Origin of the sequence: Runella sp. CRIBMP, assembly GCF_009905605.1 — a bacterium.
In the GTDB taxonomy this organism is placed as follows: domain Bacteria; phylum Bacteroidota; class Bacteroidia; order Cytophagales; family Spirosomataceae; genus Runella.
The window spans coordinates 865069-922739 of sequence record NZ_JAAAKZ010000001.1 but is presented as its reverse complement, the minus strand read 5'-3'; the positions used below and the strand labels follow the sequence as shown (position 1 = coordinate 922739).

Genomic DNA, 57671 nt, shown 5'->3' with positions numbered 1-57671 from the left:
TATTTTCCAATACGTCAAGCTACGCCAGAGCCATTCGAGCGGTCCAAACAAAAAATACTTTAGCCATATCGGACTGATAATCAACTGAAAAATCCAAATTGCGAAGGCTACGAAGTAAATTTGATAGAATTCCAGTTCGGCAAAGTAGTTGAGACCGTAGCCAAAGAAAAACAGCGTACATATCACCGAGTGTGAGATATAATTGGTGAAAGCCATACGGCCCACCGCTACTAAGCGGTTCATTAAGCCCTGCACCATGCCCGATTTGTAAAGCAAAATCAGCGAAGCGGCATGACCCATCACCAACAAAATACGCTGAAAAGGATAAATCAAATTGACCCAGTTGATAGGCACTTGTTCCATGCGGGCGAGGTTGGCTTCGAGCGTGGAAAAATGATGAAAAGCGTAATAATTAGCATAAATCACCAAGGGCAAGCCCAAGCCATATCCGATTTTGATAACCGTCCAATAATCTTTGTTTGACCAAGCGCCCGTCAAAAAACCCCATTTGAAAAGTGCCAACCCCAACAGCATCAGCGCCAACGAATCCCAGACTTCAAAGGGCAGATATTTGGTCTGAATGTCAAAAGCAATGGGGCGCAAATAACTAGCCACGGTGCTATAATTCGACTTCATTTTCAGGGTATTGGCCTTGGCATCTTCACGGTTGGGAATCATGGTTTTTTCTATTTCTCGCCATTCGGTCAATGCCTTGTTTTGGGTTGCAGTCAACGTTTGATTTTGACTTTTGGCTTTGGTGGCTTCCACATAAGCAATTCGTTTTTCGCGGATGTCTTGGTACTGAATCGTGCCTGCCACAAAACTAACCACGGCTACGATGGGTACCGCCCACACCAAGTATTTGGGCGGAACGTTACGAAAAAGGTACAAAATCATACCGCAAACGGCATAGAGATAAAGAATCTCCCCAATCCAAAGAATCAAGTGGGAGTGTATCAATCCAAACAACAGCAACCAAAACATACGACGGTAATAGAGGGCATGAACCGAAACCCCTTTGGTGCCTTTGTTGGCAATAAACAGCAACACGCCCGCCCCAAATACCATCCCAAACATGGCCCTCATTTTGCCCTCAAAAAAAATACCGATGAATTGATAGAGCCAAAAGTTTGGGTTATCGGGGTCATTTTTGAAGATTTCAAACGAATAATCTGCCATTGAAAAGCCAGGAATGTTCATTAATAAAATGCCGAGTAGCGCAAACCCTCGCAGCATATCAATGGTTTTGATACGATTTGACTCCGATACAGGCGCGATGGTTGAAGACTGAGAAGAAATGAGTTGTTCCATTGGTTTTGAGAGGGTTTAAGTAGGGTAATGGTAATGTATGGGCTTCTTTCTTATAGGTTACCAAACACAACAAAGATAAAAAGCGGGTTTCTGAAAGGCTGCTCTTATTGTTCCAAAGACTTTGTTTATTGTTCCAAAACTTTGTCTATTGTTCCAAAGTGTGAGTTTCTATCTATTAACTAGCTCTTAGCGCTGGGTATAATAAAGAATTCAAGGCAAGTGAAATCTTCATTCTGTCCCTAAAATCGGGCTTCTATCCCTAAAATTTTGACGCCTTTGTATGCCAATTTAGCTTTGGTACATTATCAAAAAGCAGGAAGCCGAAAATGCTGATTCAGAGTAGGCAACAAATAGTAAACCTTTACCTAAATGAAAACTTTAAAAACCATTGGAATGATTCTGCTCATTGGCCTTACATTAACATCTTATGCCCAAGAGCGGGGGCGTTCTTTTAGCCCTAATTATCAAGGCTATTATTATTTAAGGACGGCATTCACGGGCGACGCCCTATCTCTTGAAAGCAATGGCTCAGCGAGTAATGTTATGACTGGTGCATCGTTCATGTCTTCCCAAAAAGGTGCGACTGGAACAATGTGGAAATTGGTTCCAGATGCTAAAAATAAAGGTTGGTATCGCTTAAAATCGAATGATCAGGGCGATGGTAGATGTTTGGAGGCTAATACTGCCGGGGGAGAGAAAGATGGACGGTCTTTTATGGATAATTGTCAAGATGTAACAGGGCAACTATGGCGATTAGATTTAGTGAGTGCCAATAACGGGGACCACCTTTATAGATTACGTACAATGCTCCATGGCAACAACTTTTCTTTGGAAGGAAATAAGCCTGAAAATAAATCTGTATATTCGGGCAATGCATTTATGGATAAAACTCAGAATGTTTCGGGCCAAATGTGGAGATTAGTACCAGTGCAATAAATAAACAATCAATGTCTCTACGTAACCCAACATGTTTAATTTATAGTATTGATACATGCGCCTGTGAATGTAAAGGATTCTAACTGTAGCAGTTATTCATGTCTTATACTATTTTCTCAATACCAGCTGCTGTTATTAATTGAAAATCTCAACATTTTCTTTACAAAGAAACAATGCTGTGAAGGAGTTTTATGGTCTGAAAGATTAATAAATAGACTTCTGTAAACCACAAAAATGAATATGATTTTGTGTTAAGTTTACAGAAAGATTTATTAAAGCAAATAAAATCAACTTCCCGAAAGTTTTAGTCCTTTCGGGAAGTTCTTTAGCAATTATGCCGAGCAAACTCATTAAAATATCACTTTTGCTAATCACGGCTTTGGCTACCTCTGGCTTTGGTCAACCACTTAGTTTGCCGGCGAAAGAGGTCGATAGATTGAAACAAAATCTGACGGTTTTTAAAGAAGACACCAATAGAGTCATTAGCTTATGGCGTTTGGCAAGGTATCATACCATGACAGAGCCTCGTCAGGCGGTGTTGTATGCAACTGAGGCAATTACGCTCGCCCGAAAACTCAAATACACCTACGGCGAATTGGTTTCTTTACAGTCTTTAAGTTTTGTATCAACCATTACAGGCGACTGGCAAAATGGTATGCAAACTGCTTATGAAGGTTTGAAAATAAGTCAAACCAAATACCCCAAATTAGAAATCGTATTTTATAATTTGATAGCACTTGTTTATGAAAAGCAACAAGATAGTAAACAGCGGCTGGAATGGCTATTGAAAGCCTATCATCACCCCGAAATCAACTCCTTACCCAACAATGGGAAATGGCTGATTTACCATAACATTGGTGAGGTTTACGAAAACCTAAATGAATATGATTCTGCAATGAAATATTCGGAAATAATAGATATTAATTGCCGAAAACTGAATATTCCCATAGAGGTATCGTATGCAAATGCAATAATGGGCAGAGTAGAAAAAAAACGAAAAAACTATGCAGAAGCATTGCAATACTTAAAAATAGCAATGAGTTTTTCGAACAAATTTGGTAATCCTTTTTTAGAATCAGAACAATCGGTTGATTTAGCAGGCATTTTTCATGCAATCCATCAACCAGACTCCGCTATTTTTTATGCCGAAAAAGCCTTAAATGGGGGTAGAAAATTTAAAAATTCAGTGCTGACAGCAAGTGCCGCAAAACTTTTAGCTGAGATATATGAACATAAAAATCCCTCAAAGGCCATCAATTATTTAAAAATTTTGAATGCTACAAATGATAGCCTTTATACCGCTACAAGAATTATTCAGACACAAAATATCGTAAACACTATACAACAACGTGAGCGAGATTTAAAAGAAGCAAAAAAAGATTACGATAACTCAATAAGGCAGAATGCACTCATCGGATTTCTCATTTCTTTAGGCTTGCTAACATTGATTTTGATACGAAACAACCGTCAGAAACAAAAAGGTGTGGCTATTTTGAAGGATAAAAACAGAGAAATAAGCCTTCAAAAAGATGAAATTGAAAAAACAATGGAGCAGAAGCAAATGCTACTTTCTGAGTTGCAACACCGAGTAAAAAATAACTTACAGTACGTTATCAGTATCTTAGAAATCCAGAAAGAATCAGTTAATTATAGCAATATTGACGACTTGATTAAAAGCAACCAAAATCGAATTCATTCGATTGCTCTGCTTCATAAAAAATTAAATTTAACCGATAGTGTCAATGACGTTGATTTGAAAAGATACATAACAGACCTCTCCGAACTCGTCAAAGATTCGTATGATAATAAATTTAAAAATGTGAATTTGTTTATCACTTGCGAAGTTGAAATTTTATCTATCACAAAGGCTTTGCCTTTAGGTCTGATAATCGTCGAATTGGTCAGCAATAGCATGAAACACGCCTTCAAAAACCAGCAAAATGGCATCATCGATATCGAAATTAGGTATGACACACATTCAAAAAAGAATTGCCTACAATACATTGACAATGGCGAAGGTTTTGATTTTGTAAATGTAGAAACCAAAGGGCTTGGCGTAGAAATAATGAAAGGTTTGATTGACCAACTCAATGGTAAAATAGAAACATACCTCAAAAAAGGCTTCGAACTGAAAATCTATTTTTAAAGATGAATCCAAAGGTAATTTTAGTCGTAGAAGACGATTATCTGAATAGAAGACTCACCAAGAAGATTCTTCAAGAAAATGGTTATCAGGTTTTAGAAGCAAAAAATGCCGACGAAGCCTTGAAGATTCTCAATAAAGAATTGGTTGACCTCACCATTCTCGACATCAACCTTGGCGATGGCGAAATGGACGGTATCAGCTTGGGAAATCTCATTCAAAACAAACAAAAAGTACCATTTATTTATCTGACTGCCTACGAAAACGCAAAAGTTATCAGCGAAGCCGTAGCAACTTCGCCATATTCATATTTAACCAAACCGTTTAAAAACAGCGACTTAGTTGCCTCTGTCGAATTGGCAATTATCAAATCTGCCAAAGAAGACAAACCCAAACCTACAATTTTGGTAAAAGATGGTGAATACAAGGTTGCATTGCCAATAGAAGACATCAACTATATCACATCAGAAGGCAACTATTTGCTATTTTACACCGATAAAAAGACCTATAAATGTCGCTCAACCATTGAGCAGATTCTTAAAGTTCTCCCGTCATTATCATTTATACAAATCCATCGAGCTTTTATTGTCAATAAAAACAAAGTTGAAAAGTTCAATTCTAAAAGCGTGATAGTAGGAAATTCTGAAATTCCTTTGTCGAAAAAAGATTTTCCAAATAATTTGTCGAGCACGGGGTAATATTTCCAAAATCTAAAACGATAGCCCAGAAGGAGAAAATCTTTTGCTCAATGTTGAATCTTAGAAGTAATAGTGTCGTTCAATTTTTGTTCCAATTCTTTCAAAATATCGGGATGCTCAGCGGCAAGATTTTTCGTTTCTTTGATGTCAGTTTTGAGATTGAAGAGCCGTTTTTCTATTCTATGACCGCTATCAATTTGTTTGTTTTTCATCCAGTCTGCCCCGTTTGATTTGGTGGGTTTGACGTATTTCCAATCTCCTTTTCGGAGGGCATACGTAAAGCCTTCTTCCAACAAATACTCCCTTCCTTTATCGGATTTTTCCAACCAAGAATCCATAAAATTCTGACTGTCGGGGCTCCCATGCTACTTTTACCCTGAAATTTCTGATGTGGTAAATCTTTCACCGTAACTTACCTTCATAGGGTCGTTGGTGTCTAAGCCCACTACTTTTTGATTTTCAACAAATAGGCAAGGCACTCTATCGCCCGTGGCGGGAATCAAAAAGCTATAATCAATGCCGATTTCTCGTGGCCCTGGACTGATTTCTTGGTTCCAATCCAAGGTGCCATTGCCTAAGCCCAAATGCCATTTTCCAACCACGCCCGTGGCGTAGCCCGCTTTTTTGAGCATACTGGCCAAGCTTCCTTGTTACGGATTTATCAGAAGTGGCGCTTCACCTTGCAAAATGGCCGCTTGACTCCTGAAAGCATGGCTGCCTGTAAGTAAAGAATAGTGAGAAGGGGTAAAAGTAAAAGCCGAGCAATGGGCATCACTGAAATTGACGCCATTCTTTGCCAAAAAATCAATATTGGGCGTTTTACGCCCATAGCGCCGTTTACGCCAATGTCACTATAACCCAATCATCCACGTAAATCAAAATGATATTGAGCTTTTGGAGCGTTGCTTGGGCTTTATAATCTGTATAGCAAAGGCAACGAATGCAATAAGTAGCGAAAGCTTTTTCAAAGGGTTCATTATCACGAAAATAAGCAGTTAGAAAATCGAATGTGAATAGACGCGAAATCAAGTCTTATTAATCCTTGGTCGTTTTACTTTTCCACCAGTTTTGGTTGGGTTGGTAATCTACCCTCAGAAAATTAAGCCTTTCTTTTTCGAGTTTTGGCATCAATACTTCTACATTGTTTTGGTGTTTTTTATGGGCCAATTCAAGGTTAAACTCAGGGTCTGGAACGGGATAATTGGCGTTTACGCTTTTCAGCCAATTGAGCAGTTTCGCCTTCAGCCTTTGCGTTTCCTTTTGATTTTTTGCGGCTAAATCGGTTTGTTCGTAGGGGTCTTTGGCTAACTCATACAGCTCATCATGCCCATCTTCCCAGTAGTGAATCAGCTTCCAATTTTTATACCTCATGGTAGAGTTTGGTTGACCGCCTTGATTTCCATAATGTGGATAATGCCAATACAATTCTCTATCTTTTAACACTTTACCCTCAAACAATGGCTTCAAACTAACGCCGTCTATGTGTTGTTTTGGCAAAAGCGGAATATTGGCAAAATCTAAAAGTGTCGGGAAAAAATCGGCCCCCGTGGCTGGAAAATCAATTTGTTTGACCTGCTTTTTCAACCAGGGGATTTTAATGAAGTAAGGCTCCCTGATGCCCCCCTCCCATTGATAGCCCTTTCCTCCTCGCAGCGGCAAATTGGAGGTTGAAAAAGCATCCCCCGACGCAACACCTCCGTTGTCGGAAGTGAAAATAACGATGGTATTTTCTTCCAAATTCAACCGTTTCAAAGTATTCAACACTTCACCGACGGCATCATCCATACTTTCTACCAAACCGCCATACACGGGATTGTCTTGCACTTGCCGAATCGGCAAATCTTTTTCCATCACGTAGCCGTTTTTGGCAAGTCCATTTTTCTCGGCTTTCTCACGGTATTTTTTCCATTTTGCTTCGGTGGTTTGAATGGGCCCATGCACCGCGTAAAATGATAAAAAGGCAAAAAAAGGCTTATCTTTTTGTTGCTCGATAAATGCCGAAGTCTCCTTGGCCAGTCGCATTTCGAGGTTTTCACCATCTTTTACATTAGGCAAGGAAGGGTTTTCCCAGGGAGAAAAATACCCACCTTTGGGGCTGCCTACTTCCCAGCCGCCTTTGTTGATGTCAAAACCGTGGTCTTCTGGGTAGCTTCCTTTCTCGCCTAAGTGCCATTTGCCCGCAAAAAAAGTTTTGTACCCGTTGGCTTTCATTACCTCGGGCAAGATTACGTCGGCTTTGGATAACTCATGTACGTATTCGGCAGGCAATAACTTCGAGAATCGTTTTTCGGTCCGCCATTCCGTACCTGATTTTGCCCCAATCCAGTCGGTTATGCCATGCCTCGCCGTAAATTTGCCAGTCATGATGCTTGCTCTCGAAGGGCTACACACCGCACTACACGCATATCCTTGCGTGAAAACAGTGCCTTCATTGGCAATTCTGTCCACATTAGGGGTTTCGTAAAACTTGCTTCCTGTACAGCTTAAATCTTTCAGGCCAAGGTCATCCACAAGGATAAAAACTACATTTGGTTTTTGGGGTGCTTGGCCTTTACTATTTTGCGCTTTTAGACTAGTAAAAGCCAAAAACAACACGATTGTGTATTTTATGAGCATACGCAACGGACTTCTAAAGGCTTTATTCATTTTATCGACCCAAAAATAATTCTCTGAAATGGATACATTGAGGCTTAAATTCATCTTTTTAAAGCAAGTTTTTTTTACATTAAACAGCATTGAATCGTCTTTTTATTTTTTAAGGTCTGATCTTCCAACAATTGCGTATCTAAATCAGGTAGCAAGGCAAGGAAGTCGTTATCACCACTTTGTGTTTTATACCAAGCCTCCACTTTGCGTGTTTGATCGATAGTACATTGACCACCAAGGTATTTATATAATAATTCGTGAAAGATGGATTCAGCGGATAAGATTTTACCAATCTATAAAATCATTTTTGCTACGAGAAACTACTGTTTTACAAATTGACAATTCTACTATGATTTTATTTTTTTAAAGTCATCCCTTTCTGCTTTTCGTACTCTTCTCTTTGGGTTAATCCCAAGAAAACAGGGGCAATCATTCCTTTTTCCCACCTTGCTCTTGCCTTGCCCATTTCGTCTGCCAATGTTTTTTCTTTATCTATGCTATTGGTGGCTTCGTTTATTTCTTTCTTCAAATCATATAAGTAAACGCTGTCTTTCAATACCACCATTTTCTTTTCATCCTTGTGGATGATGGCATAATTGCCTCTGTCGTACATCCGCCAAAACAAAAAATCATGCGGTGCTTTGTTGGTTTTATTGGTTAGATAGGGCAACAAATCAGTGCCATCCAATGGGTTTTTAGGTTTGGCCGCTCCTTTGATATTTGCCAAAACCGTACTTAAAATATCCAAGGCAATTATGGGTTTATCGTACGTCAAATTAGCGGGGATTTTACCCGTCCATTGCATCGCAAAAGGCACGCGGATACCGCCCTCAAAGACGCTACCTTTTTGTCCGCGCAGGGGGGCATTGCTGCTACCGTTATCAGCAATAGGCCCACCATTATCGGACAAAAAAACAATAATCGTATTGTCAATTTGCCCAATTTCTTTCAATTTATCAAGCAATCCGCCTACGCCATCATCCACGGCACTCACCATAGCGGCATAGGTGCGGCGTTTGGGATTTTTGATGTTTTCAAAACGATTGAGGTATTTTTCGGTGGCTTGGAGCGGGGTGTGGGGGGCGTTGTAAGCAAGATACAGGAAGAACGGCTTTTGTTTATTTCTTTCCACAAACGACACCGCTTCTCTGGAAAGAGCATCGGTTAAATATTCAGTTTCTTCAACGACAGTATAATTTCTGTTCAGTTTTGTTCTATAACTTTCCCCTTCGCCATTGGCATCTTCGGGGTTTTGGAGAGTTAAATTTTCGGGAAAATATTGGTGTCCGCCGCCTAAGAAGCCAAAAAACTCATTGAATCCACGTTTCAAAGGGTGCAGTGACTTATGGGCTCCAAGGTGCCATTTGCCCACAAGCATACTATTGTACCCCGACCGCCCCAGGACATCGGCCATTGTCTCTTCGGTGAGGGGCAAGCCCATTGTACTATCGCCTGTTACGTATAGTGGATTGAGTTCATAACCAAAACGGTATTGATAACGACCCGTCAGCAAACCAGCACGGCTGGGACTACATACACCAAACGAAACATGCCCCGACGAAAACACCACGCCAGCCTTAGCAATACGGTCAATATGGGGCGTTGGAATATCTTGGCAGCCATTAAAACCCACGTCGTTGTAGCCCAAATCATCGGCTACGATAACGATTACATTGGGGTTTTGGGCTTGGGATTCGACTGATTGTGCCCCTTTTTTGGAAACAAAGGCCGCCATTGTGAGAACGAAGGCAGTTGAGAATAGGAATACTATTTTTTGCATGGTTCAATCTTGGACGTTATTCTTATGGAGATGAGTACTTCTTCTATGTTTTTTTAAGAAACATAATCAATTTGAGGTTTTGCAACGCTTAGTGATGATGGAATTTCTCTAATTTTTAAGCGTAGGTCAATAGAAAGCCCTCCAACCCTTAGTTGTTGGCAAAAAAAGGTAAAGTTTTTTAATTGATGTCAAAACAAATAGAAGAAGGATTGTCAGTCATCTACCCCATCACTATCCATGATTTTTGTAGAGGAGTTAGTAAGCCCGATTTGATTAACAATATACCTAGGGCAATAGGGCAGGTTGAGTATGTCCTGCAGTGTGGGTTGCATTTTGCTTGGACAATAGGTTTTACTGAGAAAGCAAAATACCTTCTCAGTAAAACCCTAGATGATTACTTCGCTTTCACGTCATCGTTGTAAATATCTCGTACGCACAGGTATTTTCCATCACGTTTTTCCCAGATTGCCATGTATTTACCCGTAGAAATCACTTTTCCGGAGGCATCTTTGAGCGTTGACTTACCAACTTCCGTAACGGTATTTTCGTCGCCAAAAACATCCATAACTTCATAGACACTCGTGGCACCTTTGGCTTTTTTGGCAAAGTTTGCCTCAATGTCCTTTTGAAGAGCCGCTTTGCCTACTACCATTGGTGCATTATTGGACAAACTCGCGGCATCATCGGCATAAAAAGCCAGTAATGCCTGCACATCGCGGGCATTGTCGGCGGCAGCCCAAGCCGTTTCTAAGGCTTGTATTTCAGTTTTTATGGCCGCCATGTCTGGCTTGGTCACTGCTTGTTCGGTAGTCTCCGCAACAGATTTGGTTGTAGTGTCAGTAGCAGGCGAATTACACCCGATGGTTAAAAAAGAAATAGCAACTGCTACAGTGGCAGGTAAGAAAAAGTTACTGTTTTTCATTGTTTTGAGTGATTTATTTTTTTGCCTGTGCTGACCGGTCGCTTCGGCAATACGATTTCGACAGCTCCGTTTTTGGTATTAATTTTCGGCTATCCTTTCCAATACACTACCGTTCCTTTTTGATTATTTTCGTACATAAAATTCAATGTACATTTAACGCTCCCCGACCCCAATAGCTCAAAAGTGTAGGTTTCAAACATCCCTTTGGGCATTCCTGCGTAGTCAAACGTATTATTGCCAATGTAGCGGTATTCTTCACCAAATACTTCATTTTTTAGCCAAAGCGCGTTATTCTTTTTGAAAAACTCTCTGCTTTTGGTTTTATCTTCTTTGCTCACATAAGTACCTAATAATCTATCAATTGCCATTGGTTCAGCCATCATAATTTTTGCCATCGACACATCGTAAAACACCTTCTTTGCATTGCCCGAATCAGACACTTTCAAGATTCTTTTTTTGGCAAAATCGGAGTTGGCGTAAGCGTCTTTCTCGATGTGCTTGTCGCCATTGAAGTAGAGCTGCGTCACCAAAGATTGGTAACCTTCGGCGGTAATCATCATGTAGTAATGAGCAGGTCTGATTTGGCCCCCACCCGCATCATAGGCAACGGGCAAAATCGTTTGGAAAGAATAATTGCCGTTTTCGTCAGAAAAAGTGGTGCCACGGTATTTGAACTCCGAGGTAGCGTTGTCGTAAACCCCATTTCCATCGCAATGCCACAGTTCAATTTTGGCGTTTTTGTAGGGAGTTGTGCAGTCTTGGTGCTTAATTTTACCCATCAATTCCACCAATTCTCCTTTTTCTCCTTTGATGACCAAATTGCTACGAACGGGGCTGTCGGGCCGATAAAAAGGCCCTAAAATGTCGGAGGTAGTTTCGCAATCGCCCACGTATCGGTCGCCTTCTGGACGTACAAAACCAGTGGCTGATACCGCAATAGCTGATAAAGCTGTGCTCTTCAAAAATGTTCTTCTTTTCATGGTAGAGGTATTAAATTAGGGTAGAAGAATGTTTGTAGGTCATGGGTACACACTTACTCCACGCGCGCTTTCTCTTCTGCTTCTGCTCTTTTGGCGGCAGCTTTCATTTTTTGATTACCAAAATTTTGCGACCAAGATATTTTAAATTTGGGCTGGGTAAATTGCAGTCTTGTTTCAAAATACTGCTGCTGTTCGGGCAAATTCAAATTAATTCGGTAGACCGAAGAGTTGAAAATGTTATCGTAGCCGAGGCTGAGTTTACCTCCATTTTTACCCATTTTCTTTTGTAAACCGACATTCAATTCACCAAACGCTTTCATTTTAGAGATGCCCCACAACCCACCTGAATTGTAATAACCTGATACTTCCAAAGTGACTTTTTTGGTCAAACTAAACGTCTGTACGTTGTATAAAGTCACATTGGGAAATTTGACCGTTACCAAATATCCGTTGTTATAAGCATTTACAACGCTGAATACTCCCGCAAGATTGGTGTACGTTGTCCACCATTTAACGGGGCTATAAGGCTGTCCGATGGTCAACGAATACGTTTGCAAGTTTTTTTGGTTTTCCGCAACATAATAGAGTTTGTTGCTACCAGGTTTTATGCGCGCCTGAAAACCCGCAATGGGACTCGACGTGTAGCTATACTGCACACTAAACAAGGTGCTTTTGAAACGATAATCGGCCTTTAAATTGTCGGAGAGGGCAGGTTGCAAGGCCGCATTGCCCGACAAAAAAGTATTTGGGTCAATAAAAAAGGTAAACGGTGCCAAATCTTTAAACGTAGGGCGCGTAATGCGGCGGCTATACGAAAAGCTCAACGTTTTATTTTTATTGTAATCATGCGTCAAAAACAGGCTTGGAAATAATCGCCCGTATTTGCGGTCAACAATATTGGGGACTTCTTCCGAACCCAAATTCGATTGCGTGTATTCAAAACGCAAGCCACCTTTCACCGTGGTTTTTGGGCCCCATTTCATTTCATACGAAGTATATGCGGCGCCGATACTCTCTTTCAAACTGTATTTTGCCGTGAAATCAGGGTCAGCTTTCCACGCATTAAACATGAGCGTTTCAACGCCTACATTGTTCTTAAATTGAGACATTACGGCCTTCACTCCCATCTCCAACTTCCCTTTTTTGCCGAAATCTCGGCTATAATCCATTTTCACAATCCCAAAATTGATGGGTGTGATTTTAGTACTTCTTACCGTTTGATTGAAAAGTAAATTGTTTTTACCATCAAACCACGTATTGTTATAATTTACGGGTTGATCGTTGTCATAATGCAAGTAATCGACCCCAAATGACAGCACTTCATTCTCACGCAAAGTGCGCTGAACCCCAAAACTTGCCCCTACGTGTTTCCAAAGATTCACTTCGTTGATTTTGAGACGAATCAGGGTATCCACCACGTTGTTTCGTGAAAGGGTTGATTCATTCAGTGTGTTGTTCATGGCGTATTTTTTTGAAAAAGCCGACACCGCAAAGCTCACCGTTGTCTTGGTATCCAGCTGATAATCAAGCCCAATGCGCACATTATGGTTGTCATCGCTGGGATGGCGCAAGGCAGAAGTCTCCGTTTCCAGCAAATTATTTCCCAACACAATGCGCCGATACGTCCGGCTGTTTTGCTCCTGACCCAAATGCACGTAGTCGTAGGAGCCATAAACCGTTATTTTATTGTGTCTATAATTCAGGTTAAAACTACTATTTCCAACAGCGCCTCTGCCATAACCCGCCGTAAGTGCATACGAGCCACTAAAGCCTTCGTTTTGATTTTTTTTCAGAAGAATATTGATGTACCCGGCATTGCCTTCAGCGTCTAAATTGGAAGGTGGCGTAGACAATAATTCGATTTTCTCAATGCTCCCGGCACTCATGCCGCTCAACATTTGTACGGCGGCATCGGAGCTCATATAATTTAGCTTACCATTAATCATGACCACTACGCCACTCTTGCCCGAAAGAGAAATTGTGTTGTCTTGGCGATTTACCATCACCCCAGGAGAGCGCTCAAGAACATCCAGCGCGGTGCTGCCTGCCGATGTAATCGAACTTTCGACGTTTATCACCAGGCGGTCAATTTTTTGCTCAAATAGCGGCTTTTTGGCAACGACTTCAACGGTATTCAATTCCATATTTTCTGATAAAGTAATCACTCCCAAATCCATCGTTGAAGACTGCGGAATCAGCTGAAAGAAAGTTGTATTTTTTTTAGAAAAACCCAACATGCTCACTTCACAGAAATAAGCACCTTCTTTGATATTTTGAATCGTGAATGAACCGTCTTCTTTGGCAACATCTCCTTTTACAAAAGAAGAATCTTTGGCACTTAAGACTAAAATATTGGCAAAGGGCAGCGGTTTACCCACATTATCGGCAACTTTGCCTAAAATTTGCATTTGTCCAGAAACCGTTTGGCTTATAAAAACCATAACCGATACAATGTAAATAACTGAACGAATAGAGGTTTTCATTTTTGTAAGGGTTTCAAGAAGTGAATGATAAAATTCTGTACTCTCCTCAGGGGAGAAATTCAAACTGAACCCTTCGAAACCAACGATGGCTTTTATCTTTTTCGTTGGCCCGATTATATATTGTAGTAAGCTGGGGCATCATTTGTGCATCAAAATTTAACGACAAATGATGCCCTTTCAATAAATCTGATAATCAGTCGATTAGCGTGCCGAATCTAGCAATTCCCACAACTCTTGACTTACCATGCTCCGCGCGTCAAAAATCTTTTTTTCGTAGGCTTTGGAGGTCATACCGGGATGCACTTTTGCTAAGATTTTTTGAAAGTCGGAAGCAACAGCCATGTCTTCCCACTTGTTATAAAAATCAGAAGTGACGTAATTAAACGGTTGCCCTTCTCCACCCAACACGCGGCTGTAAAGCCCCCATGCCGAGCGCCCACCTGTTTTCATCATTTCAACGTGCATCGGTTTCACCAACTTGGTTTCCATGTTGTAATACTCCTCCGCCTTCTCGTCTTTTACTTTCATGAAATTGATCATTTGATACTTGGCGAATGTGGTGGCCTTGGGGTCGGCGGCCACAAAATCAACACCGTAAAACACATTGCTTTGGGTCAGATTACGCAGTTTTCCAGTTTCGTTCGCAATGGCAAGTTGTTCTTTGGTCAACAATTTCTCAACATCACTAGCGAGCAAATTCCCGTACGGATTTTCCAACTTTTTCCACCCCTGAACCACCGTTACGGTGACATAATCATAGGGTCGGTCGGTGCCGCTTGGCATCCGGACGGCATACAAGCTCCACGAAGTAATCAGACCAAGTTTGATGCGCTCCTGATGAATACGCTTCCAAACCTCGCGTTCAGCTTTGAGGTATTCGGCTTCCTTACCAGGAGTTGCCTTCATCGTTTCGACGATAAAAAAGGAAGGCTCGGGGTTCTGAGCCAAAAGTGAAAGGTTGCTCAATAAAAGGGCAACGAAGAGCACGTAATGTTTAGCATTTTTCATTAGTAGAGGAAGATTTAGAGTAAAGTGATAGACTTAAAAGCTGAATCAAAGATAGTTAGCTTAAAATAGACAACATTAGTCTATTGTTGCAGAAACTTAGTCTATTGTTGCAAAAAGTTAGTCTATTGTTCCATCGGCTCAAAAACACCCTACAATTCCTTCCACTTCACTCATCATTCTACCTGATTATCAATATTTTGTAAGATGCTAAAAAGCCTATTTTTTGCTTATTTTTAAATCCCAAAGAACATTCAAAAGAAATATTTCAGCGCGACTCTATGCCCATGATAAGCGTGATAAACTGCTCCCACCAAACCATGTCGGGCACAACATAATACAGCCCTTGGCTGATGAAATAAATGACGAGACAAATCTCCAGCGTTTTGGTGTTGCGTCCCGCCTTGTAGTCGAGCCACAGAAGATACGCTATAACAATGATAATCAACGCATACGCAAAGGTTTCGACGGGTATTCCAAAAGGAAAGATGGAGATACCTACCACCATAAACCAAATCCGATCTACGGTAGGCCCCAGCACGGTCAAAGATGCCGCCAACATGTAACGGGCATGCACATACGTGCTTTTGCGATTAAGAATAGCCAATGTGTAAAATAAGCCCAGCCAAAACATATAAAACATAGGCAGAGCTTGGTACTTGGCCGACAGATGCAGTAATTCTTCCTGCGTATATTTCGGAATTCCCTTGACGGCTTCTTTCGAAATCAAGTCCATGTACACGAAATAGCCGTGTTTGGCCATCAAAAAAGCCGAAATCAAGAGAAGTGGGATTAGCACATAGCTGGCTTTTCCCACCCTCCGATGCAACACTTTTTTTTTGTATTTAATCAAAAACGGCTGAACGATAAGCATAATGACCCACGCCGCCATCAGTCCAAAATGAACGTGGATAATTGTGGCCTTAGGTTCAAAAAGCACCGAAAAATACGTGTGATAAAAGCCCCCAAAAACCAACATAATCATGGGCAAAAACCAGTAACCGAGGTTGGGGTACAGGGAATAGGCTTTAGGGGTTGTTTTCATCAAAAGGATTTGATTAATTGTTCAATTCCCAATTTTTTACCTCACACATATTCCTCGTTTGCGAAATAGTAACCACCAGCGCGTGTTACTTGCTATCATCGTTGTACATCTCTCTGATGCACAAATACTCTCGGCCACGTTTTTCAAAAAGCGCCATGTATTTGCCACTGCCAACCACTTTCCCCGTCGAGTCTTTCATGGTGGTTTTGCCTACTTCCAACACTTGCTTTCCTTCCGAAAATACCTCGATGGTTTCAAAAGAATGGGTCAATTTTTGGGTGAGGTTTTGCTTTTCCTGAAACCGTTGGATGGCCTCTTTCCCAACCAGCATGGGCGAATCGTCGGGCATTGACACGGCATCGTTGGCGTAGAAAGCCATGAGCTCGGGAATATTTTTGGTATTCACCGCAATGGCCCAATTGTTTTCTAGGGTTTCAATATCGGTACGGATTTGGGCCAAGTCTAGTTGAACGTTTTCATCCGTATTTTCACCCTGCGATGCCGTACAGGCACTCAACATAACAAATATACATCCGATTTGAAAAAGAGATTTCATTTTGTCAAATTTTAAAAAATAACTCACTCATAGACAGATAATTAAATATTGAAGTATTCTCCGAAAACAAAAGTGCTTTCGGAGAATACAATGCATTGTTTTACAACTTATTGACCTTCACAACCGCTTCGTGGTTTTGGCTGTCGCGGCAGCGAATCAAGTACAGTCCGTCGGGCAGCTGATTCAAATCAAAGGAGAGTTGGTTGGCTCCTTCGTTCATCTGCTCGGCCTTTTGCACCAATGGGCGGCCAATCAAATCTACCACTTCAATCCGCGCCAATCCCTTGCTGACGTTGCGCAAATCAACCGTTACCAAACCAGCGGTCGGATTAGGATACACCTGCATCATCAGGGCCATTGGGCGCGTTGCTTCGTCGGACTCCACACCGAGGCGGGCGTTGCTTTGGGTGCCGCAAGGCGTGATACCGCAGGCGCCCAACGTGGCACCGTTGGCCAAAAGGGCGGGTACGGCCGTCGGCGCTACGCAGAGCGACTTGCCTCCAAAACAAACCAGCACTTTTTCGACGGCATTGGAATTGCCACAACGCACGTCAATGACCTCTACCGTTACCTCGTCGGTGGAGGTACAGCCGTTGGCATCGGTCACCGTAACGGTGTAAGTGGTGGTAACCGTGGGGCATACCTGCACCGTGGCACCCGATAGATTGCCCGGCGACCAACTGTACGTAAACCCACCCGCGGCACCCGTGGCCGAGGCAGTCAGATTGGTACAGTTGCTGCCGTAGCCATTGTATACGAATTTGCAGCTACCCGCATCCACCGAAGGAGGGGTTTTCAGGGTAATTACCACGGGGTTGCTGGCGTAGGTCGTTGTGCACGTAGGAAAAGCCTGCGAACGTACTTTGATGTTGTAATTTCCAGCGGCAAGGCCGCCGAAAGTGGCACTGCTTTGCCAATTGCTACCGTTGTCGATGCTGTACTCCAACGTACCGCTACCCGTGGCGTTGACCACAATGGTCCCCGTAGGAGTGGTGCAGGTGGATTGCGTAACAGTAGGTGCATTGATGACAATGGCAGGGCAAACAGCATTGCCGGTTACGGCAAAATCATACACCGCTTCGTCGCAATCATTGTTGTTGACGGTGATGGTGGCATTCTGGACGCCCGTTGCGGTGGGCGAAAAGGTAACTGTGAAAGTAGCCGAACCGCCTGCCGCAATTGGACTGGCAGGAGATAAAGCACCTACCGTAAACAGCGCGTTGTTGGAAACAATGCTGCTGATATTGAGGGGAGTACTGCCCGTATTTTGTACAGTAAATGTTTTTATTACATTACCAATCACCTCAAAACTTCCAAAATCGGTTCCTTTGGCCGCCGTAGGCGTGTTGTCACCATCGGGGATATTGGTGAGGGGAGAACCTCCTTGAAGGTTGATTTCTTGCCCGTTAACGGTAATCAAAACCGGCATGGAATTGACTTCGTCACACACCCCGTTTTTGACCACGGCGCGGAAATAAGTGTTTGTTGTCAGGTTACCGATAGTGGCACTGGTAAGTGTTGTACTCGTACTTGCGATGTCAGTCGGTGAAGTGAAGGCCAAATCGGTTGATTTCTGCCATTTGACCACGTTGCCCGCATTGCCCGTGAGAGTTAAATCAGCGGGCGATGTACCTGCACAAATCGTTTGGGCGGCACCCACCGTTCCGCCGACGCTGGCGGGATTGACCGTCACATTAATCCCTACCGTTCGCGGACACGCATTGGCAGGATTGGTCACGGTGAAATAAAGCGTATGAGCACCCACCGTCAGGTCGGTGACCGTAAATGTATTGCCGCTGTAAGTACCTGCCGCAACCGTCATATTGGCATCTTTGTACCACGTACCGCTCACGGTAAAGTCATTGGAACCCCCAATTTGTAGGGCAGGCGTAAGTACGCCACAGGTGCTGATGGGCGCTATAATCACATCATTGTTGGTCACGTTGGGGATGGGATTGCCCTGCGGGTACTCGATGACTCCGTTGTTGGTGAGGGCTGTATTGGTATGCGCTTGAGTAGTATTGACCGTAAAGAGGCCCAGGTTGGTAAAAGTACCGGCGTTGTTGAGGTTATCAAAAATCGTGAGCTTGGCGCAGGCGTTGTTGTTGAAGGTGGAAAGTGCGTCATTTTGCACACCATCCACTGCCGTTTGTTTGATGCTAATGTCTCCGCCCGCATTGTTGTTAAACACCGCATTAACTCCTTGTACGTTAGCGATACCGCTTCCCGTTAAGGGGCCGTTTTCTCCCATCCGAATCAGCCCTGCATTGGTAAACGCACGGGTAGAGATTATTCCATTGGCCACTTGGTCAAGGTGGATTTCTGCGCCTGAACTATTGGTGAAAGGAACCGTACTGAGGATTCCCGTGCTGTAAGTCCCTTCAAAATAATTGAAGACGTTACGAATCGTGATTTTTCCGGCATTTTGGAAAGTACCAGAGGAATTCCAGATGCCATTGCCCCAGGTTTTTTCAATAGAAATGACGCCTGCGGCATTGTTGGTAAAATTACTTAGATTCAGAATACCGTCTTGTGCACTAACAAGCCCAATATTTCCTACGGTAATCGTCGCATCGTTAGTGAAGGTTCCAATATTCAAAATAGCACCTATGACGCCAGTATTTAAAATCCCTATTCGATTGATTCGTATCTCTCCCCCAACCTTATTATTAAAGGTACTACCACCTCCATTTCGGATGCCATATCCTTTCACATCCGCTTGACTACCGATTTCGATGAGAGCCTCATTGTTAAATGTATTCCCGTCTATTCTAATACCTTCCCCGCTGAGATCTGCATTACTACCAATTTTGATAGCGCCTTGGTTATTGAATAACCCAGAAGAATAGAGGGCTTGCCCACCCGCCGTTGTACGATCCATATAGATAGCACCGCCTGTTTTGTTAATAAATGTGCCGCCATTGCGATGTACGATGCATATAGCACCAACAGAGGCGATATTGCCTACCCGTATCGTGCCGCTATTATCCAAAGTACCTTTGTTCTCCATTCCCCACTTCGTAGAACGATTAATGGTCAGGAGACTGCCTGCTTTGTTATTAAATATGCCGGTTCCTGAATCAATATAGAGCCCCAGTCCTGTCACCGCCGCATTGCTTCCAATCTCGATGGTGGCTTCGTTGTTCACTACCCCAGAGGTAAAAAAAGCTTCAACCGCCGAGGTGCGGTCAATTTGGATCAAGCCGCCCGTTTTGTTGTTCAACGTACCGCCGTTGCGATGCACAATGCCTCGGTTGGCAACCGATGTGATATTGCCTATTCGTATCGTACCGCTGTTGTCTAAGGTGCCGAAATTCTCTAAGGCAAAACCCGTAGAACGATTAATGGTTAGCTGCCCACCCGTGTTGTTATTGAAAATATTTCGGTTTTCAATTCCATCGCCTGCATTATCAATTTTAATGTCCCCGCCCGTATTGTTGTTGAAAGTAGCTAGGTTCAATAGACCCCAGGTGCCTACCGATGCCAATGAGCCAATCGTAATACTGGCCGAGTTGGTAAACGTAGCCGAAAATAAATTGGATATACCTGCCGAAAATGAGCGGTCAATCTGAATAAGCCCCGCACCAGTATTGCTGAAAATTGCCCCGTTGAAAAGGCCATCTTTCCCAGTAGCAGCCAATGCCCCAATGATGATGTTTCCTGAATTGGTAAAGCTCCCAGCCTCATTGTATAAACCTGTATCCGTCCAGCGGTCGATTTGAATGTTGCCCCCAGTGCTGTTGTTGAATGTGCCTTCGTTACGAATTCCGTATTTGCCTACATCTGCCATAGCCGAACTCCCAATCGCCACCTGTCCGCTATTGGTCACTGTACCGCCGTTAAAGAAAGCGACGGTGTTTCCCGAAATGGTCTTCGAGCCATTCACCGTCAGGCTGGCCATGGCGGCAATGGTGAGGGTAGTTCCAGTTTGTACTTCAATGGTTTTAGCTACTGCCGCAGTCCCACCCACAATGCTGGGTTTGTTGATCGTATTGGGTAGCACTACATCGTCTACTGCCGTAGGTACGCTGCCATCTGCCCAGTTGCCTGGAGTGGCCCAGTTCGTAGAGACGCAGCCCGTCCAAGTGTCGGTAGTGGTGGAGGCGATAAACGGCGAAGTGAGTACCATGGGGTTGCTGGCGTAGGTAGCCTCACAAGTGGGGCTGGCTTGCAAGCGTACTTTGATGTTGTAATTGCCAGCGGCAAGGCCACCGTAGGTATTGCTGCTTTGCCAATTGCTGCCATTGTTGATGCTGTACTCCAACGTGCCGCTACCCGTGGCGTTGACAACGATGGTTCCCGTAGGGGTGGTACAGGTGGGTTGCGTGACGGTAGGGGCATTGATGGTTATAGATGCAGATGCAATTGCCCCATACAGGTTGTCATTGTTGGTCGCACTATTCGGGTCATCCGAAGCGCTGTTGCTGGTAAACGTCACATTGCAGCCAACTACTTGCGGGTCATTGGTGGTACCCGGAGCGACTGTGCCGCCATTGTCCGCTTTATCAAAAATGAAAAGCGCACCGCCGTAGCCCTTGCCGTTGTTGTAGCCCGTACCACCGATAGCAGTATTGCCATCAAAAGTGACCCCTTGTAAAGTGAGCTTACCGCTGGTGACAAAAATAGCGCCCCCAAAGCCAGCGCCGCCACCGCCATAGCCGCTGTTATTACCGCCGCCGCCGCCGAAGCCGCCACTGCTGCCGAAGCCGCCACTGCTGCCGCCGCCGCCACCGCCAAAACCGCCATCGCCTCCATTGCCGTCATAGCCGTATAGGCCGCCGCCGCCGCCGAAGCCGCCATCGCCCTGTACGCCCAAGTTTGGGCTACCTGAGCCACCGCCGCCGCCGAAGCCGCCATCGCCGCTGCCATTACCGCCGCCGCCGCCGAAGCCGCCACTGCTGCCGAAGCCGCCACTGCTCCCGCTCCCGCCGCCGCCGCCGAAGATTACAATTCCGCCGTTGGTACCTGGCATTACTCCAGCACTCGTTACACTTCCTCCAACTATGGACCCATTGCCCAATACGCCGCCACCGCCGGTGCCATTAACGCCGCCGCCGCCGAGACCACCGCCCCCCCTGACACTGCCGTAGGTAAAATTACTACCGTTGCCGCCGATTGCCTGATTACTTTTGAGCGTCACATTGAGCAGGCGCAGGTCTATACTGCCGCTCAGCACACCGGTAGCAGTAGTTGGGTCCTGTTTACCTTCATGAATAAAAATGGCGCCGCCAGCACCCATACCACCGCTATTACCATTGCCACCTTTGGCGTAGCCGTTGGCGAGCGTGAGGTCTTGGAGGGTAATGGTGCCGTTTTGAATCCAAAAGATGCGGTTAGTACCATTGCCACTGATGGTAAGGTTTGGGGCTCCCGAGCCTTTGATGGTCATGTGGTTGGTGATCACCAGGAAGAATAGGCTGTTGGCGGGGTCGATGGTCACGGAGATGGTGCCTGTCACGCCTGTCGCATCGATGATATGCGGATTGGCCGCCGTAGCCGTGTTGTCAGCATTGGCATCGTCAATGGCTTTGCGCAATGAACCTGTACCGCTATTGGTGGTGTTGCTGACGGTGAAGGTAGTTCCATACGAGGAAGTGAACCCTACGCACAGAACGGTTAGGATCAGGAGTAAATGTTTCATGAGGGTGATTGATGAGAAGAATTTTCTCATTGAATCAACAACAGTAGGGTAAAAGACCTTCATAAATAGATAGGATTGGGAAAATAATAGAGAGTTTTTCATACGAAACGCTTGTAAAAAAAGTAGGGTAAAGTGTAATTGTAAACGTGTAAAAAGTGGAAAATCCCAAGCGTGAAAACGCATCCACGAAAGCCGCCAAAGGCTGGCCTTTCGAGCACCGAATCAAGAAGGCATGGGAGTGATAAGCACAGGTGGGCACCTGCCAAAACAGCAAAGAGCTTGCATCCAATTTTGGTTTAAGGGTTTAGAGAATAGGCGTTATGCCATTGTTTTGGCAAAGCTAAGGAGCTATAAATTGAAGCTGTTTGTCTATTTGGGCAATTAATTAGTTTATCGTTCCAGACTTAGTTTATTGTTCCAAAAACTTAGTTTATTGTTCCAAAACCTTTTTTGAAACGCAAAAAAGGGCCCTACACCGAAAATAAACAGTCGGTAATGAGATAAAAAAACTGGCGGTCAGTTGCTGGCTTATTGAGGCAGTGATTTAGAATCCATTAAGTCAAACTTGCGAAGAATGGCCTCAAAACGGGGGTCTTTTCGGTGAATTTTGAACGTTGGATTTACCAGAATATCGGAGTGAATAACGCCCAAATCGGCCGCTTTTTGTAAGTAAACCATGCTGCTGTCTTTCTCCCCCATGCCTGCGTAAACCATCGACTTAGAAAGGTAATCTTGCGGGTGATTTCCCAGCGATTTTAGATACGACACCGACGAAGTTTTATTGCCCTGGCGGGCTTCGCAATAGTAGATGAGCGTGCTGAAATATTTCATATTCGGATTCAACTCCTGCACTTTTTTGAATTCTTTCAGCGCCTGCGCGTAGTTCTCCCGAATCAAATAATAGTAGCCCCTCGCCATGTAATACACAAAGGAGTCATCGAAAATCAACTGTCCATCTTTGATGCTTTTTTCGGCCAAATCGTACCGCCCAGCGTAGGCACAATTCAAGACATGCCCACCCAAAATAACGGGGTACAACGGGTCGATGGCCATGGCTTTGGCGCTGTATTGGAGGGCCTCCTCTGGGTGGCCCATCGAGCGCATCAACAAGCTATACCAATAAATGGTTTGGGCGTCGTTGGGGCGGTATTTCAAGGCAATAGTGTATGATGTCTTGGCTTGCTGCCACTTAAACTGATCCCGGTACACATTCCCTAAGGTGGCGTAAGCCGTGGCATTTTTCGCATCCAACTGAATCGCTTTCAGCGCGTTTTGTTCGGCGGCATTGCCGCTAGTCGCCATATCGGCATAGCCCATATTTCCCCTGAGATGACTAGCAATCGCTTTGTAAGCGTAGGCTTCCGCAAAATCGGGGTCGAGCGCCAGCGCACGTTCAAACTTCTGGATACTCGCGGCCAATTTTTCTTGGGTACGCTCAATCATGAGCAAGCGTCCTTGCAAAAACTCATTGTAAGCCTCGGCATTTTTTGTCGGAACCCGCTCTAATTTATTCGCCAATTCGGGTGTAATCTTTTGGTTAAGTTCTAAAGCAAGCTCTTTGACGACTTCGTTCATTAGGTTGAAAAAATTCTTCAAATCCCCTTCCTGGTTTTTGGTCCAAACCGTGATACCATCTTGGGTACGAACCAATTCTAGCGCCACTTGCGCCTTGTTTTTCTTTTCATCGACGCGTCCTTGCAAAATATACGCCACCTGAAGTTCGGCCCCAATCTGCCGAGCCGTTTTTCCGCTGTCTTTGTATTCGTTGGAAGACCGCCGGGCAATTACTTTGAGGTTTTCAATGAGCGACAGTGAACCGTGGATTTCTTCCATTACCCCTTCGGCCAGCGATTCGCCGTTAGCATCGCTTTTGAAGGGTAAAATGGCAACGGAGTTATCAAAAAGTTCGTTGTAATTAGCCACACCGAACGTATTAGCAGAGCGTGAATTTTCCTGACTTTTCCAAAAATACACCCCAATCACAAACCATATGGCCAAAAAGATACCACCCCATACGTACCGATAACTTTTGTCTGAACGATGCACCGAAGCGCCCTGAACACTGGGCCCGCTCACCGTAAAAGTGCTGCTCGCTGGGACAGGGATATTTTTTTGTTTTCTGAATTCGGTCGGGCTAACCGCAAATTCTTCAAAGAAGTATTTACTGAAATTTTGGGGACTGTCTATTCCGATCAAATCCGCAATTTCGGCAATACGCCAGTCGGACGTTGCCAGTAGCTCTTTTGCTTTGTGCAATCTTATTTTTCGGATGTACAGCGTGGTCGAGAGTTGGGTTTGGTCTTTGATAATCCGGTGCAGGTGCGTCCGGCTGATACCCAATTCTTTATAGACCTGATCTAATGAAAACGTAGGATTATCAAGGTTTTCCTCAACAATTCGGGTTAATTTCTCAATGATTACATTTTCGGGTACACTCATACGACCAACTTGGGAATCAAATACTAGGGCCATGTTTGGGTATAAAGTTAAGGCCTTTAATGATATTTTTAGAATATTTTATTGGACAATAAATATCCTTGATTGAAGACCAATTCTCTTGGCCTGTATTTTGGATTTCTTAACTACCTAACCGTCGCGGTACGCCTACCCAAAATACCTTACATTAATAACTTCCGAAAACCGTAGAAGGCACGTTCAATCAGGCGTAGGTCGGCGGTTACGATTTCTGCCGTACCCGCCATTTCTGACTTACAAACAAAGGTCTGGTTGTAGGTACTTTTCAGCCCTTTAGGTAGCGCCACCATGACGCGGTAATAGCGCACATTGAGCGAAGGAGCCAGGCTCAGTACTCGCCCTTCGAGCATCCCAAATTCTTGATAGGGATAGTCGTCTAGTTTGATGATGACTTTTTGGCCCACATCGGCCTTTCCCATGCCATGAACAGGGATATCCATAGTGGCAATAAACTGTGCTTTTGTTGGCATCACGGCAAAGAGCGTATCCGAAACACTGAGGTGCTGATTTTCGGTTAAGTTCTTCAAAAATACCAACTTACCATCGGCTGGAGCCGTAATGAGGTAGTTTTGTTGCCAATTACGCAGGCTGTTTTCAATGTTATGAACGCTGCGTTCGATGTTGTCGAGATAAAGACGTTTTCTTTCCAAAAACGTTTGCTCAAACACCCGCAATTCTGCTTCCAATTCGTTGATTTTTAAATTATTTTCAAACGTATTTTTAAGGAATTCTTCACGCTCACGTTGTTTTTTTAAATGCTTATTCTTGCTCGCGATGTATTCAAATTTACTGTAAATCCCTTCGTTAAACAGCTTTTCGTCGCTGAGAAAATGCTCTTTTTCATTGGCAAACTCCTCTTCATTGAGCATTTTCTGACGCTCGTTGATGGCTGCCAATGCACGAAGCTGCTCCGCTTGTTGTTGCATCGTTTGCCCCTGCGCTGCTTGGTAAGTATCTGACTGAATGCGTTTGAAATCTCGGTAATTTTGGCGAAGTGCGTTAAAATCTTCCTGTAAATCTCCCCAGGTAAAGTTGTTGCTTGGAAAAACTATTTCACGTTGGGGATTTTGTAAAAAAGCCTGCGCATCGCTGAGTAATTGCTGCATGGTAGGGATATTTTCTAGCCGCGTTGTATTTTCCGTTTCGGCCAAAACATCTCCTTTTTTTACCATCATTTCATCCTTGGCCAACAGCCGTACCATGCGCCCACCCATGGGCGCTACCACCCGAATGGGCGGCACTTGCGTGGTGACGATAGCGTTTCCTTTCAACACTTCGGGGTATTTAATAACCCACGTACCCACAAAAAACAACAGCACAATTCCCGACATCACCCCCGCTCCCGTACGAATCACCCAACTGGGTGTTTCGCTCAAAATACTGAGCATTTCTTCTCCTAACTGATTATTTGAGTACCTTTTCATGTTACGTTTAAGTTATATACTGGATTGAATAAAATCGACGATTGAATTGTTTTGAGGGTTACTCTACTTTGGGCAGAGGCAAGAACTCTACTGCGGGCAGAGAAAAGAATGCTAATGCGGGCAGAGGCAAGCCCTGCCCCTACTAGGCGGCGGCTTCTAGCTGTGTGGTGAGCAGTTCATAATAGCGCCCTTCCAAGGCAAGTAGCTCTTCATGGGTGCCTTTTTCCCTGATTTGTCCTTCTTCAATGACCACAATTTGATCGGCATTACGAATCGTGCTGAGGCGGTGTGCCACTACTACTACGGTGCGACCGCTGAAAAATTCGTCCAGATTTTTCATGATTATTTGTTGATTCTGAACGTCCAAAGCGCTGGTACCTTCGTCAAAAAACAGGAATTCAGGGTCTTTGTAAACTGCACGGGCAATGAGTATACGTTGCTTCTGTCCTTGGCTGATGCTGCCGTGCTCACTGCCGATGATGGTGTGATAACCCAGCGGCGTGGACTCAATCCACTCGTGAATATTAGCCACCCGAGCGGCATTGTGCAGCCGTTCCATGTCAGGGTCGTTATCGCCAAGGGCGATGTTGTTCAGAATCGAATCCGAAAATATCACCCCGTCCGACATCACCACTCCGCATTCGCTGCGCCAAGCCCGCGTTGAGATGTTGTTGAGACTGAGTTTTCCGAGCGACAATTCCCCAGAAGTGGGAGCGTAATGTTTCATCAACAATTTGAGAAGGGTGGTTTTGCCGCTGCCACTTGAGCCCACAATGGCGGTTGTTTTGCCCGCAGGAATGTAGAGCCGAATATCGCGGAGAGTACTGTTTTGGGCATTTGGGTAGTGGAAATTTACATTCCGCAAAACCAAGGGTTGTTTCTCCGACAACTGCGTCACTTTTGTAAAATCATCGCCTTCTTCTTCGGGCATTTGATGCACCGCGTTGATGCGCTCTGTGCTGATGCGGGCATCCTGAATCTGCTGAAGATAGGCAAAAAGCTGTTCGGTAGGGCCGTTGGTTTGACCTAGCATTTGCTGTACGGCGAGCATGGCTCCCAGCGAAAGGTCGCCGTCAAGAACGGCCTTGGCCGACAAAAACGTGATAATCAACACCTTGGTTTCGTTGATGAGCAAGCCGCCGATTTGCTGAACCTGCGAGAGCTTAAGGAGTTTGATATTTTGCCGAAAAAGCTTGGCCCGAATCTGTTCCCAATCCCAGCGTTTGAGCATTTCGGCATTGGCCAACTTAATGTCGGGCATTCCCTGAACGAGTTGAACCAGTTTATTTTGTTCTTGTTCGGCCATTTTTGCCCGCTTGAAATCATGCTCGCGGCGTTTTTTCATAAAAATCGAAATCCAACTGATATAGAGCAGCGTAGCTCCCAGAAAAATACCGAAGATGGTCAAGTCGTAGAGGGCAAAAATAAGGGTGTAAATGACCAGATTCAGTAGCGAAAACAAGATGGCAATCAGGTGCGTTGAAAGAAACGTTTCGATGCGTTTTTGGTCTTCGATGCGCTGCATCACCTCCCCCACCGCTTTCTCGTTGAAATAACTGATGGGCAAACGCATGATTTTGGCAATAAAATCGGTCAATAACGACACCCCGACGCGGGTACTGACGTAAAGCAAGAGCCAACCCCGAATGGCTTCGAGCGAATTACGCCCCACCATCAGCATCAATTGCCCCGCCAGAAAAATGTAGATAAAGTTTAGGTTATGATTCATCACCCCCACGTCCACAATGGACTGGGTAAGAAAAGGAAAAATGAGTTTGAGAATAGTCCCGACAATCATGCCCAACCACAACTGCCACATCAATTTGGGGTATTTTTTTAAATAGGCCGTCAACGAACGTAATCCCTGTGGCTGGGCGTCGGTGGGTGCTTCGGCATCCTGAAAAAACGCGGGCGTGGGATCGAGCAACAATACGGTTCCTTCTTCTGCACCCGCTGGTAGCCAATGCTTACAAAATTCATCGGCCGACACCGTCAACGGAGTTTTGTCGGTACAGATGGAAACCTGATTCTGAACGATGTTGGAAACTACCACAAACCCGTGATTATCCCATTTTATAATGCAGGGCAGCGGAATTTCACGTTTGAGGGATGAAAAAGAAATACTGATGCAACGGGCTCTGAAACCCATGGACTCGGCGGTTTCGGCAAGGTCTCTCAAGCTACCGAAACCATGGCTTTTTTTAGCCCGGAGGGTACTTAACGAGAGTATTTTTCCATGGTGTTGCGCTACGCTTCCTAGGCATTTTAGCGCGGAATCATTGTGGTCTTTTTGACGTACAAAAGCCGATACAGACGAAAAATGTTGAGTTTCCATACGCAGAACAATCTTAAATAATTACGGTTAGACCCTTGTTTATCATTAATAAATGATAAACCAAAAGTATAACCGCCCCAACAAAAGTCGTTGGTACGATGTTCTGAAAACTTAGTCTATTGTTTCAAATATTTAGCTTATTGTTCCACACCCTCGGCAATAAGCAGAAGGAACGGATTGGATGTGAAAGGCTACCCTGGTGGGTGCATTTTTATCGGGCTTTAAGGATTGTCTTTTCCAATAGCGTTTTGTAGCGGGAATCTTCTTTGAAATTAGCCAACCAATCCCGTACAATAAATGGGAAAAACAGCATCGGAGGCTCGCGCAAGGCAATAGCCTTTTCAAAGAAATCATACGCTGTATCTTTATCGCCCAGACAGGCGTGTACGATACCCATGTCATAGTTGGCCACAGGTTGGGTTTGGTGCAAGACTTCCATTTTCTGGATTACCTCCCTCGCTTTCTCTTGGTGGCCCATCAGCGCCAACAGGCTGCCATAGCCGCTCAGGGTTAGGCCACTATAATTTTGACGGAGGGCCTTTTCTAGTTCGGTGAGGGCTTCATTATATTGCTTGGATTTTATCAAATTGAACCCCATGATGATGTGCCCGCCCCAAAAATTGGGTTCGAGTTCCAGCAGCCTTCTTCCCTGTACAAGGGCTTTCCGAAAATCACCCGCAATCCAGTAAATATACCCTGTGTAGAAATTATTAATCAATGAAAAAGGGTCGAGGTCAAAGGCAGTCTGAGCATGGTCGATGGCGCGGGGAACTTCGCCCAATATACTGAGACACAGGGCATATTGACCGTGGGCTTCAGCCATGTTATGATTCTGCTCGAGGGCTTTTTGGAACGAGCGCAACGCTCCCACCAAATCCCATTCATGATACATCTTTAAGCGAGCGATGGCCAGATGACTTTCAGCAATTTGGTCATCCAATTCAAGCGAGTATTGGGCGCACTGCTGCATTTGAGGTAGGCACTGGGTAGCCGAAGCGTACCGATAAAACCACAAATTGAGAAAACAGGACGCCATTCCAGAATAGGCGATAGCATAGCTGGGCTCGATTGCTATTGCTGCCTGATAATATTCAATGGCTTTGTAAAAATTGTCGGCTCCCGCAAATTTATTGTAGTAAAAACGCCCGTACAGATACAGCCGATACGCCTCGGGATTGTTGGTGTACCTCTTCAAGACGGCGACTTTTTCGGTAACTAATACGTTGCTCTTAATCCGGTTGAGAATAGATAGTGAAATTTCATCCTGAATATCAAATACATCTTCCGCTTCGCGGTCATACTTTTCCGACCATACATTAAATCCGTCGGCCACTTTGTTAAGTTGGGCGGTAATACGTAGCTTATTGCCTGATTTTCTGAGGCTTCCTTCCAAAACAAAGCTAACGTTCAGCCGCTGACCGATTTGTCTTACGTCCAGGCTTTGGCCTTTAAACGCAAAACTGGAGGTACGTCCCGCTATTTTCAGGCCCGAGACCTGCGCAAGTCGGTTGATGATCTCTTCGGTCATGCCGTCACAGAAAAAATCCTGCTCGGGGTCGCTACTCATATTTACGAAGGGCAATACTGCAATCGACACTTCCAAATCGGTCACCGTAGAAACCTCTTCCGTTTGGGACTGTTTTCTGAATTCAGTAGGATTTACGTTGAACTCCTGCGTAAAGTATTTGCTAAAGTTTTGCGGACTGTCAATTCCTACTTCGTAGGTAATTTCAGACACTCGCATGTCTGTATTAATTAATAAGTCTTTGGCTTTCAACATTTTTACTTTCCGGATGTAAAGAGTGATAGGAAGTTGGCTGTGGGCAGTTACGATTCGGTGCAGCTGCGTTCTGCTTATTCCCAACTCCTTACAAATGCTACTTAGCGAGAAGGCCGGATTGGTAATATTCTGCTGGATTAAATAGGTTAGTTTCTCAAAAGTTTCTTTTTCTGAACTATGCATAATACCCTTAACGCAAATAAAGACTAGACTAAATTTTGTAAAATTCCCTGAATGTAGTTAATAAATACATTTTTTGGGCAATGGAAACAATTATTATCATAGGTGCTTCATTTTTTGTCGAGAAACATCGTTAGGGGAAACACTATAACAAATTATCGTTCAAAATATCTGAGAGATTAATGAGTCAAAAAATAATTTACAACTCCCGAATCCGAATATTCCGAAAAGCCGCTTCGTCGCCATGGTCTTGGAGCAAGATATGCCCAGGGGCAGTTCCGAAATCCTTTACATCTTTAAACTTACTTTCGGCTTTGGCTCTCATAAATTCAGGACTGCTGATGGTGTACTCAACCACTTTCACGCCGTTGAGCCAATGCATTACGCGCGTACCTTCCACCCTGACACGGCCTTTGTTCCATTCGCCGATGGGTTTTAATTGTCGTGAAACGGGCGCAAACAACTCGTACAATCCAGCGGTGCGGCGTTTGTCGTTGGTGTCGTTGGCGATGTCTTTGTTGCCAGCATCATCAATGAGCTGATATTCACAGCCTAAGATGGAACCGTCTGGGTATTTTTTGACGAAATATTTCAACCCTGTATTTGCTCCAGGGGCAAGTTTGAATTCAAACTCTAAGTCAAACTGCGCAAATATCTTTTTGGTAATAATGTCCCCACCCCGCACTACGGCTTTGCTTTCGCCTTTCCCTTGATTAACCACCAGAATTTTATTGTCAATGGCCCAACCTGCTTTGGGAAATTGGTCCGATTTGGCCGAAACCCATTGCTCGGTAGAGGTGCCATTAAAAAGTGGAATCCAGTCGTTTGGAAAGTAGACATTTACCTCGGGGTGCATCGTATACATCCGGTATTGCTTGCCGTCGTGGACCAGCAAACCGCTGGATTTATCGTTACCGATGATGGGGTTATTTTCATATTTTTTCCAGTGAATCAAATCCTTAGAAACCGCCACGTTCATCGACCATTCGCGCCAATCTTTAAAGGCGGAAGCATGATAATAGCCGTAGTACAGCCCTTTGTATTTGATAATTTGGTTCATGGCTACGGCGTATTGATCGTAGGTTTCAGGCCCCATTTTCAACACGGGTTCGTCTTGCACGTTCGTCCAGATTTTCAGGTCTTTGGAAGTAGCCAGCCAAATACCCAAGTCGCCGCGTTCATAATAAAGATACCACGTGCCCTTTTCGTACCAAATCGCGGGGGTTCCGTACGCCCCTTCGGAAATTGGGTTTCCGTTGGTGAGCCGCACATCCAGCGCCCCCTTTTCCTGCCAATGAATGCGGTCTGTGGAGGTGAGCAAATGCGCTACGTCGTTTCTGCCTTCGGCAAACATATAATACACGCCGTTGGACTTAATGACCGACATATCTTCGACCCAATCCAAATCATAAATGGGATTCGACGAATGGCGCGTCCACGTGAGTCCGTCGGGAGAAGTGGCGTAGCCTAAATGCATGACGGCATTTTTTTCCTTTTTGTAGCCCGTGTACCACAAATGGTAGGTGTTTCCTTCACGTAAAATGTAGCCGCGTTCCCTGATTTTCTCGTCCCAAGTGCCAGGCTTACCCGTTCCTGCAAAAACAGGATTTTGGGCGTAGGATTTGAAATTGACAATTTCACTCGGAAATTCCTCAGAGGCCGTGGGTAGTGTTCTCACCGCCAACGTTTTATTGCCTTTAGGAGTGTTCTCATCGCCAGCCTCGTTAGGCGAATAACCAATGGTAAAAGCCACCATAAGCGGCGTTAAAAGCGTTACTATTTTCATGATCATTTCATCATTTTATCGCGAGCTGCCTTGAATTCAGAGCCCTTTTTCCATCCTGGAAAAGTGCTTTCGTTGCTGATTCGGTGCCCCACTTCGTACAGCAGTTTCATGTCTTCGACAATACCCGTCAAATCCCATTTTCCGTCATACTCATCGGTGGGCATGTGGTAGCGGTAGAGATTAAACTGCTCTTTTTGGGCTTTGCCCCAGTCTTCACCGTGTTGACGGGAAATCACGCCGTTTTCGATGTACAACGACGGTACGCCTACTTTGGCAAAATTAAAATGGTCGGAACGAAAGTACCACCCTCCCGACGGATTGGGCTCACCCCGCGTGAATCGGTCTTGCTTTTTAGCCGCCGCCTCAATGTAATCGTCCAAATCTGACTGCCCTTTTCCGACCACAATCACGTCTTTGGTGCGTCCAAAAGGCTGCAAAACGTCCATGTTGATGTCGGCCACGGTTTTGTCAAGCGGAAAGATGGGATGCGTACAATAATATTCTGACCCCAACAAACCCTGCTCTTCGGCCGTTACGACCATAAACACAATCGAGCGGGCGGGTTTCTTTTTGAGTTTAGTAAAAGCCGTCGCTATTTCCAATACCGCCGCCGTACCTGAGGCGTCATCGGCGGCTCCGTTATAAATAGAATCCCCGTTGATTGGCTCGCCCTTGCCGAGGTGGTCCCAGTGGGCAGTGTACACCACGTACTCGTTGGCGCGGGTTGTTCCTGGCAGCACCGCCATCACGTTGTGAGAAGTAGATTTTTTGGTTTCATTGTTGATGGTCAACGAAGTTGTTACACCAAGCGGCACTGGTTTAAACCCTTTTTTGCTGGCTTCGTGCATTACATCGGGCTTAATCCCTGCGAGCTGAAAGAGTTTTTTGGCCGATTCTAGCGTAATCCACCCTTCCATCGCGGCCCGTGAGCGATTGTCGTCAGCAGCTTGGAGGTACAGTTTAGATTTTGACCAGCCGCTTCGCACCACCGACCAGCCATAACTCGCCGGGCCCGTATCGTGAATGATGAGCACTCCAGCAGCGCCTTGGCGAGCTGCCTCTTCAAATTTGTACGTCCACCGACCATAATAGGTCATGGTGTTTCCTTTAAACAGGTTATCGTCTACAATCCCCGGATCGTTGACCAATACCAATACGGTTTTACCTTTGACGTCCAGCCCAGCGTAGTCGTTCCAACCGTATTCGGGCGCCACAATGCCATAACCCGCAAACACCATTTCGGAGTTTTCGACCTTTACTTGGTCTTGCACGCGGCGCGTAGCGGCCACAAAATCCGTAAGGTAGTTGAGGGAAATCTCCCCGCTTTTACCTTTCATGACCAGCGGACCAGCGGGTTTGGACAAAATATCCACCATAGGCACCTCCTGAAAATAGCTTTTGCCATTGCCGGGTTTCAGGCCTAATTTTTCAAATTCGGTTTTTAAGTAATTGATGGTTTTGGTTTCACCAACGCTGAACGGCTTGCGGCCTTCAAAGGCGTCGGAAGCTAGTACTTGAATATGCTTTGCAAATGCCTTGCCGTCGATGAGCGCATCGTCGGCGGTGTGGCTTACCAAAAAGACACTGCTCAGGAGGAGACAGAAAAAAATCAATTTGTTCATGAGATGATTACGGGGTCAGTGAATCACCAAAGATAGGAAGATAGGCTCCATAAATTCAAGAACGAAAAACGTATCTCCCCAAATCATTTTTTTCATTCACCACAAAAAAAGCCTCCTCTCGTCACACAGAAGGTGACAAGCGGAGGCAAAAAAACGTAGACTCAATACGAAGCCACCGTTTTATCCATTCATAGGTTTGCCTTTTTTCTTATTCAATTGCTTTCAACTGTTGTAAGATACTCCTCGTTATCGATTTTCGGCATTGTCCAAAATCAGTATTTACAATGGTACGTTTTCTGATCAAACGAGTAGCAAAAAAATAAACATTGTCGTTACGCTCAACATACCCCACCCACCAACCAATATTATTACCGTCAACTCGTGTCCACCCTGTCTTTGACCTAAGGGTATATTTGTTGTTTTTTTCAGTAATCATCACGTTTTTTAAGATTTCAAGGTTTCTTGCTGAAAAAGGGAGTTTACTCTCATAGACTTTAATCAGAAATTGAACCTGATTTAAGGGAGAGATACCGAATGCGCCAAAATTCCAGAAATCATCACCTTTTTCCGTAAGATTTGAGTTGCCGTACCCACAAAGTGTTAGATAATGGGCGTATTTTTCTCTGCCCACTTTTTTTGCCAACTCAATAAAGACCCACCCAGCCGACACTTCGAAAGCCTCTTTTACAGTGAGGTCTTTATAAATATCTGGCCGATACCCATACAAAACGGTGTCGGTTTCTCCGACCCATTTTACGATTTCATTTTCATCCTTGATAACACCCGTTTCCAACGCAATAAGCAGATTTATCACCTTAAATGTGGAAGCAGGCTGCGTCGTTATTTTTGCGTCCGAACTATCACTAACCATCCATTTTTGGTTTTTGTAATCATATATTGTGCTACTACCACTCACGTTACATTCTTTGAATGGCTTAACGAAATCAATCTGCGCTACGGTTGAAAATGAGTACAGAATAGCAAAAAACAAAGTGATTAGTCGCATATAAGTGCATTTAATTAACATTTTTCTTTTTTGAAGGAGGCAAAAAACTTAAAATCATACTGAATCAATACTCCAATTTCAACGTCCACTCCGCGCCTCCTTGGTTGATGGTGCGCTGGGTAGGAATCCCTTTGGCGTCGTATTGGTAGCGGAACGTAGTCGATTGTTTGAGACCCGTCGAAGCCGCCGTGCTGATTTGTTTTCCGGGGTTATTTACTTGAAATTTTACCCAAGGTACGTACGGAAAAAACGATAGTTGATCGAAGGGGTTGGACGCGCTGTCAAACTCACTGTAATCGAGCGTTTCGTACAAAGAATATTTGCCTTCCATAAAGAGAAAATAGTCTACATGTACGCAATTGCCTTTGGCATCGTAGGTGTACTTCCATTTGGTTTTGGCGGGTGCATCCGACATTTGACGGTCATCGGGGACAACCTCCTCCCGCTCACTGACGCGGCCTTTGGCATCAAAAAGAAAGTATGTAGTGGAAATCAGGCGATTAGAGGCTCGGCTTTCGACCCGTTCCAACGTACCATTTGTGTAAAAATAGCGGTGGTCGCTGCCCTGCGAGCGCACCGTAGTGAGCTGTCCAGCAGTGTTGTACTCAAATTTGTTTTCGATGCGTTTGATTTGACTCGGGTCTGATTGAACATACTGCCATTGTGAAACGTGTCGGGTAATGCGCCCAATGCTGTCGTAATCAAATAACTGATAATCAATCTCTGAAGCGCTCGCCTTGCGCAATTTCAAGGTATTCGTTTCGGTTTCGTCGGGAGGCTTGGGAAGGTCATCATTGTTTTTGCAGGCAGTCATTATCAACGCTACCGCAACGACCCATGTCGTCATTTTTAACAAGTGTGTTTTCATAAAAAAGTGGCTGTTTCTAATAAAACGGATACTGAATTCTGACCCAAAACTGCTTTATTTATCATTAAATTACGCAACCATCTCTCTTGAATTGTGAGAAATAACCGCTGAAATGTCGAAAAAGGTAGCTATTCTGTACAACGATGCGCTCAAACGAAAACACTAATTTTGCAGTGAATAGCCAACGCACATTAACACCTTTTCAGCATCATTTTTTATCTTAAACCCCTAATTGCTATCTGTTATGAATTTAACCAAGATTTTGATTGCTACCTTCCTGTTTCTTCTAGGCTCTTTTGGCCATTGGTATATCATGTATTGGCAGTTCAAATCTCCCAAATGGATTTCCTCTATTTATCCTTATTTGCTGGCGATTGCCTGTACGTGGCTGTGGATCAAAGCCTCTGAGTACGGCGTCAAAGGCTTTAACGGCTCCATGTGGTCTAATCGGTTTTTGTTTTTCGTAACGGGCGTTTTTGTGGGTTCTTTCCTCTACCCGATTCATTTTGGGCAAACCTTCACCCTAAAAGTCGCCATTCAGCTTTTATTGGCATTGGCCATTATTGTCGTTTCTATTCTTTAAACCCCAATTAAGCTTTTGATATATTTAACTTTGAACCAAAAACAACCATGAAACGCACCTCCATTTCGCTGTTATCTTTCTTTCTATCAGTTCTTTTTCTGTTTTCTTGCGGCGGTGATGCCGCCGAACTGGAACGCCTGCAAAATGAAAATCTTGACCTAAAAGCGCAGTTGCAAAAACTGAACGCTCTTCAGTCGGCCAAGAAAGTACGGTACATTCTCAAAATTCGGTTGAAGCAGGCAAATTTTTCGCTCAGTATCAAAAAACACATCAAAAACGCCGTGAATGCCATTGATTTTGAGCTTCCCGTCGATAAAGATTTCTACGACAGCGTGTCGAAAGGCACCGAAATTGTGGACAAATTTCGCTTTGGCTCTTTCGTACTATACGGCAGTTTCGGCGATTGGGAAATGACCGTCAAAGACAAAGAAATTAGAGAAATGTAGCAGATTTGGGTGGTAATCAATAGTAAAAAAAGCCGCAAACGGAGTTATAGGATGTAGATACCTAAACCTACAACCTGACACATGAATTCAGCTTCTTCTTCAAGCCGCCTAGCCTCACTCGATGCTCTACGCGGCTTTGATATGCTTATGATTTCTGGCGGCGGTGCCTTTCTTTCTTTGATGGGTGGCAAAACCGACAGTACCCTTTTGAACGGTCTTGCGGCGCAATTTCACCACCCCGATTGGGACGGATTCACCTTCTACGATTTTATCTTTCCGCTGTTTTTGTTCATGGCGGGCGTGTCCCTTTCCATCAGTCTCAAAAACGGCGTCGCCAAAGGCATTCCCCAATCCAAACTCTTGGAAAAGGTATTTAAGCGAATGCTCATTTTGTTTTTTCTGGGAATATTAGACAAAAATGCCCCCGTTGATTTTTTTGACCCCGCCCATATTCGCTACGGAACCGTGCTCGGGCGCATCGGAATTGCCACTTTTTTGGTAGCTATTTTGTACCTTAACACTGGCTGGAAAACACACCTTATCGTCGCATTCGCCATTCTTGGGCTATATTATGCAGCATTGATGCTGATTTCGGTTGGCGATTACGGCGGTGGCGACCTTACCTTTGAGGGCAATTTGGTGGGGTGGATTGACCGCTCTTTCATGCCCGGACGCCTCAAGCAAACCACCTATGATGAGCTAGCCATGACCACCCAACTCTCGGCTACCTGCCTAACTATTTTTGGCAGTTTGGCGGGAAAAGTACTATTGGACAAAACCACCGCCAACATCAAATTGATTCGGCTTATTGGCATGGGTGCCATCGGCATCGCGGCGGGTTTGGCGTGGGCTACGGTTTTTCCACTTAATAAACACCTGTGGTCTAGCTCGTTTATTCTACTGACAGCAGGCATGGCTTGTCTGTTGGTCGCTCTTTTTTATGGAGTAATGGACGTGTTAAAATTTACCAAATGGGCCTTTTTCTTCAAAGTTATTGGCATGAACTCGTTGGTGATTTACATGGCCTGCCGCTTCGTCAACTTCGGAGAATCGTCGCGGCTGCTTTTTGCGGGATTGTACGGCCACGCGCCCGAAAAATGGCATGAAGTATTCAACGCCCTAGGCGGTCTGATTTTGGTGTGGCTAGTGCTGTACGTGATGTATCGCCACAAGATTTTTGTAAAAGTGTAACGCGTATTAAGTACTAAAACAATTTTAATCACGCAGAGACGCAAAGTGGCAAAGGGAATAGGTTATTGATAATAAACACTTTGCAGCTTTGCGCCTTAGCGTAAATCTTAAATTTATTGTGCCTTGATACTTAAGATAAAGTTTATCTATCTCGGAAATAACCCTTCATAATGCGCGGAAGGCTCAAAAATGCCCGCGCTCTGGGCGTAGAACGACGCGTCGGTTGGGTAGACACCCTTCACCGTTTTTGTCCAAGTGCCGCTGGCTTTGGGGTGATAACTCATGAGTCGGTCCCAGTTTTTGTAGTATTGATGTCCGTTGGTTTCCTGTAAGCCAATCGACATATTGGGAAACGGCGGCAGCCGCGCCGCCACGGATTTGTTCCAATCCACCAGAATCGGGCTTACCGTCAGGTCGGCACAGAAGCAGGGGATGTTTTTTTCGTAGGCAAGCTGCGCAATCTTCATGGTCATGCTCAGGGTTTTGGCGATGGCCTTAACCGCAATGGCCGAATAACCCTGCTCAATGCGCCGAGCGGCATCTTCGACGGTGTGGGCGCTTTCGTCGGCAGCAATGCGTACCCCAAAATCTCCTACATAGACCTCATTGTTTTCGGCAAATGGCTCTTCGACCACGGCAATTTGGTCAAATGCACCGATTTTTTTAGCATGGTCCAAAAACCGCAGTAGGGTGTCTTTGTGCTCGTAGCGGCCGTTGGCGTCAAAATAGTACGGAATTTTGCCGCTTTTTGTGTAGGGCGTTTCATAATGCCCGATGGTCTTGTGCAGTGCGGTCAAAAATTCAAGGTCTTTTTCCAGCATTTCTTTCTGCGTACCCGCCGCCCCCGTTTTGAGTTTGAGGATAAAATAGCCTTCATCAGCGGCGGTTTTGATGCGCTCCGTGGTGGTCCCGACGCTAAACGAAGGAATGCTCGCCACCTTTTCGTGCCGATACGACAGCCCTGGCCGATACGCCGTCGGAATCATTTCATCAAAGGTTTTCATGTTGTTCTCGTGGGCGTACAGCAACCACGCTGCATTGTCCACACATACCAACGCATTGAGGGCGAAGGTTTTGCGCAAATCTGCCACGCCCGTGATTTTTTTGCCGTAGTCCAGCACTTCGGGCAAAACCTGCTCCATCAAATCGACAGGATTGGTAAAAGAAGTGCCTTTGATGATCTGCAGTGCGCGTTCGCTCATGGCGTACATGAGGGCATTGCCGGCGCTTTCGGAATGGCCCGCCGCCACCCGCGCATCCGACCACAGCACGCCCTGTGTGCCCAAACCGATCTTCCGAACCCCCGACTCGGATTCTATCATGGCCACGGCCTGCCAACTATCGGTGATGGCGCCGCCCTTAAAACGGTAGGCATTGAGCGGCTCGCGTTCAAAATTGGCATCAACGTTTTTGATTTTTATCAATTTTTCGCGGGTTTCGGCAAAAGTTGGTTCCGCCAAACCCAATGCCGCCACGCTGCCCGTATACTTCATAAATTCTCGCCGATTAAGGAATTGATTTTTGAAAAAGTCCATAAAATTAGTTCGGAATATTGTTTAAAGTATACCACGCTTCCGACGACCAAAGCGATTGTCCGCCATGGCTTTTGAGCGTATCTGGCAAGCGAAAGTAAACGACGTGCTCTTTCTTTAGATTCGGAATTTCGAGAAAAACCCGCGTTCTATCTTCCGAAATACTGAGTTTCTCTACATTCATCGCGGTCAGGTCCATTTTGGGGCCGCCGTAGTTTTTGGTCGGCAGATACCACCATTGATGGATTAAAATATCAGCGGGGCGCAGCTTTTGTCCTTCTTTGAGTGGCTCCGTAAATTCAATTTCAAAGCCCTGGGGCTTTGCGCGCACGGCCAGCATTTCAAAGGTACTTTTGCCGTTGTATTTTATTTTTTGTAACCCCTGTACGCGGTCTTTCCAACTCCAGCCGCCGCCTGCCATACCTACTTCTCCCACATACAACGCGCCATCTGGCCCCCAGCGCAGCCGATTGACGCCCGCTTCAAATCCCTGCGAGAACCGAAAGACAGCGCCTTGGTATTCACCGTTTATCTTTTCCAAAAAATCACGTTGAATACCGCCGTGGGTCACGTCGCCGTGCAGCATTTGACCTTTGTAGGGGCCCTCTTTTATCAAAACGGGCTCGGAGGGAGAATTTCCGATCTCATCTTCGGGCAGCCAAATCGCGGGCGGCACCATTCGAGGAGCAGGTTCGTCACTGAGCCAGCCCCACGCCATGCCGTTGAATTCTCCTTTTTTGACGTGAATGAATTTATTACCAGGCAGCCATTGCCCTTGATTATCCGTTACAAACAACTCATTATCAACCCCTAACCCGATACCATTGGGCGTACGCAGGCCGTAATTGACGGACTCAAAACTACCATTTGGGGCTATTTTGATGGTGCGGCCTCGGTCGGGCAATTGCTTTTCGTCGGGTTTGAGGCGCATCGCCATCGAGAGAGTCACGTAGAAATACCCCTCTTTGTAGACCAATCCAAAAGCAAATTCGTGAAAATCGGCAGTAACGCCCCAACTGTTGCACACTACGCGGTATTCATCAATAATTTCGTCGCCATCGGTATCAATCAGTTTCGTTAATTCGTGTTTTTGTAAGACGTAGATTTCCCCGTTGACCACCTCAATACCAAGCGGTTCAGCTAGTCCGGAAGCAATGCGTTTGACGGTGATTTTGTTGGTATCTCCCGTCGTGACATTGTCCAGCAGGTACACGCCGCCTACTTCGTCCCACGTAGTGACCAAAAGCCGCCCGTCGGGTTTGAACGCCAACGCCCCCACCCGGGGTTTGAAGTTTTTGGTGTGCAGCGTTTGCAGATCATAACTTGGGTGTACTTTCTCCAACGGTGCCCCAAAACCGGGAGAGTTTATTCGTTGCACCACCTGTTCTTTTTTGGGTTGGCCCACCGGCTTTTGGACAACAATTTCTTTGGGTTTAAGGGTAAAAATATAACTGACCATGGCCGTCAGTTCCGGTTCGGTCAGCAAAGCGTGCGAATTCATCACCCCAGTACCCCAAACTCCCGTGCCGCCTTCCCTAATTTTATTTACCAACAAATCCACCGATTTCTTGTTGTTAGGATAGCGTTGCGCCACGCGCTGAAACGCCGGCCCCACTTCGTTTTCGTCGACTTTATGACACACAAAACAGTCGCTTTTGTCCATCAGCGCCCGTCCCGGATGAACGGCTTTGGGGGTAGGTGGCGGCGGAAACTGCTCTGGCAACGGGTCAAAATAAGTGGCTAGGTAAGTTGTTTTGTTAGAAGGCAACGCCCTTATTCCCTCGAATGTTTGTAAAGAAACAGCCACTCCTTCCGGAACCTTTGATGTAGTAATCATTCTTTCCAGTCCAGGCTTTCCAGCCGTATTGCGTACAAATTCGGGGCGCTCCGTCACCAGAACGGTGTCTTTGGAAGAGAGCACTAACGCAAAATGCAGATAAATCTGTTGGTTTTTGAAGGCATAACCTTTGTACAGTACGCGGGCAGGCTCGTCATTCCCACGGATGCTAACATGCCACGGCGACGCGGGCAGGCTGTCGCACATGTAGGCGGTGCCCCATGAGCCTGGCTGAATGTCTTTTTTGTTGGTATAAGCCGCCCCTTCCAGCGTAATCCCGCCTTTCCACACTTTGTACAGTTTACCTTTGACCAGGTCGTACGCGGCGTAGCATTCCTTATCCAACGCCAAGGTCAGCATGCGGGGCTTTTTGTCGAGCACCGAGCGAATGGCCCATACCTCCCACGGCCGCTGAATGTCTTCTTTTGGGGAAGGATAATTTGCGGCAAAAACAAACACCGTAGCCGCCAATAAAGCCAAATTTTGTAACCGTATCGTCATAACCTTCCACCCGTAGATTGAAGTCTTTTTCTTGGTTAAGAAGGTATGTTTGGCGCTTATTTACTCCTTACGTTAAGGTATGGATTTAAGAGAGATGGACAGACTATACGGTTCTGCTTCCCAATGACAAAAAAAGAGGGCGGTGTTCTCACCACCCTCGGCAATAAATGGGTTATGATTTTCGGGTTTTTCGAATCGGCTTGCCGTACTTTTTCATCATTTCTTTGGCGTGATTGCGGCGCACGTTTACCTTTTGGTTCTTTTCGGTCTTTTCGTGAAAAGCACCACCGAAGGTATCGCTTTTGACAATTTTTACGCTGATGATTTTCGTGTACCCTGTATCTCTTTCTTCGGGGGTCAGCTCGTCCGAAATTTCGAGTAATTTGGGCAACGGACGCATCGGAATCGGCTGCTTCATGAGGGCTTCGATGGCTTCCTGCTGCTCCTTTTCTTTTTCCATGATAAAACTGATGGCGATGCCTTTTTTATCCACCCGGCCCGTACGTCCGATGCGGTGGATGTAGGTTTCGGGAAGTTCCGGCAAATCAAAGTTAATAACGTGCGAAACTTCCGAGACATCCAATCCGCGCGCAATGACGTCGGTGGCAATGAGTACGCGACAAGCCCCGCTCTGAAAGCGATTAACGGCCTCAAAACGCTGCATTTGGGCTTTGTTGGAGTGAATCACGCTCACCGTATCGCCAAATTGCTTTTCCAGTTGTTCAAACAATTGATTGGCCAAGGTCTTAGTCGCCGCAAAAACCAGCACTTTGACCATGTCGGGGTCGTGGCCAAGAAGCAATTCTAGCAGATTTACTTTTGTGTAGAAATTGGGCACTTGATAGGCCATTTGGTAGATATTTTCCAACGGCGTACCTGCTGGGGTGGCCTCCACTTTGACGGGATGGTGAAAATATTCCTGCATCAACTGCTCCACTTCGTCGGTGATGGTGGCCGAAAACAAAAGGTTTTGGCGTTTTTCGGGCAAGGTATCCAAGATGAGTTTCAACTGCGCTCGAAAGCCCAGATTGAGCATTTCGTCGGCCTCATCCAGCACCAGTTTTTTCACGGCTTTGGGCTTGATCACCCCGCTCGACAACATATCCACCAAGCGCCCGGGCGTTGCCACCAACACATCTACGCCCTGCGAGACCTCCGCCACTTGCGGCTTCATGTTTACGCCTCCGTACACGCCCACCGTAACTACGCTCATGTAAGGGGTAAGTTTCTTGACCGACTCCACCACCTGCACCACCAGTTCTCGGGTGGGCACCAAAATAACTACCTGCGGATTTTTTTCTTTGGAAAACTGAAATTGCCGAAGGCAAGGCAACAGATACGCCAAGGTTTTTCCCGTACCCGTTTGTGCAATCCCGTACACGTCTTGCCCCGACATCACCACCGAAAATACTTTTTGCTGAATGGCCGTAGGCGTCGTAAAGCCTAGGTCATTGAGGGCATTGAGCAGTGGTTTATTGAGATTTAATTCGTCGAAAGTCATACCTAATTCGTTAAAATAAAGACTAAAGGTACAGGGATTCAGCGAATTTTACATGAATGAACCTAAATCAGGGTGGCCTTTTTATTTCTCAATCGTAAATTCATCCTTCACTTTTCCAAACTCGTCGAGACAGCGCAGGCTCAATTTGTTTTTGTCGATACGGATGTGCTGGTACACGGGTCCACTCTGAAAACGCGTCGCCGCGTAGGGCTCTTCAGGCCAGTTTTTGTGTTGGCTCGGAATACTGATAGAAATGGTATAAATCGTGCCTTTGGCGGGAGAATCAACAGGTTTTTCGGCATACATGGGTTTGCTACGCATGTAGTAATGCACGTGCCCACTCATGACCATATCAACGTGATAACGGTCAAACAGCACACCCCATTCTTTGCGAATTTGCGCATAATCTTCTTCAAAATTATAGGGCGGGAAGTGCAGCATCACAAACTTCCACTGGGCTTTGGTTTGCGAAAGCTGCTTTTCAATCCAAGCCGTTTGCGCATCAATGGGTGACGTGCCATCGAGCATGATAAACAAGGCATTTTGGTAATGAAAAGCGTAGGTTCGCTCAGAAGGCACCTTGTCAGGCCCATTGGCAGGCAAGCTAAACAGGTTTTGGTACATCGCCGCGCCCAGCCCATCCTGACTGTCGTGGTTGCCAGGAATAGGCATAAAGGGTTTTTGACTAAAAATCTTTCCCGAATGATGAAAAAACTCATCCCACTCATTGCGGTCAAGGCCCGTACTGACCAAGTCGCCGATGACCGAATAAAAGGAAATTTCGGGGTGACGTTCGAGCGTTTGACGGGCCATTCGCCCCCAATCGGGCGATTTGTGCGTATCGCCAAACCACACAAACGAAAACGCCTCTGGCTGGGCCGCTTCGGTCCTAAAATCAGCCACTTCTGACCAACCCGTACTCGCAGAACCCACCCGATACGCATACGCGGTGGCAGGCGCAAGTTGGGTTAGTTTGGCCGTAAAACGCTGAATATAACGGTCGTTGCGCAGCAGGCGGTCTTCCATCTGAAACGGCAATGCGTTGGCGGTCAGCGTATCGGTCGAGTTTTTTTTCCAGTATTGTACTTTTCCTGCTTTAACCGCCGCCTGCGTACGCCACTGCACATCAATGGTGTTAGAAGGGTCGGCACTCCACGAAAGCAGCAACTGATCGGGTTTGTTGCCGGCGGGATAGTCGGTCTGACGGAAGGCTTTCACCAAATGAGCTTCCCGGGCGCGCCCACGAATGGTGGTCAACAATTGTTGCCCCTGCAATGCGGGCGGCACTTCCGTAAGCCTGAGTTCGTCCCAATCATGGTACGTAAAGGCCCCAACTTTAAAATCTTCGATGTGTTGGTTGGCGGGAAAAACGTTTGAGATAGTCAGTTTATCGCTTTTTTTCTGCGGCCCTACGCCCACAAAAAACACGGGGCGGTGCTTGTCAAACCCGTTTATTCCCAACTCCACTTTACCTTTAGAAAATTTCTTTTGCCAGACTTCGTAGGTATATTCTTCATTTTTTACCAGCATACCTGTTTTTTGAAACCCACTTTTTGCCAACCAAAACGGCGGCACTTTCTGGGCTTGGTCGCGCATGAGAGATACGACCACGGGTACATTTACGTCAAACGTCCAGTAACGAGTAGCGAGGGTCTGTTTTTCTTCGTTCGTTAAAAAAGGCAGAATGTAGGCTTCCGAAATGGTGTCAAGTTGGACAGGTGTCAGTTTTTGATACAACCGCGTGACCACATTGTCCATCACTTTATGAACCGTGGAATCGGTAGTGGCGGCGGTGCCAAAAATCAAGAAAGCACTCAAGAAGATTGAGGTGGAAAAAGCAGTAAGTTTCATGGTGGGTTGATTCACGCCAAGGAGCAAAGCATTTAAGCGCATCCATTACTTTGCTCCATAGCGGCTTGATGGGAGTTTGAATAGATTATGTTTATTTAACAACAGGATATTGTTTTTCGAGCCACTGGACCATTTTTCCAAAAACATCCACCGCCGCCGAAGCGCTCATGCCGTGTTTTTCGTGGGGGTACAGTTCCAATTGGGTCAGGATTCCTAAGGATTGAAGTTTTTTGTGTAGATTTTCGGCCTGACTTACGTGCACCAAAGGGTCTTCTACCCCGTGGAATGAAATGGTGGGCACACCGCTTTCTTTGGTGAGGTGTAGCAGCGGGCTGGCATCTACACAAATTTGTGCTTTAGGGTCGGCCTCGCCCAAAAACCGAATAACGGTATTGTTGGCATCACTGCCATCAGCCCGCACAGACTTGTCGGTCAGGTCGGTAGGCCCCCAGAGGTTCAATACAGTTTTTACTTGTTTGTTGGGGTCATGGGCGTAGGCATAGAGTAAGGCCAAATGCGCCCCCGCACTGCCGCCCATGAGGGCAAATTCGTTGCCGTTAAATCGGTAGCGTTTGGATTGAGCCGACAGAAAAGCAATGGCTTTTTTAACGTCTTCGATTTGAGCAGGAAACAGATTTTTTCCGTCTTTGACCAAACGATAATTCATCGAAACCACGATGTACTTTTTTACACCGACCAATTCATCAATGAGTTGTTTCGGAAATTCGCTTTTATCACCCCGACTCCACGAACCGCCGTGGATGTAGACTAGCACTTTGGTATCAGGCGTATGATTTTCGGGGATGTAGGCGTCCAGCATATTTTCTTTCCCTTCGCCCTTGGCGTACGGCACATCCAACAGGGATTGATACGCGGGCTTTTTGGGAACAATGACCGCATTTTTGGCCACTCCATCGCGCCAATTATTGGTTTTTAGGTAATTGACCAACGCTTCGGGATGGTCGGTTTGGACACCCTGCACCCCCTTGCTCAACGCTGAATCCCACGCATCTTTGCCTTCAGAAGGGCTTTGAACATCGAGCCAAACGGCCACGCCTTCTTCCTGCGCGGTTTGCACCATTGCTTGTTCGGAGATGTTATCCAGCACCTCTACTTTTACCTGGCCCAAAAAGAACTTTAGCTGTTGGGGGTTCTTAATGTCGTCCAACAAACTGGTCATCAGCGGCATCTGAGGGGCAATACTCCGCCATTGTTTGTAGTAGGGCACTTTGTTGAGGTACACCACAATCTGCTTTTCCATGCCTTCTTCCTGAATCTGTTTCCAGGTTTCGGCCACGTCGGCGTCTTTAAAATCCAGATAAATATTAATCCGATTCTTGCACAACTTCAACACTTCCCGAAAAGTCGGAATTCGGTAAACGGTGGCATCCTCCGCTTTGGGGCTTTTGAGCTGAAGTTGGCTCAGTTCGGCAAATGTCTTGGCTTTGACCTCTCCCGTTGTGGTAGTCATACGGTCGAGGGTTCCGTCATGATGAATGACCAACACCCCGTCTTTGCTCGTCCGGATATCGACTTCTACATAATCTGCCCCGCTTTTAATTGCTTCTTCGTAAGAAGCAAGGGAGTTTTCAGGCACATTCACGTGGTTGCCACGGTGGGCAATGACCACAAACTTATGCTTAGAAACTGGCAGAGGAATTTGGGCATAACTTCCGAAGAATGCCGTTGCTGTTATTAAGAACAGCAGAAACTTAGAGATATATTTTGTCATATAACTATCCTGTCGCGAGATACGCCCAGCGCTTATTGAAGATACAGGTTTATTACGTTAAAAAAGGGGTGGATACAGCCAGAAAATCTACTTTTCTTGTTGCACGCTTTTTGCGTGTTCGTTCTCGGAAAGCAATTGCATGAAGTAGCGCTCCAACACTTCCGAATAAGCGGGCGACATTTCATTTTCCCCAATACCAGCCAAAAATTCTTCGAGTTCAACTTGTGAAATCTCGTTGCGCATCAGCCTACCAATCAAATAGTCAGGACGGTTGGTTTCCATTATTTTTTTGGCTTGTTATATGTCTATATACTTTGTTCCAATCATAAAAGGCTACTCAGACTGTGTTAAATTTAAGTTTTCAATTATTTGATTGGACAAAAACGTCGTTTGTCAATAGACAACCTTCCTTCAAATATGTAAACCTTTATCTTTCAATAGCTTTAACAACAATTCGGGCTCATCTGTTTGAATAACGTTGGCCCCGTGTTTCAACAATTTGTCGAGTGCTTCGTCTCGTCTTTCGGTCCGGAGCAATATATCTATCGGTCCCAACGCATTAATCCACACGCGTGCTCCACGCTTTTTGATAAGACTGACCACTTCGGGCGTGTAAAACGAAAAATCAATGTGTACTACTTCGGGTTTGAAGAGCGTAATGGCCGAATCAGCCATGGCTTGCGAATGTGCCCGGGGCATGAGCATGTATTTTTTATCGACCTTGTCCACAAAATGGAGGGCGTTGTAGTCACTGTCGAAATAAAAGACAATATCTTCGGTTTTGGTCTTCTTTACCACGTCGATGATGGGGCCTAATTTGTCAGTTTTCAAATCCAAATCCACCAAAATACGTCCTTTTGCTAAACGTAGTACCTCCTCCAACGTGGGGATTTTCTCTTCGGTTTTTGCGCCCTTTACCACCAAATTGTAGGTTTGCAACTGCGCAAAGGTCATGGTTTCGGGGTTTCCTTTGCCGTTGGTGGTGCGGTCAATCTTACCATCATGCATCAACACGGGTACACCGTCGGAGCTTACTTTGACGTCAATTTCGATGATGTCGATACCCAGTCGAATCGCTTCCTTGACGGCGGGGATGGAGTTTTCGGGGTATACATGATGAACTGCGCGGTGCGATGCCACCAACACGCTATTGGAAGTGGTTGTTAAGAAGTCTTTTTTGATTTCTTTGGCGCGGCGCGGCGTCATGGTGGAAGCCGTGCCCATAAAAAGAGCTGCACCTACAATAGCAACAATAATTCTGTGATTCATGAGTCTTACTTATTTATCAAGTAATACCCCTGTTCTCTGGAAAAAGACTAATTTCAGCACCCGTTATTTTGATAATTGTCTGGCGGCGTACCGTAAAAAAAACGATTGATTAACAATCCAAACCAGTTCATTAATTTTGACCATCAATAAATTATGTACTTAATATTTTCCCCAATGGCTCGCCTTTTTCTGTTCATTATTTTACTCTTCGCTGTACACCTAACTTCCGCCCAAAACCGTTACAAATACCCAGTTTTACCCCCAACTGGCCCAAAAATAGAATCGTTTGTGCCCAAAGGTTGGCACATTGTGGAAAAAGCCGAAGGCGACCTCAACAAAGACAACGCCCCTGACATTGCCGCCGTGGTGGAAGCCGACAAAGACGTACCCAATCTCAAAGAAGAAGATTATCCACAAAAGCCTCGTATTCTGCTGATTGCTCTGCGACAGGCCAACGGTAGTTATACTTTATCCATACAAAGCAACGAGTCCATCTTGCTTTCCAATGAAGGGGGTGTAATGGGCGACCCGCTGGCGGGATTGACCATCGAAAGGGGTACGCTGTTGGTGCAGTTTTATGGCGGGAGCGCCGACCGCTGGGGCTATGACTACCGCTGGCGTTTTCAGAACAACGACTGGTTTTTGATTGGTGCTACAGCTACCTTTTCGTCAATGAGTGCGAATCAATTCAACACCTATGATTTTAATCTCTCAACAGGAGCCGCCGAGCACACGAGCGGGGCGTTTTTGGAAGAAGAAAACAAGAAAAATACGCCTGAGAAAAAACGGAGCTTCAACATTGGCAAAAAACCGCTCCTCAAACTCCGTACATTCAAGCCCATCACAACCCTCATTTACAAGGATGTGTATATTTAAAAAGGAGCTAAAAGTCATTTTTGAGCAACCCCTCCGAGCCATCTTTACAAACATAAACCCCGACCATTGAGCCGGGGTTTGTGCAATAATGGGGTTACGCTTTTTGTTACAATATACCTTTTGAATCGGTCAAAAACATGCGGGTACTGACGGTGTAGGTGCCCCCGTTGGCATCTTTGTATTTTAAATCCACGTAAAACGCTTTGTAACCGCTACCTGCGTAGGCTTCCTGCAACTTTATTTTTGAGGTATTGGAAACGCCCAAACTATAACTCGTCCACTTTTCATTTCTGAAATCTTTATCCGCCGAAGTAGCGGTCCACACCACGGCGTCTACCAAATCGTTGCGGTCCGTTTTGATAGAAACTTGCGCTCCTTTTTTCTTAGGGCTTACTTTCCACGTCGGCGTAGGATAATTGCGGTCGTTGATGGTCGTTCCAAAAAACGCGCTTAATGCTTCCAAGGCCTGTTTTCCTCCGCCCAAGTCGTGACCAGCATTGGGCACATAGTGAATCATATTTTTGCCTGGAATCTGGTCGTAGTAATGTTTAATGGCATCAACGGTCCAGTACTCGTCGTTGGTTCCGATAAAAATCAACTTCGGGACGGTCAATTTCGCACGGTACGAGTAGGGGTCAATCATGGTCGTAATGGCGTTGCCTTGGGGGGTATTGGCCGTTTGTGGGATTTCCAGTTTTACATAATCTTCGATTTGCTCGCTGTATGCACCGTAGGATTTCAACTGATAATCTAGCGTAGCGGGCATATTGAGCATATCAATCACCATCGGGCCGATGGCTTTCACCCGTTTGTCATCAATGGCGGCCGAGAGCCACGTAGTCCAGCCACGTTTGGACGCGCCCGTTACCACAAAGTTATTGACATCGTGTTTGAGGGTTTGTTTTGAAAATGCCTGCACGGCATCCATTGCTTTTACGGCGCTTTTCACCATCGGAAACAACAACGGCCATGAATAATCTCCGTCTTTTTTGAAGTTATGCAAGGTGTACGAAATCAGCGCATCTTCGGTCAAATTGCCGTATAAAGGCTGATTGGGTGCTTGTTTCAGCAATACCACAATGGCTTTGTTTTTGGCCGCGATTCCCATCAGCGAAGGCCACAGTTTGTCACTTTTGCTCCAATTGGGTTGTTCTTGTTTGTTAGAGCCCCCCGTGATGAAAAGCATTGCGCCATCGTGCAGGTTTTCTTTAGGAACCATAACGGTGAGTTGGTGCCGCCACGCGATTCCCCGCCATGTTTGGGACGTAAGCAATAAATTATAACCCGTTACGTCTCCTTCTGTAAACGAATCTTTCAACTCCCACGAAAAGGTTTTATCTCCATTGGTGACGTAACTTTTAAGGGCTGTTTCGGGGGTAATGGCCTGCTGTGCAAAGAGTTGGCAAATACCAAGGCAAACACTGAGGACTAAACTAAAAAGGGATTTGTGCATGGCAATAAATTGATTATTGAGGAATAATTATTGACGATTTTTTATTCTGGCTTAGGGCTTTCTTTGACCAACTTGAGCGCCTGTTCGATGTAAATTTCACCCGTCATTTCGCCGAGACTGGTGCGACTTATATAATCGTAACGTTTGAAACTGTTAAAATCTACTTTGGTGAGCATATACCCAAACGCGTCGTTGGTGAGGCCAAACAAAAACGGCAATTTGGTATTCATGTGTCGTTTGAGGTAAAAGCCGATGTTGGGCAATGCCTCTCCTGGAATGGTCAAAACCTGCGCGGGCCCGATGTTCAGCAGATTTACCTGCGTACTCACGGCGTCGGGTTTGGCGTTGGGGTGTTTGAGTGGCGAATTTTTGAGAATGTACTTCATCATGTCGGAGTCAACGGGAAACTCAATGGTTCGTGCCGTGCAATACACCGACGGATTTGATACGGTGGGCGCGGTACTGACAATCCTCAGGGCTTCGTCGCCGAGCAACTCTCCGATGCGGATACATTCTTCCCACGTATTGGCTTCGGTGTTGGCTTCACGGCGGGTATCGGCCGTGACCATCCCCCCCTGCGCACCGTTTACAAAAATGGCCATGCCACCGCCTTTAGACTCAATGCGGTCGTATAATGGCCCACACAAGTCGGGGCTTAAAATACCCCTCCCAGAGCCAAGCACTTCGGGGTGAATGGCGTAATTGACTAAAGTGGCAATGGGTTTTCCCGACTTGGAAATCGCCTGAATGACGCCGCAACGAGGGTCATACAAGTCAGCGGCGTAATAATTATAGGCAATCTTTCCCTTGGCTTCTCCCACGGCTACTTTCAGCGTAGCTGGCTCCAACTTGGCAACGGCTTCATTGACCGCATCGGCAATTTTTTTAACGCAGTCTTCCAAATAATTCAAGTCGGCCGAGGTTTTGCCCGTTTGGTCAGGAAATCCATACGCATCTGGCCCACTGTGGGTATGCGTACAGCCAATCAGAACATTTTCGGGCGGAATGCCTTTGATTAACGCCCTTGAACGGTTGCCCAAAATAGACGACCAGCCCAGATTATCTACGCTGACGATGGCTACGCGGGTGTTTCCTTTTTCGAGCACCAACACCCGGGCAAACAAATCACCTTTTTTCTCCGTAGCTGGTTTGGGCGTCCCGATGCCACCCGATACGGGCAGGAGTGGATTAGGAGTAATGACACGCAATGCTGCGGCAGCTTTAAACTCCTGCGCACCAGCATTATAAAACAATAAAAGAAGGAATAAATAACCAATTTTTCTCATGCGAATACTTTCTATTTTCATTTGTGAAAAGGGCAAAAAAAGGGTGGATATACTCCACCACTTTTTTGTTCAACTAACCCAAAAAATTACCACGGTTTGCCCGTACCCTGGATGACCCACGGTTTGGACCAAGGACTGTTTTTACCGTCAACGGTTGAGTAAGGCGTTGTTTCCAACTTACTCATGGCCAATTCAGCATTTGTTTTATTCAAATTACGTTCGTCAAGCATGTAATAAAAACGCACTGGCAAAACACTGCGCTTTGATTGATTACCCGTTTTCAATTCGGGGAAACCCGTTCTGCGGTAGTCAAACCAAGCTTCCTGCGCAGCCGTCCAGCTCGCAATCCATTTTTGCTCGATGATTTGCTTCAACGTACCGTCAAATTTAGCATCCGCTCCTGCGATATAGGCCGCGTAGCTACTGCCCACACCCCACGTATCCAACGAGGCTTTTATGCCTGCTTCGTAGTGGGTTTTGGCATCACCCGCTGCCCATCCTTTCAAGGCGGCTTCGGCCAATATAAAGCGCACTTCAGCCGCCGACATCAGCCGTGATTTAAGCAACGGCCCTTTGGCCTGACGATAAATATCACTCAACCACGATACGTGTGGATTGTTGGCTCCCTGCTCAGCCGTGGGGCTAAGGTTGTAGGTAGGTCCGCCCAACATCGCCGTTGGCAGTCCCACGTATTCGTTGGTATTGTATTCTTTACCAGCTACTTTGTCGGGTGCCAGAAAGCGTTTATTACCTTCTATTTTATCCGTTCCTTTTGGAAGAGCAGGGTCAACTACGATTTGAATTTTAACCTTATTGGCCCAAATACCCAAACGCGGATCTTTCAAAACAAGCAGTCTGTCTACCAAAGTAGCGGCCATTTTAATCCGGCGATAATTACTTTCGCTGGCGTCATAAATGGCGTTGGCTGGCCACGAATCATCGTTGCTGTTGCCCGCAAATGGCATGGCGGCATCATCGGCTATGGCCGTAATGATGGGGTATTGCGTGGCATTGGCTACGATTTTTTCAATACCCGCCTTGGCTACATCTGGTTTTTTGGCAGAGATACGCATATAATAACGCAGCGCGAGCGAATTGGCCAGTTTTCGCCATTTGGCAGGCGCGCCCTGATAATACACATCGGCGGTTCCGACGGTAGCGGTGTATTCCGTGGCATTTTTGGAAAGCAACGTATTGGCTTTGTCCAAATCAGCTAAAATACCCGTATAAATGGCTTCTTGTGAATCATAGGCAGGGAACGTATTTTCAGCACCACCCACGGCGCCTTTCAACGCTGCCGAGTAGGGAGCATCGCCCCAAAGATCGGTAATTAACCCAAACATCATAGACTTCACCACCAAAGCAATGCCTTGATGCAACTCCGACTTGATGGCTACGCCACGGTCGTACACGTATTGGTTGTTGCGCAGGATGTCGTAATACCCTGCCCAACTCTGACTTCCGCCCCAATCATAGTCATTGTGGCCACCGCTCCAGCCGTCTTTTTGGGTGTGTTGCATTACCCCAGCGATGTCTTGATACCCTAAGTTGACGAATGCCTTTCCCGTTTCGGTCAACACCGTAGACAGCACCAAATTTGGGTTGGCGTTGTCGGGGTCTACCCCGTTGGGGTTGATGTTTAGTTCGGTTAAGTCTTTGCAGGAAAACACCGTACAGGAAAACAAAACCGCGAAGCAGGTAAATTTGAGTGTGTTGAATTTCATCACTTTATCCGTTTATGTTTTCTTAAAAAGTTAAGCCTAATTTGAAGCCGACCGGAATCACCCAAGGATTGACGTTGTAGCGCTCAATCCCTTGTTTGAATTGGCTACCACCCTGAATCCCCGCTTCTGGCTGGAATGCGTTTTCGGGATCAATGTTGATTTTAGCGGCCGTCCACAGGATAATATTACGGCTATAAACTGAGAAGTTGGCACTCTGAACGCCCACTTTCCGCAGCCAGTTTTGGGGTAGGTCGTAGCCCAACGTAATTTCTCTCAGTTTCAAGAAAGAAGCATCGTATAAAAATGCCCGGGTAAACGACCAAGCCGTACTACCCGCAAACGGCAGGATAGTGGTGCCCGCTCCGCCGAGGTTTTCTTTGAAGCCAGTTGGGTTTCCATTGGCATCGTAACCCGTAGCAATAACACCTGGAATGAACACCCCACCGTGCGGCAAGGTGTAGGGGCCGTATTTGAACGGATAGCCGCCATAATCAGGCGTTGGACCACCCACCAGCGGAAAATAATTTCCGTTAATCCGAATGAGTTCATCCTGATTTGCCACCAAATAATCACGCAATGCTTGACCCGTCAAACCGTTAGGATTGATGAGTTTGTCCAAAAACAACTGCGACTGTCCGTTTTCTTCGCCATAGCGGTAGGTTTGAGAAACAAAATCTCCGCCATTTCTCCAGTCAAACGACATACTCAAGCTAAAGCCTTTATACGAAATCGACGTTTGCAACCCCATGATAAATTTAGGGTTGAAGTTACCGATTTTGTTTTTGGTATTAATGGCGTCAATCGACTGCCACTTACCCGTTTGGTCCAGAATTGGATACCCAAAATACGGTGATTCTTTGTTTTCGACCGTTACGATTTTGGCGTCATAAATATCCCCGATTTGTTCGCCCACGTACGTCCACGCGCCTCCTTTGGCATCTTGCCACAAGGTATAGTAGGGCAAATCATCCGAAAGCGATTTGATGGTGGTGCGGTTGCGCGTCCAGTTGGTGGTCAAATCCCATCTCCAGTTATTTTTGTCTACGATGGTTCCGCCGAGGCTCAACTCAAAGCCTTTGCTGACCAGCAAACCAGCGTTGATGTTTTTGGATGAATAACCCGACGAAGGCGGCAACTTGGTGCTCAGGATTTGGTTACGGTTTTCAACCATGTAATACGTACCCGAGAATCTCAGACGATTTTTAAACAAGTTTAAGTCAATCCCACTTTCGTAGGAGGTCACGATTTCAGGTTTTAAATCGGCAATCAGGAGCGTTCCGGGCGTTGACAAACGCGGAATGCCGTCCCACGTACCCGCGTTGCCTAATGAACCGAGCAACTGGTACGGATTGGCGTCATTTCCTACCTGGGCAAAACCTGTTCTCAATTTCAACATGCTGATTTGACTCGTCAAAGGCAACATTTCGTTCACCAATAAGCTCAACGAAGCCGAAGGATAGAAATACGAGCGGTTGGCGGCAGGTAGCGTACTCGACCAATCATTACGGGCCGTTACGTCCAGAAAAATCATGTCTTTATAACCAAAATTAGCCAATCCGTACACGCTGTACATAGCACGTTGGAAACGACTGCTGTTATAATCTAAGTTGGCAGGTGCAATATTTTGGATGTTAAACACTCCCGGTACAATCAAGCCAGTGCCTCCCTTGGTGGCGTTGGTGACGTTTGAACCCCGCTGATAACGGGAGTTCCCACCCACTGAAAGCGACAGGCTGAAGTCTTTGATGTCTTTTTTGTAGGTCGCCAAAAAGTCGGCGTTGGTTTCCAAATTGGCAATATTGATGAGGCCATAAGCACCACGCGGGTCGTTGGTGTAGCTGTTGGCTATTTTCAACTCACGGTTTTCATTATACGTATCAACGGCATAACGCCCCATCAGGCTGAACGACGGCGAGATTTGCCAGTCAGCCCGGATGTTTCCAAATACCCGATCACGGGTAAAGCTGTTGTTAACCTCGTTTGCCAAGAAGTAGGGGTTATTGTAAATTCCTTTGAACTGTGAGCGTTGTTGAAGTCCTTCCTGACCCGGCAACCAATAGTTTTCTAGGTCTTTGATGTCGGTGTGGGGCGAAACGGCGTACGCCCATTGCAAGGGGTTGGTTCCGCGGTTACCAGCGGGTCGGTTGTTAGAATTAGAACGGCTCAGGTCAAGATTCGTACTGATTCTGAGTTTTTCATTCACCTTCACCGACGTGTTCAAGTTGATGGTGTTTCTGAACAAATCAGAATTGGGGATGATGCCCCGGTTCTGCATGTTAGAATACGATAAACGATAGCTATAATTATCGTTGCTATTGGCCACCGACACGCCGTTGGTAGTAGTAATACCCGTCTGTACAAAATTTCGGACGTTGTTGGGATGCGAAACCAACGGCATTTTGATTGGTTTTCCGCTCGCGTCGAGCGGGCTGTTCCACTGCACTTCTTCGTAACCTTTATCCAATGCCGCCCCGTAGGTAGCCCCCACATTTTCCTGAATAAGCGCCCCAAACGGATTGCTCAGGGGAGTCCCGCTTATTGAGGGCGGAATGGCCGAGAATTGACCTGGGCCAAACTGAGTTTGCCATTTCAAGAACTTAAACGGTTTATCAAAAACGGTATTAGACGTAATAGAAACGGTCATTTTCTTGGCTTTGGCCCCGTTTTTTGTCGTAATCAAAACCACACCATGTCCCGCACGCGAACCGTAAAGGGCCGCCGCACTGGGTCCTTTCAAAATCGAAACGCTTTCAATATCGTCGGGATTTAGACTGGAAATGGAGTTGCCAAAATCGGCGCGGTTGTCATTTCCTACCTGACTTATATTGTTGAGGGTATTGGCCAGCGGCACCCCGTCGACGACAAACAGGGGCTGATTGTCGCTACCCAATGAAGTAGCGCCCCGAATAATCATACTAACCGACGAACCAGTGCCGCCTGTAGAACTTACCGTAACCCCAGCCACCTTGCCGGCCATTGCATTCAAGACGTTTTCTTGCGCTACCCGGTTCAGTTCTTTGCTATCAATTTTACCTACCGAATATCCCAGCGATTTTTCTTCCCGCTTGATACCCAAGGCCGTTACGACCACCTCTCTGAGGTTTTCAGCACTTGGCATCAACGAAACGTCCACGATGCTTCTGGCTCCAATGGCTACCTCCTGAGCGGTAAAACCCACAAAGGAAAAAATCAGGACTGGATTGTTGCCCGACACCTCAATCGAGTACGCACCTGCACCGTTGGTACTGGTTCCTTTTTGGGTTCCCTTTACAATAATATTTACCCCAGGCATACCAGTACCGTCTTCACTGGATGTGATTTTGCCAGTTACGGTTCGGCTTTGCGCCATCGCCGTAGAGAAGCATAACCCTGCAACCACTGTTAAACTAAGCAAACACCTCAACGTACGTTGTAGAAAAGTAGAGCTAATAATCATGGTTATTATCGGTTAAAGAAGTTCTATATTCCAATACCCACAAACCCATTAATCAGACTACTCTGCATGAAGAATTATTTCAAAAAAATGTACTATTTAACGATAATTTAAAAATATTATAATATTGAGATAATCTTGTTATTTTTTTTATAAAAAAACATTTTTATTATTTTATTGATTATCAACAAATTAACAATAAATACTTGAGCGTTAAATACCATTAACCGAAAAATTTTACACCAAAACCTGTCTCAAAAATATCCTAAAAAAACGAAAGGCGGAGGAATATTCCCCCGCCTTTCAGCATACTACCAATTGTACATTTAAACTAATCTTCGACTTTGTCTACCAAGGTTTATTGGTTCCTTGTACAATCCAAGGTTTTGACCATTGGCTATTTTTCCCTCTCAAACCTGAGTGTTTTGTGGTCTCAAGTTTATTGATGGCCGCGTCGGCATTGGTACGGTTGAAGTTTACTTCGTTGTCGCCGTAGTTGAAACGAACGGGCAATACTGGCTCAGCCGACGCCTGACCCGCTTTGAGTGCCGGAAGGCCCGTTCTGCGATAATCAAACCATGCTTCGGTGGCGGCGGTCCAGCTGGCAATCCATTTTTGCTCCATGATACGCGCCAACGTATTGTTGTAGGCTACACCAGGCTTAGCGATGTAGGCATCATACTGTGAGCCTACGCCCCAAGTTTCGAGGGAGTTTTTCACACCTGCGTTGTAGTGCGTAGCGGCGGTTCCTACGGCCCAGCCTTTTTGAGCGGCTTCGGCCAAGATGAAGGCCGTCTCAGCCGATGAGGCCAAACGTGCTCTCAACAGGCCACC

39 protein-coding genes (2 of these 39 only partly in view) are annotated in these 57671 nt (G+C 45.7%); 7 read left to right on the top strand and 32 right to left on the bottom strand.

The features are described from left to right. Nucleotides 1-1311, bottom strand: the 5' portion of a protein-coding gene (locus GVN20_RS03730; protein WP_166557018.1) for a DUF418 domain-containing protein. 18 nt of this gene lie to the left of the window's left edge; 1311 of the gene's 1329 nt are visible here — the first part of the coding sequence; the start codon lies at nt 1309-1311; its stop codon lies beyond the left edge, outside the window. A gap of 369 nt (nt 1312-1680) precedes the next feature. Between GVN20_RS03730 and GVN20_RS03725 the strand changes: the two genes are divergently transcribed. From GVN20_RS03725 to GVN20_RS03715, 3 genes are all read left to right on the top strand, one after another. Further along, entirely contained in the window at nt 1681-2247 is a 567-nt protein-coding gene (locus tag GVN20_RS03725) for an RICIN domain-containing protein (RefSeq protein ID WP_166557017.1), read from the top strand. A gap of 334 nt (nt 2248-2581) precedes the next feature. Next, on the top strand, nt 2582-4393 hold the full coding sequence (locus GVN20_RS03720; RefSeq protein WP_166557016.1) for a sensor histidine kinase: 1812 nt from the start codon (nt 2582-2584) through the stop codon (nt 4391-4393). 2 nt (nt 4394-4395) lie between these two features. Further along, nucleotides 4396-5088 carry a LytTR family DNA-binding domain-containing protein gene (locus GVN20_RS03715; protein ID WP_166557015.1) on the top strand — a complete coding sequence of 231 codons (693 nt, stop codon included), beginning with the start codon at nt 4396-4398 and terminating at the stop codon, nt 5086-5088. Nucleotides 5089-5135: 47 nt separating this feature from the next. On the opposite strand, the gene GVN20_RS03710 is transcribed toward GVN20_RS03715, so the two are convergent. The 19 genes from GVN20_RS03710 to GVN20_RS03620 all read right to left on the bottom strand — a co-directional run bounded on the left by GVN20_RS03710 (nt 5136) and on the right by GVN20_RS03620 (nt 35622). Next, nucleotides 5136-5426, bottom strand: a complete 291-nt coding sequence (locus GVN20_RS03710; RefSeq protein ID WP_166557014.1) for a hypothetical protein — start codon at nt 5424-5426, stop codon at nt 5136-5138. Between the two features lie 33 nt (nt 5427-5459). Continuing rightward, entirely contained in the window at nt 5460-5720 is a 261-nt protein-coding gene (locus GVN20_RS03705) for a hypothetical protein (RefSeq protein ID WP_166557013.1), read from the bottom strand. Nucleotides 5721-6123: 403 nt separating this feature from the next. Continuing rightward, nucleotides 6124-7788, bottom strand: coding sequence for a sulfatase (locus GVN20_RS03700; protein ID WP_229598957.1), 1665 nt, complete (start codon nt 7786-7788; stop codon nt 6124-6126). 301 nt (nt 7789-8089) lie between these two features. Beyond that, nucleotides 8090-9514 carry a sulfatase-like hydrolase/transferase gene (locus GVN20_RS03695; protein ID WP_166557012.1) on the bottom strand — a complete coding sequence of 475 codons (1425 nt, stop codon included), beginning with the start codon at nt 9512-9514 and terminating at the stop codon, nt 8090-8092. A 394-nt stretch (nt 9515-9908) separates the two neighbouring features. Further along, nucleotides 9909-10436: a DUF4440 domain-containing protein gene (locus GVN20_RS03690; protein WP_166557011.1), complete on the bottom strand. Its 528-nt coding sequence runs from the start codon at nt 10434-10436 to the stop codon at nt 9909-9911. An 89-nt stretch (nt 10437-10525) separates the two neighbouring features. Beyond that, complete coding sequence (locus GVN20_RS03685; RefSeq protein WP_166557010.1) at nt 10526-11416, bottom strand: catechol 1,2-dioxygenase; 891 nt, start codon at nt 11414-11416, stop codon at nt 10526-10528. Nucleotides 11417-11469: 53 nt separating this feature from the next. Further along, nucleotides 11470-13899, bottom strand: a complete 2430-nt coding sequence (locus GVN20_RS03680; RefSeq protein WP_166557009.1) for an outer membrane beta-barrel family protein — start codon at nt 13897-13899, stop codon at nt 11470-11472. Nucleotides 13900-14100: 201 nt separating this feature from the next. After that, complete coding sequence (locus GVN20_RS03675) at nt 14101-14907, bottom strand: hypothetical protein (protein WP_166557008.1); 807 nt, start codon at nt 14905-14907, stop codon at nt 14101-14103. Nucleotides 14908-15172: 265 nt separating this feature from the next. After that, complete coding sequence (locus GVN20_RS03670) at nt 15173-15949, bottom strand: hypothetical protein (protein WP_166557007.1); 777 nt, start codon at nt 15947-15949, stop codon at nt 15173-15175. A gap of 85 nt (nt 15950-16034) precedes the next feature. Then, a complete protein-coding gene (locus GVN20_RS03665; RefSeq protein WP_166557006.1) occupies nt 16035-16505 on the bottom strand; it encodes a DUF4440 domain-containing protein in 471 nt (156 codons plus the stop codon). A gap of 100 nt (nt 16506-16605) precedes the next feature. Further along, nucleotides 16606-22146 (bottom strand): choice-of-anchor D domain-containing protein, encoded by a 5541-nt coding sequence (locus GVN20_RS03660; protein WP_166557005.1) that lies wholly within the window; start codon nt 22144-22146, stop codon nt 16606-16608. Nucleotides 22147-22674: 528 nt separating this feature from the next. Further along, entirely contained in the window at nt 22675-24618 is a 1944-nt protein-coding gene (locus GVN20_RS03655; protein WP_229598956.1) for a helix-turn-helix domain-containing protein, read from the bottom strand. A 146-nt stretch (nt 24619-24764) separates the two neighbouring features. Further along, complete coding sequence (locus GVN20_RS03650; RefSeq protein WP_166557004.1) at nt 24765-26045, bottom strand: HlyD family efflux transporter periplasmic adaptor subunit; 1281 nt, start codon at nt 26043-26045, stop codon at nt 24765-24767. A gap of 142 nt (nt 26046-26187) precedes the next feature. Next, complete coding sequence (locus GVN20_RS03645; RefSeq protein ID WP_166557003.1) at nt 26188-28380, bottom strand: peptidase domain-containing ABC transporter; 2193 nt, start codon at nt 28378-28380, stop codon at nt 26188-26190. Between the two features lie 211 nt (nt 28381-28591). Further along, a complete protein-coding gene (locus tag GVN20_RS03640; protein WP_166557002.1) occupies nt 28592-30343 on the bottom strand; it encodes a helix-turn-helix domain-containing protein in 1752 nt (583 codons plus the stop codon). A gap of 196 nt (nt 30344-30539) precedes the next feature. Further along, nucleotides 30540-32126 (bottom strand): family 16 glycoside hydrolase, encoded by a 1587-nt coding sequence (locus GVN20_RS03635; protein ID WP_166557001.1) that lies wholly within the window; start codon nt 32124-32126, stop codon nt 30540-30542. A gap of 2 nt (nt 32127-32128) precedes the next feature. After that, nucleotides 32129-33748: a M28 family metallopeptidase gene (locus GVN20_RS03630; protein ID WP_166557000.1), complete on the bottom strand. Its 1620-nt coding sequence runs from the start codon at nt 33746-33748 to the stop codon at nt 32129-32131. A gap of 208 nt (nt 33749-33956) precedes the next feature. Then, complete coding sequence (locus GVN20_RS03625) at nt 33957-34754, bottom strand: class D beta-lactamase (RefSeq protein WP_166556999.1); 798 nt, start codon at nt 34752-34754, stop codon at nt 33957-33959. 64 nt (nt 34755-34818) lie between these two features. Continuing rightward, nucleotides 34819-35622, bottom strand: a complete 804-nt coding sequence (locus tag GVN20_RS03620) for a hypothetical protein (RefSeq protein WP_166556998.1) — start codon at nt 35620-35622, stop codon at nt 34819-34821. Nucleotides 35623-35866: 244 nt separating this feature from the next. On the opposite strand from GVN20_RS03620, the gene GVN20_RS03615 reads away from it, so the two are divergent. From GVN20_RS03615 to GVN20_RS03605, 3 genes are all read left to right on the top strand, one after another. Continuing rightward, entirely contained in the window at nt 35867-36205 is a 339-nt protein-coding gene (locus GVN20_RS03615) for a hypothetical protein (protein ID WP_114067231.1), read from the top strand. 47 nt (nt 36206-36252) lie between these two features. Continuing rightward, complete coding sequence (locus GVN20_RS03610) at nt 36253-36651, top strand: hypothetical protein (RefSeq protein WP_166556997.1); 399 nt, start codon at nt 36253-36255, stop codon at nt 36649-36651. Nucleotides 36652-36732: 81 nt separating this feature from the next. Next, complete coding sequence (locus GVN20_RS03605) at nt 36733-37842, top strand: acyltransferase family protein (RefSeq protein WP_166556996.1); 1110 nt, start codon at nt 36733-36735, stop codon at nt 37840-37842. 146 nt (nt 37843-37988) lie between these two features. Here GVN20_RS03605 and GVN20_RS03600 read toward each other — a convergent pair whose 3' ends face one another. The 7 genes from GVN20_RS03600 to GVN20_RS03570 form a co-directional block, all read right to left on the bottom strand. Further along, a complete protein-coding gene (locus tag GVN20_RS03600; protein WP_229598955.1) occupies nt 37989-39377 on the bottom strand; it encodes a mandelate racemase/muconate lactonizing enzyme family protein in 1389 nt (462 codons plus the stop codon). 4 nt (nt 39378-39381) lie between these two features. Beyond that, a complete protein-coding gene (locus GVN20_RS03595) occupies nt 39382-41712 on the bottom strand; it encodes a c-type cytochrome (RefSeq protein ID WP_166556995.1) in 2331 nt (776 codons plus the stop codon). Nucleotides 41713-41884: 172 nt separating this feature from the next. After that, on the bottom strand, nt 41885-43213 hold the full coding sequence (locus GVN20_RS03590) for a DEAD/DEAH box helicase (RefSeq protein WP_166556994.1): 1329 nt from the start codon (nt 43211-43213) through the stop codon (nt 41885-41887). Between the two features lie 81 nt (nt 43214-43294). After that, the gene (locus GVN20_RS03585; protein WP_166556993.1) at nt 43295-45064 is read right to left on the bottom strand and encodes a metallophosphoesterase family protein; all 1770 of its coding nucleotides are present in this window, start codon (nt 45062-45064) and stop codon (nt 43295-43297) included. A 91-nt stretch (nt 45065-45155) separates the two neighbouring features. Next, a complete protein-coding gene (locus GVN20_RS03580) occupies nt 45156-46796 on the bottom strand; it encodes a glycerophosphodiester phosphodiesterase family protein (RefSeq protein ID WP_166556992.1) in 1641 nt (546 codons plus the stop codon). 87 nt (nt 46797-46883) lie between these two features. Next, nucleotides 46884-47078 (bottom strand): hypothetical protein, encoded by a 195-nt coding sequence (locus GVN20_RS03575; RefSeq protein WP_114067239.1) that lies wholly within the window; start codon nt 47076-47078, stop codon nt 46884-46886. Between the two features lie 129 nt (nt 47079-47207). After that, nucleotides 47208-48065, bottom strand: a complete 858-nt coding sequence (locus GVN20_RS03570) for a glycerophosphodiester phosphodiesterase family protein (protein ID WP_229598954.1) — start codon at nt 48063-48065, stop codon at nt 47208-47210. A gap of 174 nt (nt 48066-48239) precedes the next feature. Between GVN20_RS03570 and GVN20_RS03565 the strand changes: the two genes are divergently transcribed. After that, nucleotides 48240-48941, top strand: coding sequence for a hypothetical protein (locus GVN20_RS03565; RefSeq protein ID WP_166556991.1), 702 nt, complete (start codon nt 48240-48242; stop codon nt 48939-48941). Nucleotides 48942-49047: 106 nt separating this feature from the next. On the opposite strand, the gene GVN20_RS03560 is transcribed toward GVN20_RS03565, so the two are convergent. From GVN20_RS03560 to GVN20_RS03540, 5 genes are all read right to left on the bottom strand, one after another. Next, on the bottom strand, nt 49048-50394 hold the full coding sequence (locus GVN20_RS03560; protein WP_166556990.1) for a PhoPQ-activated pathogenicity-related family protein: 1347 nt from the start codon (nt 50392-50394) through the stop codon (nt 49048-49050). 41 nt (nt 50395-50435) lie between these two features. Next, entirely contained in the window at nt 50436-51680 is a 1245-nt protein-coding gene (locus GVN20_RS03555) for a hypothetical protein (RefSeq protein WP_166557282.1), read from the bottom strand. 86 nt (nt 51681-51766) lie between these two features. Further along, nucleotides 51767-53404 (bottom strand): SusD/RagB family nutrient-binding outer membrane lipoprotein, encoded by a 1638-nt coding sequence (locus GVN20_RS03550; RefSeq protein WP_166556989.1) that lies wholly within the window; start codon nt 53402-53404, stop codon nt 51767-51769. A gap of 22 nt (nt 53405-53426) precedes the next feature. Further along, nucleotides 53427-56840 carry a SusC/RagA family TonB-linked outer membrane protein gene (locus tag GVN20_RS03545; RefSeq protein WP_166556988.1) on the bottom strand — a complete coding sequence of 1138 codons (3414 nt, stop codon included), beginning with the start codon at nt 56838-56840 and terminating at the stop codon, nt 53427-53429. A gap of 345 nt (nt 56841-57185) precedes the next feature. Next, on the bottom strand, nt 57186-57671 hold the 3' portion of the coding sequence (locus tag GVN20_RS03540; RefSeq protein ID WP_206023185.1) for a SusD/RagB family nutrient-binding outer membrane lipoprotein. Its footprint extends 1200 nt past the window's final position; only the last 486 of its 1686 coding nucleotides appear in the window; its start codon lies beyond the right edge, outside the window; its stop codon occupies nt 57186-57188.

Excerpts from the sequence above, each read along its gene's own strand:
- GVN20_RS03725 (WP_166557017.1), top strand. The coding sequence starts at position 1,681 with ATGAAAACTTTAAAAACCATTGGAATGATTCTGCTCATTGGCCTTACA.
- GVN20_RS03720 (WP_166557016.1), top strand. The coding sequence starts at position 2,582 with ATGCCGAGCAAACTCATTAAAATATCACTTTTGCTAATCACGGCTTTG.
- GVN20_RS03715 (WP_166557015.1), top strand. The coding sequence starts at position 4,396 with ATGAATCCAAAGGTAATTTTAGTCGTAGAAGACGATTATCTGAATAGA.
- GVN20_RS03710 (WP_166557014.1), bottom strand. The coding sequence starts at position 5,426 with ATGGATTCTTGGTTGGAAAAATCCGATAAAGGAAGGGAGTATTTGTTG.
- GVN20_RS03705 (WP_166557013.1), bottom strand. The coding sequence starts at position 5,720 with ATGCTCAAAAAAGCGGGCTACGCCACGGGCGTGGTTGGAAAATGGCAT.
- GVN20_RS03700 (WP_229598957.1), bottom strand. The coding sequence starts at position 7,788 with ATGAATTTAAGCCTCAATGTATCCATTTCAGAGAATTATTTTTGGGTC.
- GVN20_RS03695 (WP_166557012.1), bottom strand. The coding sequence starts at position 9,514 with ATGCAAAAAATAGTATTCCTATTCTCAACTGCCTTCGTTCTCACAATG.
- GVN20_RS03690 (WP_166557011.1), bottom strand. The coding sequence starts at position 10,436 with ATGAAAAACAGTAACTTTTTCTTACCTGCCACTGTAGCAGTTGCTATT.
- GVN20_RS03685 (WP_166557010.1), bottom strand. The coding sequence starts at position 11,416 with ATGAAAAGAAGAACATTTTTGAAGAGCACAGCTTTATCAGCTATTGCG.
- GVN20_RS03680 (WP_166557009.1), bottom strand. The coding sequence starts at position 13,899 with ATGAAAACCTCTATTCGTTCAGTTATTTACATTGTATCGGTTATGGTT.
- GVN20_RS03675 (WP_166557008.1), bottom strand. The coding sequence starts at position 14,907 with ATGAAAAATGCTAAACATTACGTGCTCTTCGTTGCCCTTTTATTGAGC.
- GVN20_RS03670 (WP_166557007.1), bottom strand. The coding sequence starts at position 15,949 with ATGAAAACAACCCCTAAAGCCTATTCCCTGTACCCCAACCTCGGTTAC.
- GVN20_RS03665 (WP_166557006.1), bottom strand. The coding sequence starts at position 16,505 with ATGAAATCTCTTTTTCAAATCGGATGTATATTTGTTATGTTGAGTGCC.
- GVN20_RS03660 (WP_166557005.1), bottom strand. The coding sequence starts at position 22,146 with ATGAAACATTTACTCCTGATCCTAACCGTTCTGTGCGTAGGGTTCACT.
- GVN20_RS03655 (WP_229598956.1), bottom strand. The coding sequence starts at position 24,618 with ATGGCCCTAGTATTTGATTCCCAAGTTGGTCGTATGAGTGTACCCGAA.
- GVN20_RS03650 (WP_166557004.1), bottom strand. The coding sequence starts at position 26,045 with ATGAAAAGGTACTCAAATAATCAGTTAGGAGAAGAAATGCTCAGTATT.
- GVN20_RS03645 (WP_166557003.1), bottom strand. The coding sequence starts at position 28,380 with ATGGAAACTCAACATTTTTCGTCTGTATCGGCTTTTGTACGTCAAAAA.
- GVN20_RS03640 (WP_166557002.1), bottom strand. The coding sequence starts at position 30,343 with ATGCATAGTTCAGAAAAAGAAACTTTTGAGAAACTAACCTATTTAATC.
- GVN20_RS03635 (WP_166557001.1), bottom strand. The coding sequence starts at position 32,126 with ATGAAAATAGTAACGCTTTTAACGCCGCTTATGGTGGCTTTTACCATT.
- GVN20_RS03630 (WP_166557000.1), bottom strand. The coding sequence starts at position 33,748 with ATGAACAAATTGATTTTTTTCTGTCTCCTCCTGAGCAGTGTCTTTTTG.
- GVN20_RS03625 (WP_166556999.1), bottom strand. The coding sequence starts at position 34,754 with ATGCGACTAATCACTTTGTTTTTTGCTATTCTGTACTCATTTTCAACC.
- GVN20_RS03620 (WP_166556998.1), bottom strand. The coding sequence starts at position 35,622 with ATGAAAACACACTTGTTAAAAATGACGACATGGGTCGTTGCGGTAGCG.
- GVN20_RS03615 (WP_114067231.1), top strand. The coding sequence starts at position 35,867 with ATGAATTTAACCAAGATTTTGATTGCTACCTTCCTGTTTCTTCTAGGC.
- GVN20_RS03610 (WP_166556997.1), top strand. The coding sequence starts at position 36,253 with ATGAAACGCACCTCCATTTCGCTGTTATCTTTCTTTCTATCAGTTCTT.
- GVN20_RS03605 (WP_166556996.1), top strand. The coding sequence starts at position 36,733 with ATGAATTCAGCTTCTTCTTCAAGCCGCCTAGCCTCACTCGATGCTCTA.
- GVN20_RS03600 (WP_229598955.1), bottom strand. The coding sequence starts at position 39,377 with ATGGACTTTTTCAAAAATCAATTCCTTAATCGGCGAGAATTTATGAAG.
- GVN20_RS03595 (WP_166556995.1), bottom strand. The coding sequence starts at position 41,712 with ATGACGATACGGTTACAAAATTTGGCTTTATTGGCGGCTACGGTGTTT.
- GVN20_RS03590 (WP_166556994.1), bottom strand. The coding sequence starts at position 43,213 with ATGACTTTCGACGAATTAAATCTCAATAAACCACTGCTCAATGCCCTC.
- GVN20_RS03585 (WP_166556993.1), bottom strand. The coding sequence starts at position 45,064 with ATGAAACTTACTGCTTTTTCCACCTCAATCTTCTTGAGTGCTTTCTTG.
- GVN20_RS03580 (WP_166556992.1), bottom strand. The coding sequence starts at position 46,796 with ATGACAAAATATATCTCTAAGTTTCTGCTGTTCTTAATAACAGCAACG.
- GVN20_RS03575 (WP_114067239.1), bottom strand. The coding sequence starts at position 47,078 with ATGGAAACCAACCGTCCTGACTATTTGATTGGTAGGCTGATGCGCAAC.
- GVN20_RS03570 (WP_229598954.1), bottom strand. The coding sequence starts at position 48,065 with ATGAATCACAGAATTATTGTTGCTATTGTAGGTGCAGCTCTTTTTATG.
- GVN20_RS03565 (WP_166556991.1), top strand. The coding sequence starts at position 48,240 with ATGGCTCGCCTTTTTCTGTTCATTATTTTACTCTTCGCTGTACACCTA.
- GVN20_RS03560 (WP_166556990.1), bottom strand. The coding sequence starts at position 50,394 with ATGCACAAATCCCTTTTTAGTTTAGTCCTCAGTGTTTGCCTTGGTATT.
- GVN20_RS03555 (WP_166557282.1), bottom strand. The coding sequence starts at position 51,680 with ATGAGAAAAATTGGTTATTTATTCCTTCTTTTATTGTTTTATAATGCT.
- GVN20_RS03550 (WP_166556989.1), bottom strand. The coding sequence starts at position 53,404 with ATGAAATTCAACACACTCAAATTTACCTGCTTCGCGGTTTTGTTTTCC.
- GVN20_RS03545 (WP_166556988.1), bottom strand. The coding sequence starts at position 56,840 with ATGATTATTAGCTCTACTTTTCTACAACGTACGTTGAGGTGTTTGCTT.